The sequence below is a fragment of the Phaeobacter sp. JH204B genome (assembly GCF_048055755.1).
Lineage (GTDB): Bacteria > Pseudomonadota > Alphaproteobacteria > Rhodobacterales > Rhodobacteraceae > Phaeobacter > Phaeobacter bryozoorum.
In genome coordinates this window covers 1-57,671 of sequence record NZ_JAYMXF010000003.1, presented here as the reverse complement: position 1 = coordinate 57,671, position 57,671 = coordinate 1, and the positions used below count along the sequence as shown (strand labels likewise).

Below are 57,671 nucleotides of genomic sequence, written 5' to 3'. Positions count from 1 at the left end.
GCAACCAGCGCTTTGCACCGCTGAACTCCTGGCCGGACAACGTCAATCTGGACAAGGCGCGCCGTCTGCTGTGGCCGATCAAACAGAAATACGGCAACAGCCTGTCCTGGGCCGATCTGATCGCATTGGCGGGCAATATTGCTTATGAGTCCGTTGGCTTGCCGACCTATGGTTTCTCCTTTGGCCGCGAGGATATCTGGTCGCCGGAGAAAGACGTCTACTGGGGCGCGGAAAAGGAATGGCTGGCCGCAGGGCGCTATGAGGATGGCGCGGATCGTGACTCGCTTGCCAATCCGCTGGCGGCCGTACAGATGGGCCTGATCTATGTGAACCCCGAAGGTGTCGGCGGCGAACCGGATCCGCTGCGCACGGCGCAGGATGTGCGGATCACCTTTGAACGCATGGCGATGAACGACGAGGAAACCGTGGCGCTGACCGCAGGGGGCCACACCATCGGCAAGGCGCATGGTAATGGCCGCGCCGATGCCATTGGCAATGATCCCGAAGGCGGCAGCCTGATCGAACAGGGTCTGGGCTGGAGCAACAGCAACGGCACCGGCCATGGGCGCGACACCATGTCCAGCGGCATCGAAGGCGCCTGGACCACCAATCCGACCAAATGGGACAACGGCTATTTCTACCTGCTGTTCACCTACGACTGGGAGCTGAAGAAAAGCCCGGCAGGCGCCTGGCAGTGGGAGCCGGTCAACATCAAGGAAGAGGACAAGCCGGTGGATGTGGAGGATCCCTCGATCCGTCACAACCCGATCATGACCGATGCGGATATGGCGATGATCAAGGACCCGGAATACCGCAAGATCTCCGAACGGTTCTACAAGGATCCGGCCTATTTCGCGGATGTCTTTGCCCGCGCCTGGTTCAAGCTGCTGCACCGCGATATGGGGCCGCGCAACCGGTATATCGGCCCGGAGGCCCCGCAGGAGGATCTGATCTGGCAGGACAATGTGCCCGCTGGCAGCATCGGCTATGATGTGGCCGCGACCAGGCAGCTGCTGCGCGATTGCGGCCTGTCGCAGGCCGATATGATCGCCACCGCCTGGGACAGCGCGCGGACCTTCCGTGGATCTGACCTGCGCGGTGGGGCCAATGGCGCCCGGATCCGTCTGGCGCCGCAGAAGGACTGGGTCGGCAACGAGCCGGAGCGTCTGGGTCGCGTGCTGGAAACCTATGAAGGGATTGCCGAAAAGAGCGGCGCGAGCCTGGCCGATGTGATCGTGCTGGGGGGAGCTGTGGCGATTGAGGCTGCGGCAGAGGCTGCCGGTTTCGCCACCGAGGTGCCCTTTGCCCCCGGTCGTGGCGATGCCAGCGCCGAGCAGACCGATGTTGCCTCTTTTGCGGTGCTGGAGCCGGTTCACGATGCTTTCCGCAACTGGCTGAAGGGCGATTTCGCCGCCTCGGCGGTGGAGATGATGCTGGATCGGGCCCATCTGATGGGGCTGACCGCCAAGGAAATGACGGTTCTGATCGGCGGCCTGCGGGTGCTGGGTGTCAACCATGGCGGCCGCAAGCATGGGGTCTTTACCGACCGCGAAGGCGTGCTGAGCACCGATTTCTTCGTCAACCTGCTGGACATGGGCAATGTCTGGCGCGCGGCGGGCGATGAGGTCTATGAGGTCGCGGATCGCCAGAGCGGCGATGTGAAATGGACCGCCACCAATGTGGATCTGGTGTTCGGCTCCAATTCCATCCTGCGCGCCTATGCCGAGGTCTATGCCCAGGATGACAACCGCGAGAAATTCGTCAGGGATTTCGTCGCAGCCTGGACCAAGGTGATGAACGCCGACCGGTTCGATCTGCACTGACCCCATCCGATTTCACGGATGATGAGCTAAACGACCCCGTCCGGCAGCTGATGCCGGGCGGGTTTTTCATGGCTCAGGTCGAGGTGAAGCCGGCAGCGCCGCCGTCAGTTGCCAGCAGCGGTGCTAGCACCGGGGCAGGGGCCTCGATCAGATCGCCGAGACGGTATTTCATCAGTACCTCGGCAAAGGCCTGGGCTGCCTCGCAGAGCACCCCTTTGAGGCGGCAGTTGCCGACCAGCAGGCAGTTGCTGCAATCGACGATCTCCATCGGTTCGCCCATCGCCTGCACCACATCGCCGAGGCGAATCGCTGCCGGATCCATGTTCATCTGCACCCCGCCCGACCGGCCCCGGATGCTGCGGATATAGCCGTGGCGGACCAGCTCGCTGATGATCTTCATCACGGAACTGACCGGCAGCTGGTGCATGCGGCTCAATGTCTCAATCTCGAACATCTGCTCGGGCCGGCTGCCCAGCAAAATAAGGAGCCTCAGCGCGTAGTCGGTTTTCAGATTCAGCTTCATTGCGGGCTCCGGGTGGCGGCATCTGCGGTGTTTAATATTCATTTCGGTTGAATGTTTGTATAGCGGAAATATACATTCAGATGAAATGAATGTTTTACCACGGCCACCCGGATATCCCGGTTCCGGCCAAAGCAGAGAAGGACCAGACCCATGGCACAGCCCCTGTCAGAGCAGACCAAGGCGATTGTGACCGCAACCGTTCCCGCGCTGGAGGCCCATGGTGGCGCCATCGTTGCGCAGATGTATGAGCGCCTGTTGGCGGATGCGGAAATCCGCGCCCTGTTCAACCAGTCACATCAGCAGAACGGGTCCAGCCAGCACGCGGCGCTGGCCAATGCGATCCTGGGCTACGCCCGCAATATCGACAATCTGGGCGCGCTGAGCGGCGTGGTGGAGCGGATCGTCAACAAACATGTCAGCCTGCAGATCAAGCCCGCGCATTACGCCCATGTGGCGACCGCGCTGCTGGGGGCGATCGAGGCGGTGCTGGGCGATGCGGCAACGCCGGAGGTGCTGGACGCCTGGGGGGCCGCCTATTGGTTCCTTGCCGATCTGCTGATCGCGGCGGAAAGCAGGATGTATAAGGAGATTGCCGCAGCGGAGGGCGGCTGGGAGGGCTGGCGCGATTTTGCCATCACCGGGATCCTGCGCGAGAGCGCTTCGGTCAAATCCTTTGTCCTGCGGCCGGTGGATGGCGGTGCGGTGCTGCGGCACAAGCCGGGGCAATATCTGTCCTTTGATTTCGATAGCCCCGAGACCGGCAAGGCGCGGCGGAACTATTCGATCTCCTGCGCGCCGAACGGGGAATACTACCGGATTTCGGTCAAGCAGGAGCCGGGTGGCGTGATCAGCGGCTGGCTGCATGAGGTCGCGGCGGAGGGCACCATCCTGCGCGTGGCGGCCCCGGCGGGGGATTTCTATCTGAAGGATCAAGCGGAGGCGGAGGTGGTGCTGCTGTCGGCCGGTGTCGGGCTGACGCCGATGGTTGCCATGCTGGAGAGCCTGGCCGCGAATGATCGCAGCGCCACCTATCTGCACGCGGCGGTCGATGGCGACAATCTGGCGATGGAGGGGCTGAGCAAATCACTGGCGAAACGCAGTGTGATCTTCCTCGAAACGCCGAGCGAGGCTGACCGCGCCGCCGCGCGTTATGATGTGGAAGGGCGGATCACCCCGGACTGGCTGGCGGCGAATACCAATACCGCCGTTTCGGACTATTACATCTGTGGGCCAAAGGGATTCATGGCGATGGCCATTGCGGGTCTGCGGGCGGCGAATGTCGATATGGAGCGGATCCATTATGAGTTCTTTGGTCCGGCGGAAGATCTGGGTGTCGCCTGACACCTGACGCCCGGTATCTGAGGGCTTGACCGGACCCGTGCCGGGATATGGCCGCGACGTTGAGCTGTCGCGGCCATATTGCGTGATGCCTGTCGCGTGATGCCCCTGTTAATGGGCGAGGAAGATCGGCAGCTCTGTCTGCTGGAGCATCGTGCGCGTGGTGCCGCCGAACATCGCCTGACGCATACGAGAGTGGCCATAGGCCCCCATCACCACCAGATCGGCGCCGATTTCGCGCGCCCGCGACTGGATGCTGGTGCCGATTTCCTGCCCGTTGCTGGCAAATTGCGACAGGGTGACGGCGCAGCCATGGTGGCTGAGCCAGGCGGCGATATCGGTGCCGGGATCCTCGCCATCGCGGCCATGGGACAGATCGGAGTCGATGCAGCCGATGATCACCTCGCTGGCCTTGCGCAGATAGGGCAGGGCGGCATGGGCGGCGCGCGCCGCTGACAGGCTGCTGTCCCAGGCGAGGAAAATGCGGTCGCGGTGGGCAAAGGGGCTGCCGTTCAGCATCAGCGGCACCGGGGACTGGAACAGGATGCCATAGGTGGCTTCGCGGAACACGGGGTCCGGGTCGGTCAGATCGTCGGCGATCTGGGCAATGTCGCAGGTCAGCGCCCGCCGTGCGGCGACCAGACCGATATCATTGCCCGACCAGACCGCGAACTGCACGTCGCCGGGGCAGTTGCTGCGGGCCAGCAGCGTCTCGATGTCGTCGACACGTTTCTTGGCGGCGGCCTTGTTCTGGCGCAGGCGTTCCAACGGACCGTCCGAGACAACCAGGGCGGCGTAACCGGAGTGGCCAAAGGCGAAACTGGGCGGACCGGGCAGCGCCTCCAGCAACAGGCAGGCGAGATGCGCCTCCTGTTCGGCGGCGGCCTCGGCGGCGGTGGTGATGGTCTCGTCGCGGGTGTCTTTGCTGAGGATGAAGAGGGATGTTCTGCGTTGCATGGCGTGCCTCCTGACGGGATGCGGCGGGCGGATCTGCCCGCGGCTGACGTCATTAGATCATCTGTGACAGCGGCCGCCATGATCCTGATCAAGGCTCGGCCGGTTGTCGCGACCGGGAGCAATGAGGCATTGCACGGGCGCGCGACCTGCCGGGGCTGACAGGCGATTTTGCAGCTGCGGCATCACGTCCTCTTGCCGCAGTATACGATGGGATGCCGTCATGGGTTTGGACGGCGCGGCCATGTATTTCCAAAGAAATCACGGCAGGACAAAGGCGGAAAATCGCTCACCTTAACGTTGTGTAAGTTTCATAAAACTGCCGCTTGACGGATACAAAACATGCTGTAAGTTGCGTGCAAACACGTAAAAGGCGAAGAAAATTCTGCGCCGAAACCTGTTGAAACTTTGTCGAAGGTCCCGTCGTGTCATGAATATCATTCTCTTTGCGCCGCCAAAAATCCTTTTACAGCATAGTGTTACCGATTGGGTTGAGGCGATTGGGCCAGCCAGCATCATCCTGACCTGCGCCAGTGCCAAAGCGGCGTTGATGGACAGCTTTCCCGAGGGGCTGGATATCCGCTTCTTTCAGAATTTCAATGATAACGCGGAGGTGGAGCTGGCGGCGATCGAGATCGCGCGCGGCCTTGCGGATCCGGTCTGTGTCGCGCTGGCGGAGATTGACGTGCTGCGCGCCGCGCGGGTGAATGACTACCTCGGCGTGTCGACGGATGCTGCGGTGCAGCTCGACGCCTATCGCGACAAATACGCGATGAAGACCCGCGCGCGGGAGGCAGGGCTGCCGGTCAGCGACATGGCGGTGGTGCGCAATGCGATGGATATCCGCCGATTTATCGACAGCTGGGGGTATCCGGTTGTTCTGAAGCCCCGCGACGGGCGCGGATCAAACGGGGTCTGCGTGATCCGCGGGGCCGACGATCTGGCGGGATGGCTGGCGCGGCAGGACAGTACGACGTTTTACAACACGATGATCGAGCGGTTTGTCGCCGGGGATCATTATATCGTCAACGGGCTCTATGTGGATGGGCGCCCGATTGTGATTTCGCCGGTGCGGGTGCTGACCTCGGCGCTGGATTTCCTCGGCGGGCGTTCACATGATCTGCATATGCTGGAGCCGACGACGCCGCTGCGCGATCGGCTGGTGGCCTATTCCCGCCATCTGGTCGAAGAGGTGATGCCCTCGCCGCCGACGCTGTTGTTCCATCTTGAGGTCTTTGTCAGCCCGGATGGCACCATTGTCCTGGGCGAGATCGCCTCGCGGCTGGGCGGGGTGTTCTTCAACCAGGAAATGACCGAGGCCTGGGGGTTGGATCCGCGCATGACCTATCTGCGGGCGATGCGGGATCCGGGGTTTGAGAACACGGCACGGCCTGAGCCGATGCTGGAGCCCGTGCGGCTGGTTGGCCAGCTCTGCGTGCCGCCGCGCGACGGTGTGCTGCGCGCGGTGCCGGAGCGCTGTCCGTTCGAGTTCGTGCGTGCCTATCGGATGAGCGGCGTGGCGGGGCGGCAGTATGGTCAGATGGCCTATACCAATGCCGAGATCCTGAACGCCATCGTCGAGGGCGACAGCGAGGCGGAGCTGCGCGCGCGGCTGCGGCAGCTGGAGGATTGGTTCCACAGTGCCTGCCAATGGGAGACCAGCGCCGCGGCCTGATCCAGACCTGCCCCTGTTCGCCTGATGCCCAACAAAGGATCTACCACATGAAAATTGCTGTTCTCGGCGCGGGCTATGCCGGTGTCTCGGTCCTGGAGAATCTGGTCGCCACCCTGCCTGATCTGTCGGCGCTGTCGGTGGATGTTTTTGACAAGAGCCGCAGTTTTGGTCCCGGCGTGGCCTATCAGGAGGATGCCGAGACCAATCTGCTCAACCGGCCACTGAAGCTGATGTATCTGGCGCGCCGCAATGATTTCCGCGACTGGCTGCGCCAGACCGGGGCGACGGAGGCGGCAGCGGATGAGGATGGTTTCCTACAGCGCGCCCTGTTCGGGCGGTTCCTGCAAAGCCGGTTCGATGCGCTGAGCGGTCGGGTGCGCACCGCGGGGGGGCGGATCCGCATGATTGGCGCCGAGGTGGAGACGATTGCCCCCAGCCCGCGCGCCGATGCGCTCTACCGTCTGGGCTGGATGGGCAGCGTGTCCGATTATGATGCGGTTTACCTGTGTCTGGGCACCAATCTGGAGGCCGACCCCTATGGGCTGGGCGGCACGCCGGGCTATTTCCGCGCGCCCTATCCGGCGGCCCGCCTGAAGGCGCTGACCCGTTTGCGGGTGGGCATTCTGGGCTGTCGGCTGACCGCCTATGATGTGGCGCTTGGGGTGAATGGCCGACGGATGCTGATGACCTCGCGCCGGGCGGGGCTGCCCAAGGCGGTGACGGCCTATCGCCCGGTGACGCTGCACCATCTGACGCCGGCCGGTCTGGCGGCGCTGCGCAACGGCCCGGATGGCGGGCGGATTTCGCTGTCGGCGGTGATGGAGCTGTTTGAGGCCGAGATGCAGCATCAGGGGGTGGATGTCAGCTTTGCCGATCTGCTGCGCGGCGTCGACAGTGCCGACAATGATTTGGTGTCCAGCATTCTGGCCGAAACCAATATGCTGATCCCGCAGCTCTGGGCCAGTCTTTCGGATCGCGCCAAGGCGGCGTTCCTGCGCCATTTCCACCGGCTCTGGTCGAATATGCGGGTGCCGATCTCGCGCACCAATGCCGACCGTATCGCGATGTTGCAGGCCAGTGGCGCGCTCAGCCATCGCAGCGGGCTGCGCAATGTCAGCTTTCGCAATGGCCGCTATCGGATGGAGTTTGCCGATGGCATCGCCGAGGTGGATGCGGTGATCAATGCAACCGGCCTGCAGCGCGGGTTGGACGAAAGCAACCCGCTGATCCGCAGCCTGCTGGCGCAGGGCTTTGCCGAGCGGGACGCAACCGGCGGGATCAAGGTGCAGCTGGAGGATTGCCGGGTTTTGACCCGCGACGGGCGGCCATCGCCGGGCCTGTTTGCGCTGGGGCAGCTGACCTGCGGCACCTTCTATATGGTCAACAACATTGACGTGATCCACCATCAGGCACGCATTGCCACCACATCGGCGCTGGCGCCGGCGGATATTCTGCGGAGCGTCGGCTGATGCTGCGGAATTTTGCGATCACCCTGCTGCTGGCCTGTGCCGGATCGGCGCTGGGATATCTGAGCGGGCTGCCGCTGGGGCAGCTTCTGGGGGCGGCGGGTCTGGTGCTGCTGGCCTGTCGATTTGGTCTGGCGCTGGCGACACCGCCGGCGGCCATTGTGGTGATCCAGCTGATCCTGGGCGCCAGCGTCGGGGCGCTGCTGAATGCCGAGATGCTGGAGGGCATGGCCGATCTGACCGTGCTTGCGGGGCTTCTGATCTGCATGTCGGCGCAGCTGGCGGCCGGGTTCACCTGGCTGTACCGGGTGGAAAAATGGACCCGCGCCGAGAGCCTCCTTGGGGCGGTGCCCGGCGCCATGGCGGCGGTGATGACCCTGACCGGCGAAGAGGGCAAGACCTCGGCCAAGATGGTCTTTGCCCATATGGTGCGGATGATCGCGCTGCTGGTTGCGGTGTTTCTGATCGCCGGTCCGCAGGAGGGATCGCAGGAGATCGCCGCATTGCCCGACGAGGCCGCCACAGGGGCGGGCACGCTGGCGGGCTACGCGATCTTTCTGCTGCTGGCGGCGGCGGCCTATGCGGCGGGGCGGGTGCTGGAGCGCTTTGCCATGCCGGCGCCCTATATGGTCACCGGTCTGATCCTGGCGGCGGGCACCAACCTTTGGCGCGGCAGCGATCCGATCGTGGTGCCGGAACCGCTGGTGCTGTTTGCCATGGCACTGCTGGGCGGGCTGATCGGCATCCGGCTGAAGGATATCACCCGTAGCGATATCGCAAGCTACCTGCGCGCCGGGCTGATCGTCACCTCGATCACCTTTGGGATCACGGTTGCCATGGCCTCGCTGTTCAGCCTGCTGACCGGTCAGCCGTTCCTGGTGCTGTTCATGTCCTGGGTGCCGGGTGGGGTCGAGGTGATGGTGGCCACCGCGCTGGCGCTGGGGCTGGAGCCTGCCTTTGTGATGCTGAACCATGTGCTGCGCATGTCGGTGCTGCATATCGCGCCGATGTTCATGAACCGCGAGATGTTCCGGTCCGCGCCTGATCCAATCCAACCGATGACAGATGACAGATGACGGGGAACGCCATGTCTGAACCGCAACGCAATATCCTGATGATTGGCGGTCGCGATCACACCTTTGTCCGTATCGGCGAGATGGGGCTGCGCTACAGCGCGCTTCAGATCCGGTCCCATCTGACCGAGCTGCTGCTTGATCAGGCCGAAACCGTGGTGGTGACCGATTACGAGGATGTGAAAACCAGCGTCGCGCTGGCCCGCGCCCTGCATCGCAAGACGCCGTTTGATGCGGTGTTCTCCTTTGCCGAATATGGGTTTCTGACCGCCGCGCATATCGCCGAGGCGCTGGATCTGCCGAGCAATTGCCAGGTGCCGACGGTCCGGCTGACGCGCAACAAACGACGGATGCGCGAGACGCTGCGGGCGGCGGGTATCGAGGATGTGCCCTTTGCCCGCGTGCGCACGGTGGCGGAGATCGCCGGGTTTGTGGCGCGCCATGGCGACAGCATCGTCAAACCGGCCGAGGGCGGCGGCAGCGAGGGGGTTCATTTCGTCGATGGCTCCACCGATATTCAGACCGCATTGTCCCATGCGTTGCAGGTGGGCCGCGAGGAGCTGATCGCCGAGGCGTTTATTCCCGGGCCGGAATACAGTGTCGAAACCATGTCGGTTGGCGGTCGTCACCGGGTGCTTCAGATCACCGAGAAGACCACCAGCGGCGCGCCCTATTTCATCGAGAGCGGCCATGTGCAGCCCGCCGCCCTGAGTGCCGCGGATGAGGCCAGAATTGCCGAGCGGGTTCAGGCGCTGCTGGAGGCGGTCGGTTACCGGACCGGCCCGGCCCATACCGAGGTAAAGCTGCACGACGGGGCGGTCTATATCATCGAGACCCAGACCCGCAACGGCGGTGACCAGATCTGGGAGCTGACCCTGGAAACCACCGGTGCCGATGTGTTCAAGGAGACCTTTGCCGCGGTGCTCGGGCTTGCCTATGATGCGCCGCCGCCCTCCACCGCGGCGATGGCGATCCGCTACATGCTGGCGCAGGACCGCACATTGGATGCGATCACCGGGCTGGACTGCGCCGCCAGTTCCGAAGGTGTGGCGCGGGTGCATTCCTCTGCCAAACCGGGCACCCGCTATGATGCGGTGCTGTCTGCGGCCTCTCGGGTTGCCTATGTGCTGGCGCGCGGTGACAGCCGCGAGCAGGCGCTGGCCCATGCCGAGGCCGCCGTGGCCCGGATCGCGCTGAGGTAATGCGGCACCGGCCTGCGGCCCCCTGATCATCGCCTCAAATCAACGTCCCATGAAATCAAGTCCCATGACAAGGAGCCAGACCATGGCCATTGCCATTCACGACCCTACCCTGCGCGACGGCAATCATGCCATCGCCCATGCGCTGAGCCTTGACGATATTGCCGCCTATTGCCGGACCGTGGATGGCTGCGGCCTGGCGGTGGTCGAGGTCGGCCATGGCAACGGGCTGGGGGCCTCCTCGTTGCAGCTGGGCATGGCGCGCCATGCAGATATCGAGATGCTGGAAACCGCCCGCGCCAATCTCAGCCAGACCAAGCTGGGCATTCATGCGATCCCCGGTTTTGCCAAGATCTCGGACATCAAATCGGCCATCGGCGCCGGGGTGGATGTGTTCCGCATCGCCTCGCATTGCACCGAAGGCGATCTGACCCAGAGCTACATCGAATATGCCCGCAGCCAGGACAAATATGTTCAGGGTGTGCTGATGATGACCCATATGGCGCCTGCGGATGTGCTGCTGGCGCAGGCGCGGCGGCAGGTGTCCTATGGCGCCAATGCCATTGTCCTGATGGATTCCGCAGGCAATTACGACCCCCGCGACACAAGCGAGAAGATCGGCGTTCTGGCGGCTGAGCTGGAGGTGCCGGTGGGGTTCCACGCGCATAACAATCTGGGACTGGCGATTGCCAATTCCATTGCCGCCGCCGAGGCGGGCGCAACCATTCTGGATGGCACCATGCGCGGGTTTGGTGCCGGGGCCGGCAATACCCAGCTGGAGGTGCTCTGTGCGGTGCTGGAGCGCTACGGGTTTGAGACCGGAACCGATGTCTTTGCGCTCTGCGAGGCGGTGGAAGCGCTGCCCGAGCTGCCGCCGGTGCAGCGGCGCACCATCGTGGGTACCTCTAACCTGATCAGCGGCATCTACGGCGTCTGTGCCGGTTTTGAAAAACATGTGACCCGCGCGGCGCAGGATTTCGGCGTTGCACCACGGTTCATCTACGAAGAGCTGTCGCGCTGCAACGCCGTGGCCGGGCAGGAGGATCTGATCATCTCGGCGGCGGCGCGGCTGGCCCGGACGGCGGCACCCGCATTGGAAGGAGTGGACGCATGAAACTGAGAACCGCCATCATAGGCAGCGGCAATATCGGCTGTGACGTGCTGTGCAAGGTGCAGCGTTCCGCGCTGCTGGAGTGCACCCTGTTTGCCGGGCGCAATGCGGCATCGCCGGGGCTGGCGCTGGCCCGAAGCCGTGGCATCCCGGTGACCGATCGCGGGGCGGAGGGGCTGTTTGCCGCGCTCGACAGTTTTGATCTGGTGTTCGACGCCACCTCCTCGGCGGCGCATCAGGCCCATGCCCCGGCTTTGCAGGCGGCGGGCAAGGTGCTGATCAACCTGACCCCGGCTCCCAATGGTGCGCTCTGCGTGCCGTCGCTGAACGGCGATGCGCTGCTGGCGGCGGGCAATATCAACATGATCACCTGCGGCGGGCAGGCCTCGATCCCGATTGCCCAGGCGATGACGGCGGCGAACCCGGAGATCCACTATCTGGAGGTGGTGTCCTCGATCAGTGCCGAAAGCGCGGGGCCGGCCACGCGGCTGAACCTCAATCACTATATCGAAACCACCGAAGACGCGCTGCGGCAGTTCACCGGCTGCAACCGGGTGAAGGCGATCCTGAACATCAACCCGGCAAAGCCGAACGTCTATATGCAGACAGCAATCTCCGCGCTGGCAGAGCAGCATGATCTGGAGGCCACCCGGAGCGCTATCGCCGGGGCGGTGGCGCGGTTGCGCGCGGCGGTGCCGGGCTATGACGTGATCGTTGAGCCGCATGTTACCGGGGATCGGCTGTTCACCATGGTGCGGGTCACCGGGGCCGGAGATTATCTGGATCCGTCGGCGGGCAATCTGGATATCATCACCGCCGCCGCCACGCGGATGGCCGAGGCCATTGCCCGTGACCGCACCGCGCGGGACAGCCACCCGCCGGTGGCGCAGCCGATGGAGAGCGTGGCCTGATGCGCATGTCGGAGTTCCGGCGCTGTGGCGCCGCCATCGCAGGCCGGGGAGGTTGCCATGCCTGATCTGCCCGCGCTTCACCGCGACACGCCCTTCTGTCCGATTCTGGCGCTGGCCGGACGGATCCAGAGCCGCCCTGACCCGGTGGTCGATTTCTCTATCGGGGTGCCCAATTTCACACCGCCGCAGCGGGTTTACGAGGCGGCGATTGCCGCGATCCGTGCCGATCGCTGCCGCTACGGTCCGAGCCGGGGCGAGGCCGGGCTGATCGAGGCCTATCTGCACTATCTGGCTCAGCTGGGGCTGGATCAGTTCGGCGCAGAGAATATTGCCGTGGGACAGGGCGGCAAGCATCTGCTGTATGCGCTGTTTCAGGTGCTGTTCCAGCCCGGCGATACCGTGGTCATCCCGGCGCCCTGCTGGCCGACCTATTTCGACATTGCCCGGCTCAGCGGGGTTGAGGTGCGCACGCCCTATTGCGGGCTGCATCAGGGGTACAAGCTGGACCCCGCGACGCTGGAGGCGGCCTTGGGTGGGCGGCCTCGGGCGCTGGTGCTGAACAACCCGTCCAACCCCACCGGCGCGGTCTACAGCAGATCGGAGCTGGCGGCGCTGGCCGAGGTGCTGCGGCGCCATGATGTGTGGATCATCAGCGACGATGTCTACCAGCGCTTTGTCTATGCCGACGAGCCGTGCCCGCATCTGCTGGAGATCGCGCCCGATCTGGCGTCGCGGATCATCAAGGTGGACAGTATTTCAAAGCTATACGGGATGCCGGGATGGCGCGCGGGTCTGCTGGCTGCGCCAACAGAGGTGGCGGCGGCGGTTGCCACGCTCAACAGCAACTCGATCTCTAATATGCCGCCGGTGGTGGCCGCTGCCGCGGCGGAGGCGCTGGCGGGCGATCAGGGGTTCTCGCAGCGGATGACCGAGGGCTACCGGATGCGGCGGGATCTTCTGCTCACGGCGTTTGACAGCGCACCGCAGATCCGCTGCGCCCGCCCCGGCGGGGCATTCTACCTGTTCCCCGATATCTCGCGGGTCTTTGGCACCCTGCACCGGGGGCGGATGATCAGCACCGATGAGGATCTCTGCAATCTGCTGCTGGAAGAATATGGCGTGGCTGCTGTTCCCGGTCGTCATTTTGGCGCGCCGGACAATATCCGGCTGTCCTATGCCATCGACGCGGATCAGGTTCGGCTGGGCGCCAGTCAGATCCTGCGGTGCCTGGCAGAGCTGGAGGACACAGCGGCAGCGCGGCACACCGCCCGGCCGCCGGTGATGGAAGTCGTTTCCTGATCTGGCCGGGGTGGGCTGGCCGTCGCAGGTCAGCCTACCCCCGCGGGCATCAGTCCAGCCGCAGCCGGAGCGCGGCATAGACCAGCAGGAGGCCGCAGCAGCTGGCCGAGATCAGGAAAGGCGCGCGCAGGGCGAGGTCGCGGCCAAGCTCCGGTTCCAGCAGCGCCACGACGGCACCGCCCGTCAGCGCGCCAAGCGGCATCGAGCCCCAGCCAAAGCAGCGGTAGATGCTGTTCACCCGGCCCAGCAGTTCGGAGGGGATGCGGCGCTGGCGCCAGGAGACGGTGATCACGTTCCAGACCATCGCCGCCGCCATCACGCCAAACATCGCCAGCGCCATGATGATGCCGCTGCTGCTGACACCGATCAGCGCATAGCCAACCGCCCAGCCCGCAATCGACAGGTAAAGGCAGGGCTGCACCCCGATCAGGCGGCTGAGGCGCGGCGCAATCAGGCTGCCGGTCACAGCACCAAGGGCGGCAACCGACAGGACAAACCCGTATTCGGTAGGGCCGAGGCCAAGCACCTCCTGCGCGAAAAGCACCTCTACGGTGATGGTTGCGGTGGCGAGGAAATTGGCGATGCCAAGCACGACCGCCAGCCGCAGCAGCAGCCCATCGCCGCGCATGAAGGTGATGCCCTGCATCAGCGCCTTGCCAAAGCTCTGCTGAACCGGCGCGCGCGGCGACAGGCTGATCAGCCAGACAAAACCGGCCGCCAGCACCAGCACGACCACATCCAGTCCAAAGGGAATAGCGATGCCGACCGCGATCAGCAGGCCGGCGAGCGGCGGCCCGATGAACTGGCCGGTGAGCTGTTCGGCGGTCCACATCTGGCCATTTGCCGCCTCAAGATCGGAGCTGGCAACGATATCGGGCAGGATGGTCTGGGCGGCATTGTCGCGGATCACCTCCGCCGCGCCAAGGAGGAAGGCCAGGCCGGCCAGCGCCCAGATGGCCCCGGCGGCCGGCGCGCTGAGCGCGAGCATGAGGATGGCGAGCACGATCACGGCGCGCAGCAGGTCGGCGCGGGCTATCAGCTTGCGCCGGTCGGCCATATCCGCGATCACCCCGGCGGGCAGCGCAAAGAACAGCCAGGGCAGGCGACCGGCTGCGGCCACGGCGGCAATCGCCACCGGATCGCGGGTCATCAGCGTTGCCAGCCAGGGCAGCGCCAGCAGGATGAACCCATCGCCGAGGTTGGTCAGCGCCCCGGCTGTGAACAGCAGCCGGTAATTGCGGTTACGAAGCAGGAGCGGGGAGGCCATGGTGGGGATGCCCTGAGGTTGTTCCGGTCCGGCGATACTAGCGCGCAGGGGCTGCGCTGTCACGGCTGCCGGTGCCGCTCAATCGAGCCGATACCCGGCGCCGCGCAGGGTCACGATGGCGTCACCTTCGGGGCCGAATTTCTTGCGCAGGCGGCCGATATAGACATCAACGATATTGGTCATCGGGTCCGACTGCGTGCCCCAGACCGCATTCAGAATGCGTTCCCGGCTGAGGGCGCGGCCAATGTTCTTGATCAGCAGCACGGCCAGCTCGCGCTCCTTGCTGGAGAGCGCGACCGGGCGGCCGTCCACGTAGAATTCCAGCGCGCGGGGATCAAAGGAGAGGCCGCGATGGGTGATCACCTCATCGTCGGGTGTGCTCCCATAGCCGACCCGGCGGCGATGCAGCGCCTCCAGCCTTGCGACCAGCTCCTCAAAATCGAAGGGTTTGGGCAGGTAGTCGTCGGCACCGATGCGCAGGCCCGCGACCCGTTCGTCGGTTGAATCCAGCGCGGTGAGCATCAGAACAGGGGTGGTATTGGCGCGGGCGCGCATCCGCTGGCAGACCTCGATGCCGGAGATCCCCGGCAGCATCAGATCGAGGATCACCACATCAAAGTCGCGTGTTTGCAGGAACCCCAGCGCCAGTTCGCCATCCACCACGTGCTCGACGCTGAAGCCCTCAGCCTTCAACCCCCGGCGTATGAAATCGGCTACGCGCTCTTCATCCTCTACAAGCAGAATATTCATCAGCTGTTCTCTGGCGTCCTGTGACTATGGGTCGGCATCCGTGGAGATCGTCAGCACAACCGTTGTGCCCCCCGTTGGGCGATCAAAGATCCGCGCCGAGCCGCCGTGGGCCTCGGCGATGGAGCGCACGATCGGCAGACCAAGGCCCAGCCCTTCGATATAGCGGCCGCTGGCGTTGGAGCCGCGAAAGAAGCGCTCGAAGGCCAGTTCCTTTTCCGCGTTATCCACGCCCGGCCCGTCATCGGACACCGCAATCTCAACGATATCGCCATGGGTCTGAAGGGTGACGGCGATCATGTCGCCGCCGTGGTATTTGGCATTTTCCAGCAGGGCGAGCACGGCCTGACGGATCCGCTGGCCATCGGCGATGACGATCACCTTGTCGCGCTGCGGCTCAAAGCCCACCTCGGCCCCGCAGAGTGCGATCACCTCGTGGATCAGCCTGATCAGATCGACGGGTTTCCTGACCAGTTCAAGCGAGCCGGATTCCTTGCGCGCGATGAACAGAAGGTCGCTGATCAGATTGGCGGTGTGATTGGCGGCCAGCCGGGTCTTGGTCAGGGCGTCCTTGTATTCCTCGACGGTTTTGTCGGCGCCGCGCAGCGCCACGTCACTTTCGCCCTGAATGACGGTCAGCGGGGTGCGCAGCTCATGGCTGACATCTGCCAGCAGCTGGCGGCGGTTCTGTTCGGATTTTCGCGCCTCGGTCAGCAGTTTTCCAGCGTTTCGGTACGCTGGCGGACGGCCTGTTCCAGTTCCTCGTTCTGGGTGGTCAGGTTTTTGGTGCGGGCCGAGACCACTGCGGACATTTCATCCAGAACGCCGGCGATTTCCGACAGTTCGCTCCGCCCCGGCAGGGCGATCCGGCTGGAAAAATCCCCGGCCGCAAATTGCCGCACACCACCCAGAAGCTGCCTTAACGGGCGGGTGAATTCGCGGCGAAAGACAATCAGCGCGATGGCGGTGATGCAGAGAAAGGCCACCGCCAACCCAAAGGAGATCATGCGCACCAGCGCCATCTTTGCGCTGGCTTCGGCCTCGGCTCTTGAGACTTCCTCTTGCTCTTCGGTGAGCGCCGTTGAGATCAGCGTTCGGAAATCTTCCTTGATGTCTTCGTTGAGGGCCAGCGACACCTGGCGCCAGTCGCCACCGATGCCATCTGCGGCCTCGCGCGACTGCGCCCGCCGGTAAAGGTCGAGGATGTCGTCAATGATCTCCTCAATCTTGTCCAGCAGCATCAGCTCCGCCAGCTCCTCGTCGCCGACCAGCTCGATTTCCTGCTCAATGGCGGCGCGAATATTGGTGATATGGGTCTGGAGGCGGTTGGAAATATCGGTGATATCCGCCACCTGCCCGGTGTCATCGGCCAGCAGCAGATCGCCAAAACGCTTGAACAGAAGATAGGTGTCTGCCGCCAGTTTCAGATGGTGTTCAAAGGAGGTGTGAGCCAGCGAAATGCGGTAATTGTGCAGATCGCTTTGTCTGGCGGCCCAGACCGCAACTGACACACTGGCAGCGGCTGCCAGCAGTACCACGGCCGCGAAAATATTGACAATATGCACTATTTTCATTGGTCGAGGTGGTCCCGTCGTTGTGGGTCGGGCTGCCAATTGCGAGGTCAGCCGGTGCGGGGTTTGGGTTGGCTACGCACCGGCTGACCATAACCCTGTCAGGGCCGCCAGTGGTAGAGTTAGTTTGCAGCAATGACAGCGTCCTGTCGAAATCATGAACAACAGATGAACGAATGCGCCGCCAAGGGCTGCTGACCGGCCATGATGCGTTCATCTCCCGTTCATATGCGGTGTTGGCTCCGTTCACAGTCCAGACAGTCACCTGTTGCCTGCCATGGTTAAAAAGGCATCGGGTGCCTTTTTTCCTTCCCGTTGTGACCGGGACGCGATTGCGGCGGATGAACCCGGCACCGGCCCGGCAGAGGAAAGGACACGGGATGACCATTCAGAGAGTACTGGCGGCCGTCGCCGGGGCAGCGCTGACTGTCGCGACACTGGCCCATGCGGCGGATCAGGTCGGTGCCAGCGTGATCGACGCGCAGCGGCGGGCGCTGGCAGAGGCGGTTGCGGATCAGGGATTTGGCCCGCAGTCGCCGCGTGATCTCAGCTCGGCGGTGGGATCAAACAAGCGCGATTTTGCATTTGCGCCACCCGCCAGCCGGATGAACCTCTGCAACATCCATTTCCACGAAAGCGCAGAGCACAAGGGTGGTGAATTCACCAAATATGCCGGACATGGCGATGGTCAGGGCTATGGCACCGGGTATCTTTATTCAGGCGAGCTGACAGCGGCCGAGGTGGCCCCCTATGCCCGTCCGGTTGGCAGCACCGACCATGGCGCACTGGCGCCCGGTGACACGATCGAGGTGCATTATGTCTACAGCACGGCGCAGGTGGGACCGGGGCCGACGCTGGGATCCTGTCTGGATGTCGCCACGCTGAACCCGCAGCTGCGGGTCGAAACTCAGGTGATGGTGCTGGTCAATGATCCTGCCGCGCTGGATTTCATGAGGCTGACCAAACATGAGTTTGTCGATGGCTATCATCAGGCGATTCATATTCCGCAGGATATGGGTACGCCGGTGCAATATACCGGATCGACGACCGGTCCGGCATATAATGAGACCGGCTCTCCCGTGCAGGTCACCTGGAGCGTTCGCCCCAAGGTGGCCAAGGTGAGCATTGCCTCGGTGGAGGCATGGTTGGGCGACAATGCCTTTGACGAAGATCATGCCCATGGCGTGCGCACCCTCGTGGTCAATCCCGATCTGCTGTCGCCGATGTCCCGCTAGGAGCTGGACCTGCGGCACCACAGCAGTTGCCCGAAGGGTGCGGAGTGCGGCAGGCTGGGGCACAGCAGCCTGTGGCGGCTGCGGAGGGCAGAGCGGATGGAACACCCGGTTCAGGACAACGGTGGCGAGCGGCTCGGCGGGCTGACGCGGCAGCAGGCGGAGACGGCGCGGCGTCAATACGGATGGAATGAGCTGCCGCAGGGCAAACGCACCGGGCCTTTGCGGGTGTTCCTGCGCCAGTTCAGCAATTTCCTGGTGCTGATCCTGATTGCCGCAGGGGTCATCGCCTTCACGCTGGGCGAATATGCCGACACGCTGGCGATCGGGCTGGTGATCGGGCTGAACGGGATCCTGGGCTTTGTGCAGGAGTGGCGGGCGGAGACCGCGCTGGAAAGCCTGCGCAGCCTGCTGTCGCCGCAGGCGCTGGCGGTGCGTGATGGGCGCGAGCAGGTGATTGCGGCGCGCGAGCTGGTGCCGGGCGATCTGATCATTCTGGAGGCCGGCGCCCGGGTGCCTGCCGATGCGCGCCTGCACGAAGCTGCCGGGCTATCGTTGGATGAGAGCGCGCTGACCGGGGAATCGGTTCCGGTGGACAAGGCGCCCGGGGGAGACGCTGCGGAGGTGTTTGCCGGCACGGTTGTGGCGGCGGGCCGCGCGCTGGCGGTGGTCACGGCGACCGGCGCGCGCACCGCCTTTGGCGAGATCGCGGCGCTGACCGGGGCGGTGGGCCTCAAGAAAACCAATCTGCAGGTGCAGCTGGGCCGTCTGGCACGGCAGCTGGGGTTTGCGGCGCTGGGTGTTTCCGCCGCGATTCTGACGCTGGGGCTGTATATGGGGCGGGACGCGGCGGAGATGTTCATGACCGGCCTGTCGCTGTCGGTGGCGATGGTGCCCGAAGGCCTGCCCGCGGTGGTCACCATCACCCTGGCGCTGGGGGCGGCGGCGATGGTGCGGCAGAAAGCTTTGGCGCCGCGGTTGCAGGCGGTGGAAACGCTGGGTGCGGCCTCGGTCATCTGCACGGACAAGACCGGCACCCTGACGGAAAACAAGATGACGGCGACACGGGTCTGGACGCTGGACCGCAGCTATCAGGTGACCGGCACCGGCTATGATCCGGCAGGCCATATTGCCCATGGCGGCACGGTCACCGGCGCGCGGGAGGACGCGGTGCTGGCAGAGCTGCTGGCGGCGGGGCTGACCTGCACCCATGCCAGCCTGCACCGCGAGGGGGATCATTGGCAGATGACCGGCGCCCCGACCGAGGGCGCGCTGGTGACCCTCGGCTACAAGGGCTGGGCAGCGCTGCCGCCGCCGGATGCGGTGCTGGCGGAGATCCCCTTCAGCAGCGAGCGCAAGCGGATGAGCGTGCTGGCGCGCAGCGGCGGCGGCGGAAAGGTCCTGACCAAGGGCGCGCCGGAGCAGGTTCTGGGCCTCTGCACGGAAGTTTTGACGCAGGATGGCCCGCGGAAGCTGGGCGCAGGGGAGGCGGCCGCCATCACCGACGCCTATGAGGCGATGGCGGCAGAAGGGCTGCGGGTGATCGGCCTGGCAGCAGGTGCGGCGCAGGGCGGAGAAATCCGCGAGGAGGACATGACCTTCCTCGGGCTGGCGGGGCTGATCGACCCGCCGCGGCCGGAGGTGCGGGACGCCATCGGCGCGGCGCGGTCGGCGGGCATCCGGGTGATCATGATCACCGGCGACAGCCCGCTGACTGCCGGGGCCATCGCACGCCAGCTGGGGCTGCCTGCCGGAAAGACACTGACCGGCGATGCGCTGGAGGCGCTGGAAGACGCGGAGCTGGACCGGATCCTGCAGCAGGATGTGCTGTTTGCCCGCACAAGGCCCGCCCATAAGATGCGGATCGTCTCGGCCTTGCAATCGCAGCATCAGATCGTGGCGATGACCGGCGACGGGGTGAACGACGCGCCGGCCCTGAAACAGGCCGACATCGGGGTTTCAATGGGGGTGCGGGGCACGGATGTGGCCAAGGATGCCTCTGACCTGGTGCTGCTCGATGACAATTTCGCCACCATCGTGCGGGCGATTGGCGAGGGGCGGCGGCAGTTCGCCAATGTGCGCAAATTCGTGCGCTACCTCTTGTCCTCCAACGCGGGCGAGGTGATTGCGCTGTTGATCAACATCCTGATCGGCGGGCCGCTGATCTTTCTGGCGACGCAGATCCTGTGGATGAACCTTGTGACCGACGGGGTCACGGCGGTGGCGCTGGGGCTGGAGAAGGGCGAGCCGGACCAGATGGCGCATCCGCCGCGCCAGAAAGACACGCCGATCCTGGGCAAGGCCGGGCTGCTGACCATTCTGGCGCTGGGGCTTTATACCGGGCTGGCCAGCCTGTGGCTGTTCCTGCATCTCTTGGACGGCAACGAGGATCTGGCCCGCACCGCCGCCTTTACCGCCATGGTGGTTTTTGAGAAGGCGAGCGTCTTTGCCTTCCGCTCCTTGCATCTGCCGTGCTGGCGGATCGGGGTGTTCAGCAATCCGCTGCTGCTGGCGGCGCTGGTGGTGACCATCGGAGCGCAGGTGGCGGCGGTCTACTGGCCGCCGCTGCAGGTGATGCTGCACACGGTGCCGCTGCAAGGGGAGCACTGGGGGCTGATCGCGCTGCTGGTGCTGCCCATCCTGCTGGTGCCGGAGGGGTTGAAAACCCTGCGTTATCTCAGTGGTCAACGCCAGCGGAAGGCAGTGGCGGCGGCTTGACCTCCGTCAAGGCGGCGGGGGCCACTCCGGGGCATCCTGCGGGCATGGAGAAGGATCACGGTCACAGCAAGGACGACATCGCGCAGCGGCTGGCTGGCAGCAACGGCACCGGGCGGCTCAGGGATGCGGTTTATGGTGGCATTGACGGCGCGGTCACCACCTTTGCGATTGCTGCGGGGGTCGAGGGCGCGGGGTTTTCCCCTGCGGTGATCATCGCCCTTGGCATTGCCAACGTACTGGCGGACGGGTTTTCCATGGCTGCGGCCAATTATCTGGGGACCAAGGCGGATCTGGACGACCGGCGGCGTCTCTACGAGGTGGAAAAGCGTCATATTCGCCAGTACCCGGAGGGTGAGCGCGAGGAGCTGCGCCAGATCTTTCAGGAGCTGGGGCTGAGCGGCGACGTGCTGGAGGGCGCGGTGGCATCGGTGACCGCCAAGCCGGAGAAATGGATCGCGCTGATGCTGACCAGCGAATATGGGCTGGCGCCGGCAGAACCCAACCCGGTGGCGGCGGCGCTGACGACTTTTGCGGCGTTCATGGCGGCGGGCATCGTGCCGCTTCTGCCGTTCATTCTGGCACTGCCCGATCCTTTCCTGACCGCCGCGCTCGCCACCGGGGCGGTGTTTTTCGGCATTGGCGCCAGCAAGAGCGTCTGGTCGCTGGCGCCCTGGTGGAAATCCGGGCTGGAGACATTGGCAATCGGTTCCTGCGCCGCTGCTGTCGCCTATCTGGCAGGCAGCCTGTTCCGGGTCTGACCCGCAGCAACGGGGCGGCGGCGCCCCCGCGCGCTATGGCTTTCAGGGTGCTGCGGCTTCAGCGGCTTTGCACGGGTGGCTTCTGCGTGGTGCCCCCGAGGAAGGCGAACCAATAGGCCAGAGCGACGCCGCCCGCGCCGCCCGCGATATTGCCCAGCGTGACCCAAAGCAGGTTGGCGGCCGCTGCGACAAGCGGGACATCGACCCCTGCGGCCCAGCCTTGCGGGAAGAAATACATATTGGCGATGGAGTGTTCGAGCCCCAGCAGCACAAAGGTGGTGATCGGCCAGAGGATGGCCAGAACCTTGCCCGCAGCGGTGCGGGCGGCAAAGGACAGCCAGACGGCTGGGCAGACCAGCGCATTGCACAGCGCGCCGCGCATAAGGGCCTCAAGCGGGGTCAGCCCGGCCTTCGCCTCGGCGATGCCGACGGCGGTTGTGCCCATCGCACCATCCAGCAGCCCGGTCACGGCAAAGGCGGCCGCCAGCCCGGCTGCGCCCGCGAGATTGCCGAGATAGACCACGCCCCAGCTGCGCAACAGCAGGCGCAGCGGGATCCTGCGGTCCACCGCGGCGATCACCATCAGCACGTTGCCGGTGAACAGCTCCGCCCCGGCAATCACCACAAGGATCAGCCCAAGCGAGAACACCGCGCCACCCAGCACGCGGAGCGGTCCCGTCACAGGGGCCGCACCTGCGAGGGTCATCGTATAGGCCGCCGCCCCAAATCCGATAAAGGCGCCCGCCAGCATCGCCAGCACGAACATCTGGGGCAGCGGCAGCCGCGCCTTGGCGGTGCCGGCTGTTTCCACCAATGCGGCGATTTCGGCGGGTTTATAGGCGTCAAAAGTGGGCGTATTGGTCATCTGTCGGCTCCGGCAGTTATGGGGGCATGGGCGGGGCAGCGGCCGCACCAGTAGATCATTCCCGCTGGCCGCTGCCATGATCCCGATCAAGGTGGCACAACGGGCAGGCAACCGGGCGCGCTATCGGTCCTGCGCCACCGAGCGGCGGAACAGCAGCAGGCTGGTGGCCAGCAGCGCAGCACCCAGCAGCGCCATCCACAGGAACTCCGGCCAGACGGTTTCAACCCCTGCGCCCTTGAACACGATGGCCTGGCTCGCGGCCATGTAATGGCGCGAGGGCAGCAGGGTGGTGATGGCCTGCAACCAGTCCGGCTGGCTTTCCACCGGGGTTTCGCCGCCCGACAGCATCAGCATCGGCAGGATCGTGAGCATCACCAAGAGCGCAAACTGCGCCATCGAACGCGCGACCGTGGCCAGAAACACCCCCAGCGCGGTGGCGGTGAACAAAAACAGCGCCGTGCCGCAGAGGAAGAGAATCTTTGACCCGGCAATGGTGATGCCCAGCACCCCCTGCATCACAAAACCCAGCGACAGCGCCCCCGCAACCAGCACCACGGCGGCGTTGGCCCAGATCTTCGCCACCGCGATGTCAAAGGGCGACAGCGGCATCGCCAGCAGATGCTCAATGGTGCCGTGCTCGCGCTCGCGGATCATTGCCGCGCCGGTCAGGATCGTGGTCAGCCACATGATCTGGCCGATCAGTGCGTTGATGCCGGCAAAGCGCATGGTGTCGCGGTTTGGGTTGAAGGCGCTGCGGATGACGATGCCAAGGGGCTGCGGCTGGGCCAGATCGGCGCCGATGGCAAAGCGGCGGATCTCGGCGCTGAGAATACTGGTGATGTAATGGACGCCAATGCCCGCCTGTTCCATCGCGGTGGCGTCGATCAGCACCTGGATTTCCGGCACCCGGGCGGCGCGCAGGTCCTTTTCAAAGCCGGGCGGCACCGCCACCACAAACAGAAAATCGCCCGCATCCATCCGGGCGGCGCCGGTGCCGGGTTCGATCTGCACCACCGGCTGGAATTCGGGCGGAAAGAACGCCTCCGCCAGGGTGCGCGACAGGGGCGAGTTGTCCTCATCCGCAAAGGCGATCGAGGCGTTGTTGACCGAGGTTGCCACGCCCGTTGCCTCCATCACCGGCGACAGGGTGAAGGACCAGACCAGAAGCGCCATCATCACCCAGTCGCGGCGCAGGCTCATCATCTCCTTGAGGCCGAGCCAAACTATGCGGGACAGGCGCTGCATCTACTTCTCCTGCGCCCTGAGCGACAGCGCGGCCAGCAGGGTGAACACCGGACCGAAGCAGGCCAGCGCCAGGATGTCCGGCAGCAGCGCCTCCCAGCCCAGCCCCTTAGTGAAGGCGCCCACGTTCAGATGCAGAAAATAAGACGACGGCCATAGTGAGCCGATGGTCTGGGCGCCGCCCTCCAGCGTCGAGACCGGCTGCAACAGGCCGGAGAACTGGATCGTCGGCACCACCGAGGCGATGGTGGTTGCAAAAGTGGCTGCCACCTGGCTGGAGGTCATGGTGGCGATCAGCAGCCCGTAGGAAGTCGCAGCCCAGACATAGAGCAGCGCGCCAAGGGCCAAGGGCAGCGGATCGCCCTTGAGCGGCACCCCGAAGACCGCGATGGTCATTGCCGTCAGCAGCAGGAAGTTCAGATAGGCAATCACGATATAGGGGATCTGCTTGCCGATCAGGAACTCAAACCGGGTGGTCGGGGTGACGTAGAAATTGGTGATCGAGCCCAGTTCCTTTTCCCGCGCGACGCTGACCGCCATCAGCACGGCGGGCAGCATGATCAGCAGGATCGCGGGCATGGCCGGGGCCATTGCGGCGATGCTCTCAAAGCTCTGGTTGTAGCGGAATCGCGGCTCTATCCGGGCGAGTTCGGGCTGGCGGGTGCCGCTGGCGGCGGCCTGTGCACTGAGGAAGGACTGATGCAGCCCGGCGGCGTAGCCCTCCACCGTCTCTCCCTTGAAGGGGATGGCGCCATCGACGATGGCGAGCACCTCTGTCGGCTCATTTGTGCGCAGCTTGCGGCCAAAGTCAGGCGGCAGTTCGATCACCAGCGAGACCTCGCCCGAGACCAGCCGGCTGCGGCCCTCGGCAGCGCTGGACAGCGGCGGGGTGGGGCGGAAGTAGCGGGAGCCGGAAATCTCCGCCAGATAGGCGCGGCTTTCGGGGCTTTGCGACAAATCGAGCGCGGCATAGTCCAGCTCATCTATGTCGAGCGAAATGCCGAAGCAGAACACCAGCATCAGGATCAGCGAGCCGAGGAAGGCAAAGGCGAGGCGCACCGGGTCGCGCAGCACCTCAACCGTTTCGCGCCGGGCATAGGCCAGCGCGCGGGTGGGGCCGCCTGCGGCGCTGCCCGCTGTCTGAACCGCTGTTTGCGGAGCGGAGACCGGGGGCGGCGGATCAGCGGCCTTCAGAATGGCGATGAATGCCTCCTCGAGGGTGGCCGCAGCCTTCGCCGCCATCAGCGCCTTGGGTGTGCCCTCGGCCAGAACCTTGCCCGCGTGCATGAAGGACACCCGGTCGCAGCGTTCCGCCTCGCCCATGAAATGGGTGGAGACGAAGATCGTCACGCCCTCGTTGCGCGACAGCTCGACCAGCAATGCCCAGAACATGTCGCGCGCCTCAGGATCGACGCCGGAGGTCGGCTCGTCCAGAATCAGTACGCGTGGGCGGTGGATCACCGCAACCGCCAGCGACAGGCGCTGCTTGATGCCCAGCGGCAGGGCGGTAGCAAGGGAGGAACGATGCGCCGCAAGGCCGAAGCGCTGCGTCAACTCCGCGACCCGGGCCGCGCGGTCGGGAATTGCAAAGATGCGGGCGTGAAGTTGCAGGTTCTGCTCGACGGTCAGTTCGCCGTAGAGCGAAAACGCCTGGCTCATATAGCCGATCTCGCGGCGCATGGCGCGGTTCCTGGCATCCACCGGCCTGCCGAACAGCTGCGCCGCACCGGAGCTAATGGGCAGGAGGCCGGTCAGCATCTTCATGGTGGTCGACTTGCCGCAACCGTTGGAGCCGAGAAAGCCGAAGATCTCACCGCGCCTTATGCTGAAATCGACGCTGTCCACCGCCACGAAATCGCCAAAGCGGCGGGTGAGACCGCGCGCGGTAATCACCGGCTCGCCGCTATGTGCTGCTGGTGTTGGGTGTGGAACCGGCGGCGGGCTGCCCTTTGCCCGCAGCTGGCGGTAGGCGGTTTCCAGATCACCGGTCCGGCCCTTCAGCTTATCCGGCGAGCCCTGGAACAGCACGCGGCCTGCATCCATGGCGACAATCCAGTCAAAGCTCTGCGCCTCCTCCATATAGGCGGTGGACACCAGCACGGTGAGGCCGGGGCTGGTGTCCCGGATGGCACCGATCAGCGCCCAGAACTGGCGGCGCGACAAGGGATCAACGCCGGTGGTCGGTTCATCGAGCACCAAGAGTTTCGGGTCATGGATCAGGGCGCAGCAGAGGCCCAGCTTCTGTTTCATACCGCCCGATAGCCGGCCCATCAGCCGGTCGGCAAAGGGTGCGAGCCCGGTCGCAGACAGCAGCGATGCAATCCGCGCCTCCCGCTCTGCCGCCCGCTGCCCGAACAGGCGTGAGAAAAATTCGAGGTTTTCGCGCACGGAGAGTTCGGGGTACAGATTGCGACCCAGCCCCTCCGGCATGAAGGCAATGGCCGAGCAGATGCGGCGCCGGTGGGCGGCGTCAGCGATCGGGCCGCCCAGCACGTCTATCGACCCGGCCTGCAATTTCTTGGCACCGGTGATCAGGCCCAGAAGGGTGGATTTGCCGACGCCATCGGGCCCGATGAAGCCCACCAGCTGACCGGGCGGCAGATCCAAGGTGATGTCATCCAGCGCGATATGCCTGCGGTAGCGATGAGAGACCTTGGCGATGCGGATGCCGGGGGTGCCTGCGGCGGAGATCATTCGAACAGCTCAGCCGGGATGCGCCGGTCCAGCGCTTCGGGCCATTCCATCGCGGGGTCGAGCCGGATCACGGCGATGCCGCGCAGGCCGGTTTTTACATGTTCGATCCGCGCTGCCACCAGATCCTGCGGGATGCGGACGCGGACGCGGAACACCAGCTGCTCCCGCTCGCTGAGGGTCTCTACCTGTTTTGGGGTGAACTGCGCCTCTGGCGAGACAAAGGTGACGGTGGCGGGAATGGCGTAATCGGGCAGGGCGTCCAGCACGATGCGGGCCTCGGCTCCGATCGGCAAAAGCCCGGCCTCGCGGGCGGGCAGGAACACCTCCATATAGATGTTTTCCAGACTGAGAAGCGTCAGGATCGGCCCGCCGGCGCCAACCACCTCGCCCGGTTCCGCCAGCCGGTAAAGCACGCGGCCCGGCATCGGCGCGATCAGCGTGCTGTCCTCGATCTGGGCGGCGATCCGGCGGACCTCGGCCTCTGCCGCCGCGATCCCGGCCTCGGCGGTGGCGACCCGCGCCTCTGCCGCGCCCAGCACCGCCTCGGCCACCGAATGGATGGTGTCGCGCTCCTCATGGAGGGTTTCGGAGATATTGCGCCCGGCCAAGAGCGCGGTGGCGCGCTCCAGCTCATGCTCGGCGCGGCGGTGCTCGCTCTGGCGTTGCACCACCAGCGCCTCCGCCTCGGCCCTGGTCTGGCGCGCCAGCGCGACTTCGGCGCGGGCCCGGTCATGCGTCGCCGCCAGCTCATCGGTGTCCATCACCACCAGCACATCGCCCGCCGCAACCAGACTGCCCTCAGCCGTCAGCACCTTGGCCACCCGACCCGCCCTTGCCGGGGCAATCTCCACCTGTTCGGCCTCGATCCGGCCATTGCCCTGCACGAAACCCTCCGGCAGCTCTGCGCCGTTTTCCGAAACAAACAGATACGCCGCAGCCGCCAGCAGCAGCGCGGCGGCGGCAGTCAGAAAAACACCCGTTGTTCTGGTCATGGCACAGCACCCCGATCCCGTTGCGTCCTTTGCGGAGCCTAGATGATCTGGGCATCGGCCACCTTGCGCTGGGTCAATCCGGCGGCGCGGGAATGCTGCTATGATCGGACGGCGGCCACCGGACAGACCCGGGACATGCGCCGCGGCAGGTTTGACACAAAGGAGAACAGCCATGCTGATGCGGCTCGCAGCGATACTGGCGATTGCGGCAGGACCGGTCTGGGCACAGGAGGCCGACAGCGATGAGGGCCGGGACCTGTTTCTGTATTTCTGTGCGGAGTGCCACGGAAAGGATGCTGCCAGCCTTGGCCCCATGGCCGAGATGATGGCGCTGCGCCCGCCGGATCTGACCCAGCTGGCCACGCGAAACGGTGGCGATTTTCCGGTTGAAGCCGTGGCCAGGCAGATCGACGGACGGCAACCGATTGCCGCCCATGGCGATATGCCGATGTTCGGCCCGACGCTGGACGAGGACAAATATGTCGCCCTTGCGCTGCCCAGCGCCCAGCCGATGATGGTGTCCCGGTCGCTCAGCAGTCTGATTGCCTATCTGCAAACGGTGCAGGACAAGCGCTGAGCAGCCGACTGACGGGCAGTGTCCAATTTCAACATAACACAGATTATATGCTTTGATGCTGCGGCTCAGGAGGCGCAACGCCCCGCCTCGGCAAGTTCGCTGCCGGGGGGCATTGCATTGGTGGCGCGCTGATTGGGATTACCGGGTGACCCAGGAGCCGCCGTCGGCGGAGGACGCCTGAGCTGCGGAGATGAACCACATCCCATCCAGCCCTGCCTGAAGACCCGGCAGCATCGGATTGTCGGTGCGGCTTTCGATCACCTCGGCTATATCGGTGTAAAGCGTTGCAAACCCTTCCAGATACCCCTCTGGATGACCGGGCGGAACGCGGGTCCAGTCGGGTCCGATGCCGGCCCCGCCACGGGTCAGGATCTGCTTTGGTTCTCCAAACCGGGTGAAACTCATCTGATTGGGGTCCTCATGCCCCCATTCAAGACCACCCTTATCGCCGAAGATCCGCAGGCGCAGGCTGTTTTCGCAGCCAACGGCGATCTGGCTGGCCCAGATCATGCCACGCGCGCCGCCGTCGTAGCGCAGCAGGATATGGGCGTTGTCATCGACCCGGCGTCCAGGCCCGAAGCTGTGCAGCTCTGCCGAGAGCGCCTCCGGGGTCAGACCGCTGACAAAACAGGCAATGTTAAAGGCATGGGTGCCGATATCGCCAATGGCGCCTGCGCCGGACTGTGAGGGATCGGTGCGCCAGGCGGCCTGTTTGTGGCCGTCCTGTTCAATCGGATCGGTCAGCCAGTCCTGGGCATACTCCGCCTGCACCAGCCGGATCCGACCAAGATCGCCGCGCGCGATCATGGCGCGGGCCTGTCGCAGCAGCGGATAGCCGGTATAATTATGGGTCAGAAAAAACCGGGCGCTGCTGGCCTCCGCCGCCTGTCTGATCGCCTCGGCCTCGGCTGCGCTGGCGGCCAGCGGTTTGTCGCAGATCACATGAATGCCCGCGTTGAGAAAGGCGATGCTGGGGCCTGCGTGCAGATGGTTGGGTGTCACAATGGCAACCGCATCAATGCCATCGTCGCGCCGGGCCTCGGCGCGGGCCATCTCGTCATAGTTGGCGTAGCTGCGATCCGCGACGATCCCCAGCTCTGCGGCGCTGGCCATTGCGCGTTCCGGGTCTGATGATAGCGCGCCGGCAACCAGCTCAAACCGGTCGTCCATCCGGGCAGCAATCCGGTGCACCGCACCGATAAAGGCACCCTGCCCGCCCCCGACCATCCCCAGTCTGAGGCGCGTCCTGCGATCCGTCGTCATAGTCCCAGCATCTCCCGAATTGTCTTCCCGTCGCGTTCGCCGTCGGCGCAAGCTCAAAGGCCGTGTCGGTGCCCTCGATCAGATGGCGCGTGATAACGGGTGCGCCTTTTGGCAACCCGTTCCTGTCGGCAATTTCAGCCAGCACTTCGATACGAGCGCTGCCCAGCTGTCATAGCCCTATTGCCACCGTTTGGGAAATACTCCCGTAAAATCAACCGGCCTCTAGCACGGCCCTGTGGCACGGAGCGCGAAAGCGGCAGGCGCCGCTGACGGCCGAAGCGGCGCCGCCTGATGCGGTGGTCCGCCGGTCTGGCGGCAGCAGGGCGGTCCGGTTGCTCAGAACAGGAGGTCGGCGGTCTCCAGTTCGGCCCGCGTGACATCTATCAGGGTCAGGGTGCTGCCATCGGCAAAGGTAAAGACGAAATCATCCCCCGATTGCGCCCCGAAAGACAGCGCCTGGTCCCGGCTGGTGAAACCAAATTCGCGCAGGGTCAACTGGTCCTCCTGCGCGTCGAAATCGGCGATACGATCATTGCCGCGACCGCTGACAAAGATAAAGACGTCACTGCCCGCACCGCCGCGCAGCAGATCGTCGCCCATACCGCCGTTCAGCGTGTCCCGACCCTCGCCGCCAGCAAGGCTGTCATTGCCGCTGCCGCCAAAGGCGCGGTCGTCCTGGGAGCCCATTGCGATCTGGTCGTTGCCGCCCCCGCCGTTCACGCGGTCGGCGCCGCCGCCAGCAAAGACGATATCATCGCCACGTCCCGCTCCGATCGTGTCGTTCCCGAGGCCGCCATAAACAGTATCGTCTCCAACGCCCCCCCGCAGCGTATCCTCACCCGTGCCACCGTGCATGAAGTCATTGCCGCTGCCGCCGTTCAAACGGTCATTGCCGTCGCCGGCGACCCCCCGGTCGTTTCCGGACCCTAGGAAGAGCTGGTCGTCCCCGTCGCCTCCGCGCAGCGTGTCCACACCGCTGCCGCCGCTCAGAAGGTCCTCGCCCCGGTTGCCGGTGATGCGATCATTGCCGCCGCCGCCGTTGATGGTGTCATTGAAGTTGGTGCCGCCGATGGAGTCATCGTCGTCGCCAGCCGACATATCCAGCGGCCTGCCGCCTGTTGATCCGCCTCCCGGCGCTGGCGCCGGGTTAACGTTGATCGTGACTACGGCCATATCTGACAAGGCATTGTCGGTACCGCCAGCAATCTGCACGCCGATCTGACGGTTGCCGTCGGTTGGCGCGCCGGCTGCGGCGTTGTCATATTGAAGGGCCCGCAGCAGGGTCTGGATCGTCGCGGGTGTTGCACCCGAGGTGAGGGTAATGACCAGATCTTCACCCGCGCCGCCGGTGCCGGTTGCCACGATGGTTCCGACGGGCACACCGCCGACGGAGACCACCGAGCCGTTGGCCTGACCGGCAGAGAGCGACACGGTGCCGCTGACATCGATGAGGAGCCGATCCTCGGCCTGCATCCCGCTCTCGAAGGAGACGGTCAGCGTGCCGGTATTAAAATCAGCGCTATCCGCGTCGCTGACAGTCAGGTCCCCCGCCACATCAAGAGCTGTGGCGCTGTCACCCTCGGTAAAGGTGAGACTGTCGCCGTCGAGATTGCCGATCACCGGAGGGGTGCCGGTCGCATTCAGGAGGAAGCTGACGCTGCTATCCTGATCGCCACCGTTGGCAGTGCCATCGGCATCATTCAGCGTCAGGGTGAAATCCCGCGCGCCGACCGTGGACGGGGCCTCATAGGTGATAGACCGGATCAGGGTCTGGATCGCCGCGTTGGTCGCATCGGCGGTGCTGAAGTTGATGGTCAGATCCGAGCCGCCCTGCCCGTCATTGGTGATATCCACCGTGCCAATGGTCACGCCATTGACCAGAACAGTCTCTCCTGCGGAAAGGCTGGCATCGCCTCCGGCAGTGACAATCGTGTCGTCAACGCCCCAATTGCCATTTGTGGTGCCTGAATTCTGTGAAATTGTCAGCTGACCGCCGTTGTAATCGCTGGAATCGAGGTTGGACACCGTCACCGCGGACAAACCGCCAAGGCTCTGGGCGCCGGTTCCAACAACAACCTGGCTCGTCGCATGGTAGTGGGCATTGCCGATCACCGGGGCATCGTTCACCGGCAGCACGTTTACCGACGACGACAACGTCAGCAGGGCGCTGTTGGCGTTGCTGCCGGTTGCACTGCCGCTGTCGGTCAGGCCGGTGATGGTGACAACACGGCTGCCCCCGGTCGGGGTTTCGGATGTGTTGCGATAGGTGATGGTGTCAACCAGCGTCTCGGCCGCGGCGGTGCTCAGCGTGCCGCCGGTCAGGGTGACGGTTGCGGTATTGCCCAAGACGGATACCGTCGCAGTCAGGCCGTTGCTCGCGGTGGTCAGCGTGTTGGCATCCGTCAGCGCCAAGACACTGCCGTCGATTGTCAGCACCTCCGCCGCGCCGTCGGCGATATTGGTGACCGTCAGGCTGAGAGTGGTCAGCGTCTGCCCCGCCTCGACGGTGTCGGCGCTGACGCTGGTGAACAGATCCGCTGCCGGGTCGCCTTCCACAAAATTCGGATTGCTGCCGGTTGCGACCAGCGTCGGCGCATCATCCGTGGCCGCGACGGTCACGGTCAGCGTCGCAGTGTCGGAGCTGATGCTGGTGCCGTCGGTGATGGTGAGACCCAGCGTCCGGTCATGGGTCGCCGGGTCATCGCTGCTGTTGTCGTAGGAGAGCGCGCCGACCAGCGTCTGCACCCGGGAGGGGGTCGCATTGGCGTTGAAATTGATGCTTAGGGTTTCATTGGCGCCGCCGGTCGCACCGTTGGCCAAGGTGCCGATCACCACGCCGCCCACGCTGACGGAGGAGGCCGCTGTCTGCCCGGCAGACAGTGTGACGGAACCGCTGGTGTCGATCAGCAGGCGATCATTGGCGGTCTGTCCGCTTTGGAAGGCAAGGCTCAGCGTGCCGCTGCCCAGATTATTATCGGCATCGCTGATCGTGACATTGCCGCCGGTATCCAGCGCCACCGCGCCGAGGTTCTCGACAAAGGCGACGGTATCGCCGGCCAGATTGGCAACCACGGGTTTGTTGCCAAGGATCATCGAAAAATCGACCGAGGTGGACTGCGCGCCGCCATTGGCCGTACCGTCGTTGTCATCCAGGCTGAGGGTGAAGGTCTGCGCACCGGTCCCGGCCGAGGCGCCCCAGGCGAGATTGCGGATCAATGTCTGGATTCGGGCATCGTCCGCATTGGCGGTGAGGTTGATTGCAAGCGTGTTGCCGCCCTGCCCGTCCTCGGTTGCATCGACGGTGCCAATGGTCACGCCACCAATCTGAATGGTTTCATTGGCCGCAATGCCCCCGTCACCGCCCGATGTCACCGTAGTGCCGTCGACGGAGAAGCTGCCGCTTGCGGTGTTGTTGCTGTCCTTGTCGACAATCCGCAGGACGCCGCCGCTGTAATCGGGCGAATCTGCATTGGCGAGAGTGGCGTCGGCGCCAGCATCGATCAGCGCAGATGCGCCAGGTGTCAGCACGCCCTGATCCCCCGTCAGATTTGCCAGCACGGGAGCGTCGTTGACGGCGGTCACCGTGACCGTGCTTGTCACGGCCAGGGTGGCGGTGTCATCGCCGCTGTTTGCCGTGCCGCCGCTATCGACAAGTTCGGTCACGGTGACCACGCGATTGGCGGTTGTTGTGGGATTATCTGATGTATTCCGGTAGGTTATACCATCTACGAGTGTTTGAAGCGCCGCAGGGCTGAGGGTGCCCCCGGTGGCGGTGATGGTGGCGGTGCTGCCGGTTACGGAGACGCTCACCGACAGGGAGTTGGCGGCACTGACAAGAGCGGTGCCATTTGTCAGGGCCACGTCGGTGCCGTCAAACACCAGTATTTCATCCGCGCCGTCGGCGATATTGGTGATGGTCAGGGTCAGGCCCGTGATCGTCTGTCCGGTTTCAACCGTGCTGGAGGTAACGCTGTTGAACAGGTCAACCGCCGCGCCGCCCTCAACATGGGTTGGGTTGCCGCCGGTAGCAGTCAGCGTTGGTTCGTCGTTGACGCCGGTATTGCTCACCGTGACCGAGCCGGTAGCGGAGGCGATCCCGCCGCTGCCCTGGCTGCCCACATTGCCGTCCGAGAAGGTCCAGTCCAACTGGACCGAGGCATCCGGGTCATTGCTGGTGTTGCTGTAGGTCACCCGCTGCAACACGTCGTTCACCAGAGCGGTTGTCGCCGGGGTGGCGAGGGAGGTGAAACTGATCGTCAGCGTACCGCCCACCTCGGCAAATGTCGCAAAGCTCTGCCCGCCGCTTTGCAGCATATTGCCGCTGACCGTGAACAGAGCCCCGGTCAAATCAAAGCCGAAATCATCCTCGAGATCGGTGCCGCCGTAGCGGGCGATGGTCAGCGAGGCACTGCCGAAATCGCCATTGCCGCCATTCAGGCTGGCCAGTTCGGTGTCGGCAATGGTGGCGGTGCTGTCCAGAACAACGGCGCTGCCGCCTTCGACAAAGGTCGGCGTGGCATCCAGACCGGCAAAGACCGGGGCGTCGTTGACGCTGGTGACAGTAATACTGGCGGTATCGCTGATGGCGGAAAACGCGCTTGTACCGCCGGTCACGCTGGCGTCCGCGACGCCGCCGGCAGAGCCGGTGGAGCGATCCCAGGCGCGGATGGTGATGGTGGCGGTGCCGGAATAATCCGCATTTGGCACAAAGCGGATCAGATGGGTAGCCGCGCCCGCCAGCGACCCGTCCAGCAGGCGCGCAGCGCTTGTTAGATCGACCGATGTGCCGGTGGTGGCGGTGAAATTCGTCCAGCTGGTTCCGTTGTCGAGGGAATATTGCCAGATCCCGTTGGTGTTATCGACCGCAGTCACCGCAATCGCTTCGACCGGGCTGCCATCGACATCGGTCACGCTGCCATCGGACACGATGCTGGCAACGCTGTCACCTGTGTTATTGGCGTTGTTGCTGGCGTCGTCGTCGCCATCAGCGGAGGAGCCGTCGTCATCGCCTGCGTCCTCGGCAATGGTGCTGAGCACGGGCGACGCCGCGGCGTCGAGCACCGGCGCGTCATTCACCGCCGAAATGGTGATACTGACCGTATCGGCGCTGCCATTTGTGGTGCCGTCGTTGGGGGTGACGGTCAGAACCGCAGTTGTGGTGTCATTGCTGGCGGTGGTGTAGCGAAGTTTTGACGTGTCGTTCAGATAGGTATTGAGATCAGCGGCCGACCCCTGCAACGTCATCGACCCGGTGCCGGAATTTGCCACGGTCACACCGGCGGTTGTTCCGTTGCCATCGGTGGTGGCGATGGTGCCGCGATCCACGGCCAGGGTCAGGGTTATGGTATCGCCGTCGGCGTCAGATATATTGTAGGCCGACAGGTCAATCGCCGTCGCAACATCCTCTGTCGCAGTGTCATCTGGCGGTGTCCCGCCCAGCAGCGGGGCGTTATTGGCTGAAACCACGGCCGTGTCGACGGTCATGGTCAGGACCGCGAATTCCTGGAAACTGGGTTCATTGGTGTAATCGACCGCAATGCGTCGCACCGATCCCCAGGCTGCATCCGCGTCCCAGTCGCCGCTGCCGATGCTGTATGACACCAGTGCATTGGAACCGGCCGCAGCCCAGGTCAGCGTATCTGAGACGATTTCTGTCCCGCTGCTGTCAAAGCCACGGATGGTGAAAGTCTGTGAGGTGATGCTCTGCGCCCGGCCGAGCACCCGAAACCCCTCGAAACTGAAATCGCCATCACCGGCCAGCTGAAATCCGTTGCTGTCATCGTTGTAGAAGGCACCGTCCATTGCGCCGATGGTCCCGCCCTCGACAGCGCCCACCGCCAGGTTCTGCGCGCCGCGCATGTTCAGATTGGTGAAGGTGCTTGAGCCCTCGCTGCCGTCACCAAAATCAAGCGTCAGCGTCAGCCCGGGGAAATCCGCGATCCCGTCGCTGCCATCGACCCAGGCGTCCTTGTTGTTGCCGCCATTTGTATAGTTGCCGTAGTTCAATACAGTGGACAGAACTGCCGGATAGGCCGCCTGCGCCACTGCCGAAATCCCGATCGGGGTTGAGATCGCGCCGATCTGCATCTCCAGATCCCAGTCGCCGCCCAGCTCGGCAGCGCCGGTCAGTGTCCGCGATGCGGCAACATTCGCGCCGGTCGCCTCGGCCAGGGCAGTAACGAAGGCTTCGCCTTTGGCAGTTGCCGCCACCTCGCAGCCATAAAGCAGGATGTCACCACCGGGATGCAGCGCCCGGCGCAGGGCCTCCATCACCTCAGGATACCGGGCGAGCGTGGCCTCGGTCACGGTTTCGTCACCGATTAACAGCGCGCCGTCTTCGCCGTGGGACATGATATGCAGCGCCGACAGACCGCGCACTGCGCTGAGGGCCTCTGCGATCTGACGCAGGCCGGACCCGTTGCGGGTCAGATAGATGACGGTTGCGTCATCCGGCAGATCGATATGCAGGGTCTGACAGTGGTCGACGGCGGAATCAAAAACGAAATACTGGGTATCAATCATCTGAGCGCTCTGAGATTACAGCTTACAATCCAAAGGTATGATCAGTCGTCTTGCTCAACCTATAGGATATCGAGGTTAATCAATCGGTAATAGTCAAATTATGTGGCAGGCTTATTAAAGAGTTCTTGCATCCAATATGCCAATCGTGCGGGGCGATGATTTTTTTGCGATAGGGGACAGCGCTGGGTCCGACCCAAAGGATCACGAACCGGGGCGGCGCCGCAGTGCCGGGACGGGCCAGGCGCTGGTGGCTTCATGCCGGCTCTGCCGGGCAGCGGGCCGGAAGGTCAGCCGTTCAGCACCGAGGCGCTGCCTGCCAGCACCTCCTGAACCAGCGGATTTGGAAAACGGCGCCGCAGGGTGACCGCATAGAAGGTCTCGCGAATGCGGGGGTGCTCCTCGGCCTCCAGCAGCCGCCCCGAGGACAGCTCATCCTGCACCACGATCGGGGCCACCAGCGCCAGGCCGATATCCTCGCGGGCCAGCAGCCGCATCATCGCCATGTCGTCGACCTCGGCAGCCACCTGCGGCACCACCGACAGGCGACTGGCCATGGCATCAAAGGCGGTCCGCACCGTATTGTCGGTGGTCGGCAGCACAAAGGGATGGGTGGTCAGCAATTCGCGGATCGGCAGGCGTGGATCCAGCCGCGCCGGGGTGCCGACGATGCTCACCGCCTGATCCCCGATCTGATGGGTTTCATAGGGGGTCAGGCTGTCGTCGGGAGGTTCGCGGTTCATCAGAACCAGATCGAGGTTCAGCGTTGCCAGCCCCTCCAGCAACTCGGTTGGGCTGCCGGAGCGCAGGATCACCTCGACATCGCTGCGCGCCAGCATGGGCCGCAGGAACCCGATCTGAAAGTTCCGCGACAGTGTGGCCAGCGCACCCACCCGCAGCGCCTGACGGCTGCGCTCGCTGCCTTCCAGCGTGGCGATCAGCTCCTGCCCGGTGGCAAAGATCGCATCGGCATGATCCAGCGCGATACGCCCCGCCTCGGTCAGATGCAGCTGCCGTCCGCGCCGGTCGAACAGCGGATGGCCCAGCCGCTCCTCCAGCTGTTTGATCTGCACAGAAAGCGCCGATTGCGACAGATTCAGCCGCTGCGCGGTGCGGGTCAGATTGCCGTCATGGGCGACGGCCCAGAAATAGCGCAGATGATGATAGTTCAGGGGCATTCATTCGTTTTAATAGAACGATAAGGCCATAACAATGAATTTTTATTAATCAAAGATCCGCGCTACCTGTCTCGTTGACGCAGCGTCCCCTGCTGCATGTGAATACGGGAGCCTTTCATGTTCTATCTGTTTTTGCCGCTCTTGGCCCCGATGCTGCTGCTGGCCGTCGCCCTGCGGGCGCGCCGGACACCGGGTCTGCGGCCGGGTCATCTGCCGCGTCTGGCGGAATATGCCGCGCTGGCGGCCTTTGCCGTCTCGGCGCTGTCTGCGGTGCTGCTGGGCCTGAACGGTCCGGGCAGCTCGCCCTTGCTTGGCCTTTTTGGAGTTGGGCTGTCGGTGCGGCTGGATGTGGTCAGCGCCGTGATGCTGTGTCTGGTCAGTTTCATCGGCTGGATCGTGCTGCGCTACAGCGCCACCTATATGGACGGCGAGGGCCGTCAGGGCGCCTTTACCGGCTGGATGAGCGCCACGCTGGCTGCGGTTTTGCTGCTGGTGATGTCGGGCAATCTGGTGCAGCTGGTTCTGGCCTGGACCGCCACCAGCCTGTGCCTGCATCAGCTGCTGCTGTTTTATCGCGAGCGCACAACGGCGCAGCGGGCCGCGCGGAAAAAGGCGCTGGTGGCCCGGGCCAGCGAAATGTCACTCGGCCTCGCTGTCGCGCTGCTGATTGCCGCCTATGGAACCAGCGATATCGCCAGCATTCTTGCCGCTGCCAGCCCCGATCTGCTGACCCTTGCCGCCGCCGGGCTGATCGCGCTGGCGGCGGTGCTCGCCTCGGCGCAGTTTCCGGCCCATGGCTGGCTGACCGAGGTCATGGAAGCGCCGACGCCGGTCTCCGCCCTGCTTCATGCAGGCGTCATCAATGCGGGCGGCTTCCTGCTGATCCGTTTTGCCGATGTGATGCTGGCCGCGCCTGCGGTGATGGCGGTGCTGGTGATGCTGGGCGGGTTTACCGCGCTGTTCGGCGGGCTGGTGATGCTGACGCAGCCGGCCGTGAAGACCTCGCTGGCCTGGTCCACCATCGCGCAGATGGCCTTTATGATCATGCAATGTGGTCTGGCGCTGTTCCCGCTGGCGCTGCTGCATATCGTGGCGCATTCGCTCTACAAGGCGCACGCCTTTCTCAGCGCTGGCGAGGCGGTGGCCAATGTCGCCGCGATCCGGCGCCCCGGTCCCGTCGCGGTGCCAAGCGCGCGTAATGTGATGCAGGCCTTTGGCATCGGCATCGTGATCTATGCGCTGGTTGGAGCGGTCTTTGGCTTTGACGGCAAATCGGTGCAGGCAATTGCGCTGGGGGTGATCCTGATCTTTGGCGTGGCCTATATTCTGGCGCAGGGGCTGGCCGATGCCGCCCCCGGTGCGCTGACCCGGCGCACGGTGATCTATGCGGCGGCCACCTCTGTCAGCTATTTCCTGCTGCAACTGGCGGCGCTGAAGCTGACCGCCGGCACCCTGCCTGCCACCCCTGCTCCCGGCCCGCTGGAATGGGCGCTGATCCTGCTAGCGCTGGTCAGCTTTGGGGCAGTGGCCGTGGCGCAGGCGACCTTCCCGCTCTGGGCGATGCACCCGGCGGCAGCGGGGCTGCGGGTCCATCTGTCCAACGGGCTTTATGCAAATGCGATTTTTGACCGGCTGCTGGGCGGCTGGTCAAAGCGGACCACATCCTGAAACCGGGAGATCGACCCATGTTGATGAAGCACGAAACCTACCCCGCCGCCCTGTTGGAGCTGGTCACCTGCGCCAATCGGGCCGCCCGCGCAATCCCGCCGCTGTTCCCGCTCACCTCCAGCGTTGCGGTGAACCCCTTCCTCGGTCAGAGCGACGAGCCGCTGGCGGTGACCTCGGCGCGGCTGGCGCGGGTTGCGGGCACACGGGTGACCCCGGACCGCAGCCATTGGGCGGCGAAACGGGCCGCCGGAGACCTCACCGACAGCGATCTGCGGGCCGCATTGGCGCGGGCCGGCACCCGCTTCAGCGATGTGCAGATGGCCGATCTCCATGCGGCACTGGGCGCCACGGACACCAACGATGACCCAAGAGCGCTGCCGACGGTGGCGGAGCTGGCGCAGGAGCTGTCCGGCGTCGACTGGCCCGGCCTGATCGAGGAACGCATCGGCGCCTTTGCCGCCAGCCATTTCGATCAGGGGCAGGCGCTGTGGCAGCCGGACCGGACCGGCGGCACCTATGCGGCCTGGCGTCAGTTTGCCAGCCGCGATCTGACGCCGGAAATCCACGGGCTGCACGGGTTTGGCGGGTTTGTCGCCGCTACCAACCGGTCACATTGGCGGGCCATCGGACGGGCCTCCGAAACGCTGGGCGTCAGCTCTGCGGCCGCCGAGACCGGGTTTCACCGCTGGCTGATGACACTGCAAGGCTGGGCGCAATATGGCCGCTACCTGTCGTGGCAGGCCGAGCTGGAGGGCAAGAGCGACACCACCACGGTTGAGCTGTTGGCGATCCGCATGGTGTTTGACGAGGCGCTGTTCCACCAGTATCGCGACCAGATCGCGGCCCGCTGGCTGGAGGTCGTCGAAAGCCACGAAACCCCAATCACCCCAAGCCGCGATCAGGTGATCGACGCCATTCTGCAAGAGGCAGGCGAACGGGCGGCGCAGCGGCAACTGGCCGGCAGGCTGACCGTCGCGACCCCGGAGCCAGCGGCAGAGGCAAAGGCCACCGATCGCCCCCTGTTGCAGGCCGCCTTCTGTATTGATGTACGGTCCGAAGTGTTCCGCCGCGCGCTGGAAGCACAGGACAGCGGCGTGCAGACACTTGGGTTTGCAGGCTTCTTCGGGCTGGCCGCGGCGCATAATGCAGCGGGCTCCGACGTTACCGAAGGGCGCGGCCCGGTGCTGCTGAGCGCGGGCGTCCAGTCGCGAGCGGCGGAACCGGCGGAGCTTGACCTTGCCCGGCGCTATGCAGCGCGGGCGCGGCGCGCCTGGGGCCGGTTCAAACTGGCAGCGGTCTCCTCCTTTGCCTTTGTCGAGGCCACAGGCCCGGTCTACGCGGGCAAGCTGCTGCGCGATGCCTTTGGTGCCAGCAGTCGTCTGGCCACGGATCCGGCGCCGGTGCTTGATGCTTCGGTGGATCTGGACCACCGGGTTGCGATGGCCCGGACCATCCTGTCGGCGATGTCGCTGACCGGTGGCTTTGCCCCGGTTGTGATGCTGGCAGGCCATGGCGCGAATGTGACCAACAACCCCCATGCAAGTGCTCTGCACTGTGGCGCCTGCGGTGGCCATGCGGGTGACGTGAATGCCCGGTTGCTGGCCGGGCTGCTGAATGACCGGGCGGTACGCGGCGGACTGCGCGAGGCAGGGATCAGCATCCCCGAGGACACCGTTTTCCTGCCCGCGCTGCATCACACCACCAGCGATCAGGTCACGCTCTACGAACAGGATCTGCCCGCTGGTGCTGCCACCCGTTTTGCCCGCGAGCTGGCAAATATCCGTCGCTGGATCGAGGCCGCAGGCGCTCTGGCCCGCAGCGAACGGGCGGTGCGGCTGCCCCGCGCAAGCGCTGGTGCAGACATCCTGCGCCGCTCCTCCGACTGGGCGGAACTGCGCCCGGAATGGGGGCTGGCCGGTTGCCGCGCCTTTATCGCCGCCCCGCGTCAGCGGACCGAGGGCCGGGCGCTTGACGGGCAATCCTTCCTGCACAGCTATGACTGGCGGGCGGATGAGGGCTTTGGCGTGCTGGAGCTGATCATGACCGCGCCGGTGGTGGTCGCAAGCTGGATCAGCCTGCAATACTACGGCTCCAGCGTGGCCCCCGCCCTGTTCGGTGGCGGCAACAAGCTGTTGCACAACGTGGCCGGTGGCATCGGTGTGCTGGAAGGCAATGGCGGCGCGCTGAAACCCGGTCTGCCCTGGCAATCGGTGCATGATGGCGAGGCGCTGCAACATGACCCGCTGCGGCTGACCGTGGTGATCGAGGCGCCGCGCGATGCCATGACGCAGATCCTGGACCGCCACCCGCAGGTGCGCGCCCTATTCGACAATGGCTGGCTTCATCTGATGGCGATGGACGATCAGGGGCATCTGGTCTGGCGCTACGAGGGCGATCTCAACTGGTCACGCATGGAACCGGACGAGAGTACGGCCAACCGCGCGGCGCTGGAGATTGCTGCCGAATAGGCGGATCACCCCAAGCCATGGAACACCGATCTGCGCCGCCCCGGCCAATATCCGGGCGGCGCAGATTGCATATCGCCGGGGGCGCCGCTGAGTTCGGATCAGTTCAGCGAGACCCAGAGCACCTGCGCGTCCTCTTCACTGGTCGAAACGCAGCAATGGCCCATGCCGCTGTCGTAATAGACCGTATCGCCGACCTTCATCGGCAGCGGGCGGTAATGTTCGGTGTAAAGCACCAGTTCACCGCTGATCACGAACATGAACTCCTCGCCACTGTGGCGAATCCAGCTTTCGAACTCCGACACGTCACGCGCCTTGATGCGGCTGATATAGGGCAGCATCCGCTTGCTGGTCAGCTCGGTGCACACCAGTTCGTGGTCGTAGGTCTGGGTTTCCTGATGCTCTCCCGCGCCCTTGCGGGTGTAGTCGCGCCGCCCGGAGATATCGCTCTTGGCGGATTGCACAAACAGCTGCGGCGTCTGCAAATCCAGCGTCTGCATCAGGCGGCGGATGATCTCGAAACTGGGGCGGGTCTGGTTGTTCTCGATCTTCGACAGGGTGGAGCGACCGATGTTCGCGGCCCGCGCCGCTTCCTCCAGCGTCAGCCCCTTCTCCTTGCGGGATTCGCGAATCATTTTCCCCAGCGCATCACCATCGGGAGCCTCGGCAAACTCCGTCGCGGGGGCGCCGTCTTCCGCGTTGATGGGTTCCATGGGCGTGCAATCTCCTGAGTTTCCCAATGTTTACCCTTCCCCCGGTGATAGGTCAAAGTTTCTATGTAAAAGCAATCGTTGCTTATCGTGGAAAAGTTTCTTAAAGGAAACACACGGGAGAGTTAGGGGCTGTTTTCCCCTGACAGACAATAGTGAGGGGCAGAGATGAGCCTTTATGATCGGATCGTTATCGGTGACGGCCCTGCGGGCTATGTCGCGGTGGACAAACGCTTTTCAACCTCGATGCCTGCTATCGCCAAGACCGGTCCCGAAGGTGCCTTTGTCGGCAAGCGTAAGGAGGCCGTAGGATGAACGTCCCCATGCCGCGGCTCCGCCACCCGGAAAAATCGAAAAAGGCCGATAGCGAGATCCCGCGCAAACCGAAGTGGATCCGCCGCAAGAAAATCGAGAGCGCGGAGTATTTCGAGACCCGCCGCCTGATGCGGGATCACAATCTGACCACCGTCTGCGAAGAGGCCGCCTGTCCCAATATCGGCGAATGCTGGTCCAAACGTCATGCCACCATGATGATCATGGGCGAGATCTGCACCCGCGGCTGTTCCTTCTGCAATGTCTCGACCGGTCGCCCTGATGCGCTGGACGCCTTTGAGCCCGGTCGGGTGGCACAGGCGGTCAAGAAACTGGCGCTGCGCCATGTCGTGATCACCAGCGTTGATCGCGATGATCTGGAGGACGGCGGCGCGGCGCATATCGCCCAGACCATCCGCGCCGTGCGCCACCAGACCCCCGGCACCACGATTGAGGTGCTGACCCCGGATTTTCTGGGCAAGGGTGATGCCGCAAAGATCGTCTTTGACGCGGCCCCGGATGTGTTCAACCACAATCTGGAAACCGTCCCACATCTCTACCCCCGTGTCCGCCCCGGTGCGCGGTATTACAGCTCGCTGCGGCTGCTGGATGACGCCAAACGCGCCAATCCACAGGTCTTTACCAAATCCGGCCTGATGGTCGGCATGGGAGAAACCCTGGAAGACCTGCGTCAGGTGATGGATGATCTGCGCGCTGCGGACGTCGATTTCCTGACCGTGGGACAGTATCTTCAGCCCACCCCGAAACACCATCCGATTGATCGCTTCGTCACCCCGGAGGAGTTTGAGCAGATCGAACGCATGGCCCGAAGCAAAGGGTTCCTTGGTGTCTCGGCGACACCTCTGACCCGCTCTTCCTTTCACGCGGATGAGGATTTTGCGGCGCTCAAGGAAGCCCGCAACAGGCAGCTTGGCGACAGCCTTGCGGGGGGTGCCGGCTAACGGACCACCCCTCGGACCGGGATTGCCCCGCGACTGGTGGGTCGCGGCAGGAGGGGCAGGACCGGGAAATCGACTTGTCATCGGTCGCGAACCGCAGCAAAGGCCGGGACAGGCACTCATAGGCCAAGGACCACCACCCAAAGGGAGGAAAATTATGGAAGTTTTGAATTCGATTGTGGGCTATATCAACGGGATCGTCTGGGGACCGCTGATGCTGGTCCTCATTCTCGGCGTTGGCCTGTTCTTGCAGATCGGGCTGAAGCTGATGCCCATCCTGCGCATCGGCACCGGCTTTGCCCTGCTGTTCAAGGGCCGCGAGGCCGGAGATGGCGAGGGCCAGATCACCCCGTTTAACGCGCTGATGACCGCGCTGTCGGCCACCATCGGCACCGGCAATATCGCCGGCGTTGCCACCGCCGTGTTCCTCGGCGGCCCCGGCGCGCTGTTCTGGATGTGGATGACCGCACTGGTCGGCATGGCCACCAAATACTCCGAAGCCGTGCTGGCGGTAAAATACCGCGAACAGGACAGCCAGGGCAACTATGTCGGCGGCCCGATGTATTACATCAAGAACGGGCTTGGCGCGAACTGGGCCTGGCTCGGCTTTGCCTTTGCGCTGTTCGGGGCTATCGCCGCCTTCGGCATCGGCAATGGTGTCCAGGCCAATGGTGTGGCACAGGTGCTGGAAACCAACTTCGGCTTCAACCCTTCCATCACCGGTATCGTGCTGATGGTGCTGACCGGCGCCGTGATCCTTGGCGGCATCACCCGCATCGGTGCGGTGGCCGGGAAACTGGTCCCCTTCATGGCTGTCAGCTATGTCACCATCGGCCTGCTGGTTCTGATCATCAACGCCGATCAGCTGGGCCATGCCTTGGGTCTTGTCTTCACCTATGCGTTCACCCCCTCGGCCGCTGAAGGCGGCTTTGCCGGGGCCGCTGTCTGGGCCGCAATCCGCTTTGGTGTGGCCCGTGGCGTGTTCTCGAACGAAGCCGGTCTTGGCTCCGCCCCGATCGCCCATGCCGCAGCTGAAACCAAAGGTCCGGTAAATCAGGGCCTGATCGCCATGCTGGGCACCTTCATCGACACCATCATCGTCTGTTCCATCACCGGTCTGGCCATCATCGCCTCCGGCGCCTGGACCTCGGGCGAAAGCGGTGCAGCGCTGACCTCGCTGGCCTTCGAAACCTCCCTGCCCGGCTTTGGCGGCTATGTGATCGCCATCGCGCTGTCGATCTTTGCCTTTACCACCATTCTGGGCTGGTCCTACTATGGCGAGAAATGCGTCGGCTATCTTCTGGGTGCCAAGGTGCTGATCGGCTACCGTGTGCTGTGGATCATCGCGATCTACTTCGGGGCCACGGCGGATCTGGGCTTCATCTGGCTGCTGGCGGATACGCTGAACGCGATGATGGCGATCCCGAACCTGATCGCCCTCGCCCTGCTGAGCCCGGTCGTCTTCAAGGTGACGAAAGAGTTCTTTGCCTCCAACGGGCAGACCGAAGAGCCGAGCAAAGGCGCGGCAGAATAATCAAGACCAACCGACATCGGGGCGCGGCAGGCGTCGCGCCCCGGCTTTTCAACCACATCAATTCAAGGGCAAGACGCTATGACCGACGCGCCGAAACGTACCCCGCTCTATGACCTGCATGTCGCCCTCGGCGGCAAGATGGTGGATTTTGCCGGCTGGGAAATGCCGGTCCAGTACCCCATGGGCATCATGGGAGAGCACAAACAGTGCCGCGAAAAGGCTGCGCTGTTCGATGTCAGCCACATGGGCCAGGTGATCCTGCGCGGCGACAACGTCGGCGAAAAGCTGGAAGCGCTCTGCCCGCAGGCCTTCGCCACCCTCAAGGAAGGCAAGGCACGCTATGGCTTCTTCACCAATGACGATGGCGGCATCATGGACGACCTCATCGTCTCCAATGCCGGCGATCATTACTTCGTGGTGGTGAACGCCGCCCTGCGCCATCAGGACATCCCCCATATGAAGGCGCATCTCGACGGTGTCGAGGTGACCGAGATCTTCGACCGCGCGCTGGTCGCCGTTCAGGGCCCGGCAGCCGAAAATGTGGTGGGCGACCTTTGCCCCGCCGCCCGCGAGATGACATTCATGGAAACCATCCTTGCCGATATCGACGGCGTGGAATGCCGCATTTCCCGCCTCGGGTACACCGGCGAAGACGGCTACGAGATTTCCATCCCCGAGGCTGACGCCGAACGCATCACCAGGCTGTTCCTGGCCCATGACGATTGCGAACCCGCCGGTCTGGGCGCGCGCGACTCCCTGCGTCTGGAGGCCGGTCTCTGCCTTTATGGCAATGATATCGACCAGTCGACCTCCCCGATCGAGGCCTCGCTGGCCTGGGCGATCCAGAAACGCCGCAAGGAAGAGGGCGGCTTCCCTGGGGCTGCCCGCATCCAGAAAGAGCTGGCCGAGGGGGCCGCGAAGAAACTGGTCGGCATCAAACCCTCCGGTCGCGCGCCCGCCCGTCAGCACGTTGAAATCCAATGCGCCGACGGCAATACCATCGGTGAAATCACCTCCGGCTGCTTTGGCCCCACCGTCGGCGGCCCGGTCGCCATGGGCTATGTCGCCGCGCCGCATGGCAAACCGGGCGAACAGGTCAAGCTGATCATCCGTGGCAAGCCCCATGATGCAGAAATCACCGCGCTGCCCTTCGTCACCCAGAACTACAAACGTTAAGCTCCAGGAGTACCCGAGATGACCACTTATTATTCCGAAGATCACGAATGGATCACCGTCGAGGGCGACACCGCCACGCTCGGCATCACCAAACATGCCGCCGAGCAGCTGGGTGAAGTTGTCTTCATCGAGCAGCAGGACAGCGGCGAGGAATTTGAAAAAGGCGGCGAGATCGGCGTCATTGAATCGGTGAAGGCCGCGTCGGAAATCTACGCCCCGCTCGATGGCGAGATCACCGCCATCAACGAGACTCTGGCCGACAACCCCGGCGCCCTGAACGAAGACCCCGAAGGCGCGGCCTGGATCTACAAGATCAAACTCTCCGACACCTCGCAGCTGGAGGATCTGATGGATCTGGACGGCTACAAGGCGCTGATCGGCTGATCCTGCGCGGCGGATCCGGCAACCGGCTCCGCCGCATCTTCTGGCTCTAAATATCCCCGCCGGAGGCTCCCGCAGCCTCGGCAGGCGACCCCTCGCAACAGGAGCGCTCCACATGGCCTTCAAACTGACTGATTACGAAGCTTATGATTTTGCCAATCGCCGCCACATCGGGCCCAGCCCGCGTGAAATGGCCGATATGCTCAAAACCATCGGTTTCAACACCCTCGATGAGCTGATCGACGCCACCGTGCCCCCCGCCATCCGCCAGAAAGAGGCGCTGGACTGGGGGCCGGCGATGACCGAACGCGATGCGCTGTTCCACATGCGAGAGATCGCGGGCAAGAACAAGGTGCTGACCTCGCTGATCGGTCAGGGCTACCACGGCACCACCACCCCGGCGCCGATCCTGCGCAACATCCTGGAAAACCCCGCCTGGTACACGGCTTACACGCCTTACCAGCCTGAGATTTCGCAGGGTCGTCTTGAGGCGCTGCTGAACTTCCAGACCATGGTCAGCGATCTGACCGGCCTGCCGGTGGCCAATGCCTCGCTGCTCGACGAAGCCACCGCCGCGGCCGAAGCCATGGCGATGGCCCATCGTGGGTCGCGCTCCAAGGCGAATAACGCGGCCTTCTTCGTGGACAAGAACTGCCACCCGCAGACCGTCGCCGTGATCCAGACCCGCGCCGAACCTCTGGGCATCGACGTTGTTGTCGCCGATCCCTCCGAACTGGAGGCCGCCGCCGTCTTTGGCGCGATCTTCCAGTATCCCGGCACCCACGGCCATGTCACCGATTTCAGCGACCAGATCGCCGCCCTGCATGACAACAAGGGCGTTGCGGTTGTCGCGGCGGATATCCTGTCGCTGGCGCTGCTGAAATCCCCCGGTGAAATGGGCGCCGATATCGCCATCGGCTCGACCCAGCGGTTCGGCGTCCCGATGGGCTACGGCGGCCCGCACGCGGCCTATATGGCGACCACCGACAAGCTGAAGCGCTCCATGCCCGGCCGGATCATCGGCGTGTCCGTCGATGCGCGCGGCAACAAGGCCTATCGCCTGTCGCTGCAAACCCGCGAACAGCACATCCGCCGCGAAAAAGCCAATTCCAACGTCTGTACCGCACAGGCGCTGCTGGCGGTGATCGCGTCGATGTATGCGGTCTACCACGGCCCCGATGGCATCAAGGCGATTGCGCAATCCGTGCACCGCAAGACCGCCCGCATGGCCGCTGGTCTGGAACAGGCCGGGTTCAAGGTCGAACCGGAAGTCTTCTTTGACACCATCACGGTTGAGGTGGGTCACCTGCAGAAAACCGTCATGGAAGCCGCTGTTCAGCGCGGCATCAACCTGCGCCGCGTCGGCGAAACCAAGGTCGGCATCTCGCTCGACGAACAGACCCGCGCCGAAACCATCGAGGCCGTCTGGGGTGCCTTTGGCATCGACCGCAAGGACGACAGCTCCAACAAGCAGTACCGCCTGCCCGAAGCCATGCTGCGCGAGAGCGCCTATCTCACCCACCCGATCTTCCACAAGAACCGGGCCGAGGCCGAGATCACCCGCTACATGCGCCGTCTGGCCGACCGCGATCTGGCGCTGGACCGTGCGATGATCCCGCTTGGCTCCTGCACCATGAAGCTGAACGCAACCATCGAGATGATCCCGGTCACCTGGCCGGAGTTCAGCAACCTGCACCCCTTCGTCCCCGAAGATCAGGCGCAGGGCTACCATGAGATGATCGCCGATCTGAACGACAAGCTCTGCCAGATCACCGGTTATGATGCGATCTCCCAGCAGCCGAACTCCGGCGCGCAGGGCGAATATGCAGGCCTTCTGACCATCCGCAACTACCACGCGGCAAACGGTCAGGGTCATCGCAACGTCTGCCTGATCCCGACCTCCGCCCATGGCACCAATCCGGCCACCGCGCAGATGGTTGGCTATCAGGTGGTTCCGATCAAGGCGGATGACAAAGGCAATATCGACGTCGCGGATTTCCGCGAAAAGGCCGAGAAACACTCGGACCACCTCGCCGCCTGCATGATCACCTACCCCTCCACCCATGGCGTGTTCGAGACCACCGTTCAGGAGGTCTGCCAGATCACCCATGAGCACGGCGGTCAGGTCTATATCGACGGTGCAAATATGAACGCGATGGTCGGCCTGTCCCGTCCGGGTGACATTGGCGGCGACGTCAGCCACCTGAACCTGCACAAGACCTTCTGCATCCCGCATGGCGGTGGCGGCCCCGGCATGGGTCCGATCGGCGTCAAGGCGCATCTGACCGAACACCTGCCGGGTCACCCGGAATACGGCACCGCCGTGGGTCCTGTCTCGGCAGCGCCCTTCGGCTCGCCCTCGATCCTGCCGGTCAGCTGGGCCTATGTGCTGCTGATGGGGGGCGCTGGCCTCACGCAGGCGACGAAGGTTGCGATCCTCAACGCCAACTACATCGCGGCACGTCTGAAGGATGCCTATCCGATCCTCTACACCTCCGAATCCGGTCGGGTGGCGCATGAGTGCATTCTGGACACCCGTCCGCTGAATGACGACGGCGGCGTGACCGTGGATGATGTGGCCAAGCGCCTGATCGACAGCGGTTTCCACGCGCCGACCATGTCCTGGCCGGTGGCGGGCACGCTGATGGTGGAGCCGACCGAATCCGAACCCAAGGACGAGCTGGACCGCTTCTGCGATGCCATGCTGTCCATCCGGTCGGAGGCGCAGGACATCATCGACGGCAAGATCGACGCCGAAAACAACCCGCTGAAGCACGCACCACACACGGTGCGCGATCTGGTCGGTGAGTGGGATCGCCCCTACAGCCGCGAACAGGCCTGCTTCCCTCCGGGCAACCTCGGTGTGGATAAATACTGGCCGGCGGTGAACCGCGTCGACAATGCCTATGGCGACCGCAACCTGATCTGCACCTGCCCTCCGATGGAGGATTACGCAGAGGCGGCGGAATAAGCCCACGCCAAGACCCAAGGTGTCGCCGGTTCCCACCGGCGGCACCCCTATGCCGATCCATCCCGCTCACCGTATGCGAGGCAGACAGATGACACTTCATTCCCGGCCCCACGGCGATAGCGAGATTGCCCGCCCCGGTGGCCGTGGCCTGCGTCACATTGATGTCGTCCTTCCCGACGGCGCGCCACGATCCCGCGCCCAGATCATCATCGACCTGTTCGACGCCGCAAACGATCTGCTGGACGGGGTGCAATACCGGGTGCGCGTCTGTGGTCTGGATATGCTCGCCAGCGGCCCGGTTGCCGGCCGCGCCCGCGCGCTCGTGGTGTTTCTGGGCGATATTTACAGCCGCTGGCAGCTGAATGCCAAGGAACGCGCCCGCGTCAATCAGGTGATGCGCCTGTCAGAGCGCAGCGCCTTTGTCGGCGGTGCGGTGTTCCTGCTGGATGCGCTGGCGCGCGGCGGCGATCACCATCTGGCGATCCATCCGAATTTCCTCGCTTCGGCCGGGGAATGCAGCCTGCGTCAGGATCAGGACGGCGCCGCCACTGCCGCCTCCGGCACCGTGCATTCGGCGATTTGCAGTTTTGCCACCCCGCATATGCTGCTGGATATCATCGCTGCCGACTGCGGGCGACTGGCCGCGAATGGCATGGCGCATTACCTCGGTCTTGATACCGGCAAACGCCCAAAGAAGAGCCGTATTGCGCTGAACCTAGAACAGAAATCCGCAGGCGACGGGCTGATCACCCAATGCCTCGCCGTGATGCAGGACCATATCGAAACGCCGCTGTCGGTGGCCGAACTGGCCGATATGCTGAATGTCTCCACCCGCTGCCTGCAACGGCGCTTTACCCGCCATTTTGAACGCTCGCCGCTCAGCGTTTACCGGTCCTTGCGGATCGAACGCGCCCATCAGCTCTTGACCCAGACCGATATACCGCTGCGTCAGGTCGCCGTCGCCACCGGCTTTGGCAGCTACCAGAGCCTCAGCCAGCACATCCGCGAAACCTATGGCCATGCGCCGGACGTGATCCGCCGCAGCGCCTTTCGCGGCCCGGCCCCGGACAGCCTGCGACAGAGCCGGATCCACCAGCCGCATAGCGCCCCGCTCTGATGCCGCTGCCGGGGTCCGGTCAGATCCGGTCCTTGATCCGATACCAGCCAAAGGCCAGCGGCAGTGACATCCGCCGCCAGCGGCCCAGCTCAAACCGGCGCAGCGGGCGCTGCATCAGATCGGGATGCGGCAGGCGGCTGCGCCCCAGCGCCTGATCGGCGATCAGCGCCCCGGCATAAGGCGCCATACAGACGCCGCTGCCATGATACCCGAGCGCGGCCCAGGCGTTATCCAGCCCCGGCACCGCCCCGGCAAAGGGCACGAGATTGCGGGTCATACAGATCAGCCCGGACCAGAAATACTCTGTCTCCACATGGCGCCAGGCCGGGAACATCCGGTCAAAATCCGCCCGCGCGCGGGCTTTGGTGGCGGCGATATTCTCCTCGCTCACCCGCACCGATCCGCGCAGCCCCAGCAACAGCCGACGATCCGGCAACAGGCGCAGATAATGCAAAAGCGTGCGGCTGTCGCAGACCATTTGCTCACTCCACCAGCCTTGGTCGGCAATATCGGCCTCGCTCAGCGGGCGGGTCACCATGATATTGGACTGAACCGGCAGATAGCGGCCCGCGAATGCGCCCGGCAGATCGTCCGAAGAATAGCCATTGGTGGCAATCAGCAGCCGCCTGGCGCGGACCTGCCCGCCGGCGACCCGCAGCAGATAGCCGTCACCCTGCGTGTCAATCGCCTCGACGGCACTGTCCGAATACATCCGCACCCCCGCCGCCTCTGCCGCGCGGGTCAGGCCAAGCACGAATTTCATCGGGTTCAGCGCAAACCCCACAGGCAGATGGACCGCGCCATGGAACTCCGGGCTGTTCAGCCCCTGCGCCGCCATGTCTTCCTTTGGTACAAATTCATACGGCAGATCATAGCGGCGGGTGTACTCCTGCCCATAGGCATGGAGCTCCTCCAGACGGTCCGCGCGATGCGCCACATAGGTATAGCCCCGCGAATGGCGATCCACCTCCAGCGCGTACCGGTCCAGATACTGCTCCACCAGATCGACGGCCGCGCGTTCGGCATCAAAGAACCGGCGCGCATCCGGTTCGCCATAGCGGCGCAGAATGGCATCATCGGCCAGTTTGGCACTGCCCACCGAAACCAGCCCGCCATTGCGCCCCGAGGCCCCCCAGCCGGGCCGTTCGGCATCCAGCAACACCACATCGCCGCCGTTTTCGGCCAGGGTCAGCGCCGCCGACAGGCCGGTATAGCCGCCTCCGATTATGGCAAATTCCGCCGTCACCTCATCGCGCAGCGGCGCGTATCGTGGCGCCGGATCGGGCAGAAACCGGTTCCAGTACCGCGTCTGGATCGGGCGATCGGTATAGGCCAGAGGTTCGTAGATACGTTTCATTCGGGCGTGCCATCAGATGTCAGGGTCTGCGCAGAAGCTATCCGCAGCCCCCCCGGTGCCGTCAATCCCACGCGAACAGTCCGACCTCAGCCATGATAGCAGGCAATACGCCGCCCCTCGATCTCGCGCAGCGCCACCGGCGTCTGGTACAGCGCGCTGAGGGTCTCGCCCGTCGCAACCTCGGCAACCGGACCGGCAAAGGCGACGCGCCCCCCAGCCAGCGCCACCACATGATCGGCCCAGCTGATCGCATAGTTGAGGTCATGCAGCACGATCACGATGCTTTTGCCACGGGTATCGGCGAGACGGCGCAGCTGCGCCATCAGGTTGCGCGCATGGTTCAGATCCAGATTGTTGAGCGGTTCATCCAGCAGCAGCCAGTCGGTGTCCTGCGCATAGGCCATCGCGATAAAGGCACGCTGGCGCTGGCCGCCGGACAGCTCATCCAGAAACCGGTCGGTCAGATCGTCAAGCCCGAACTGCGCCAGCGCGGCGTCAATCGCGGCGTGATCCTGCGCCGTCAGCCGCCCCTGACTATGCGGCCAGCGCCCAAAGCCGACCAGATCGCGCACCCGCACCCGGCTGGCCACCTCCAGCTGCTGGCCAACCACCGCCATGCGCCGCGCCAGCTGATCCGGTCTGATCCCGCGCAGATCGCGACCCGACAGGGTGATCGCGCCGCCACTTGCAGGCATCTGCTGCGCAATCAGCTTCAGAAGGGTCGATTTCCCCGCCCCGTTCGGCCCGATCAGCGCGGTGATCTTCCCGGCAGGCAGGCTGGCATCAACCGCGTTCAGGATCGTCTTTCCAGCCAGTGTGAACGACAGGCCCGTCACGGTGATCATCTCAGTTTTCCTTTCAACAACAGCACGATGAACAGCAGCCCACCACAGAATTCGATCACGATCGCAAGGCTGGACTGCAGGTCCAGAAGCCGCTCGAACAGAGTCTGCCCCGCCACCAGAACCAGCGCCGCAATCAGCGCCGAAGCAGGCAGCAGCAGTGCGTGGCGATGGCTTTGCATCAGGCTATGGGCAAGGCTGGTGACCAGCAGCCCGAGAAAGGCCAGCGGACCAACAAGGGCGGTGGAGACCGAAACGAGCGCCGCAATCACGCAGAGCAGCTGCAAATGCAGCCGGTCATACCGCACCCCCAGACTGCGGGCCTGATCGCGTCCCAAGGCCACGACATCCAGCAGCGCCGAGCGGCGCAGCAGCCACAGGGCAACCGGCAGGATCACCACCAGCGCCGCCAGCAGGGCGGTCCGGTCGATACTGCCGAACTGTGCAAACATGCGCCCCTGCACCACGGCAAAGGCAGACGGATCCATCAGCCGCTGCAAAAACCCGGCCAGCGTCCGCAGCAATACCGCAATCACCACGCCAACAAGGATCAGCAGCTGGATGTCCCCCCGGGTCCGCCGCAGCAGGCTGGTAAACAACAGCAGCGCCGCCGCCATCATCACGGCGGTGTCCAGCGCAAACCCGGCAAATCCCGACAGCTGCACCATCCCCGCAAGGCCGAAAACCGCAACCAGCACCGATTGGGTCAGCAGAAACAGCGCATCGAACCCCATGATCGAAGGCGTCAGGATCCGGTTCTGACTGAGCGTCTGGAACAGCACAGTGGCCAGCCCGACCGCAGCCCCGACGCAGAGCAGCCCGGCCAGCTTCGTCATGCGCAACCCAAGGATGTAGCGCGACGGGGCGCCCTCGGACCATGGCAGGCCCCAGCCGACAAAACCAACCGCCGCACCCATCAGCAGCCCCGCCAGCAGCAACAGGCGCCGGTCGATCCATGAGAAGGACAGGTCAGCCATGTGCGCCCCGGCGCAGCAGCATGATGAGGAACAGCGCCGCTCCGAACAACCCGAACACCGTGCCGGCCGGAATCTCGTAGGGCGCCCGCAGGACCCGCCCCAGCATGTCACAGATCAACATCAGCCCGGCGCCGGTGGCCGCCACCACGGGCAGGCTTTCACGCAGATTGTCGCCCATGATCCGGGACACCAGATTGGGTACCACCAGCCCGACAAAGGGCAGCACGCCCACGGTGACAATCACCAGCGCCGACACCAGCGACACCACCACCACGCCAAAGCCCAGCACCTGCCGGTAGCGCAGACCGAGGCTCCGGCTGGCGACCTCTCCCAGACCGGCAATGGTGAATTGATCCGCCACCAGATAGGCCAGCACCGCAAGGACGCCCGCCAGCCACAACAGCTCGTAACGGCCTGACAGGACGCCGGAAAACTCGCCACTCATCCAGATCGCCAGATATTGCAGCAGATCGGCCTGAAACGCGACGAAGCTGGTGAAGGCCGCAAGGATGCCGCCATAAACCAGCCCCACCAGCGGAACCAGCAGGGGCCGCTGCGGTGGAATGCGCCGGGCCAGCGCCAGAAAGACCAACGTCCCGAGCAGCGCTGCAACCGCCGCGCAGAGCATCTTGGCAAAGATCGGCCATGCCGGCGCCAGCAGGGTTGCGCCCAACAACCCCAGCATCGCCGCCTCATTGGTGCCGGTGGTGCCCGGCTCGACAAATCGGTTGCGCACCAGCAGCTGCATGATCACCCCGGCAACCGCCATCGTCGCCCCGGTCAGGATCACCGCCAGCGTGCGCGGTATGCGGCTGACCAGCAGCAGCTGGGCCGCCCGTGGGTCGTCAAACAGTGCCAGCGGCGAGACCTGAGTGACGCCAATCGCGCAGCTCAGCACCGCCAGACCCGCCAGCAGCAGCAGACACAGGCCCAGCCGCCCCGCCGGTGATCCGCCCGATACGCGGGCTGGTGCCGCGGTTTCAGCCACCGCGCGCAAACCCGGCCAGGATATCCTCCAGCGTCGCGGTCATCGACTGGATGCCACCGCCTGCGATGTAGATGCTGGCGGAGTTCAGATAGATGACCTGACCTTTTTTCCAGGCCTCAGTCCCGGTCACCAGCGGATTGTCCAGCGTCGCGGCGGCGGCCTGATTGTCCTGCCCGATGGCACTGGCCCGGTCCACGACGATCAGCCAGTCGGGATTCGCCTCAGCGATATATTCAAAGGAAATCGCCTCGCCATGGGGCGCGGCCTCCGCCGCCTCAGCCGCCGCCGCGGCAGGTTGCTCGACCACCGCTTCGGGCAGGTTCAACGCGTTGTGAATCCAGCCAAAACGAGACTCGCGACCATAGGTTGTCACCTTCGGACCATTGGTCATCACGATCAGCGCGCGCCCCCGGTCGGCAACGGCGGCGCGGGTGCTCTCCAGCTTGGCCAGAAACGCCGCCTCAAGCGTGGCGGCCTGCGCGCTTCGGCCCATCAGCGCGCCATAGCTGCGCAGCCGTGACAGCGCGATATCCACATGATCCGCGCCCCAGATCGTCATGTCCACGGTGGGCGCAATCTCCGAAAGCGCATCGACCTGAGCGGAGGACCGCCCGCCCGCAATGATCAGATCCGGCCCCAGCAGGGCAATCGCCTCGAAATCCGGTTCAAACAGCGTCCCGACCGGGGTCGCCTGCGCCTGCTCGGCGTTCAGATAATCGACATACAGCCGCGATGGCAGCCCTGCCATCGGCACATCCAGTGCCGCCAGCGTATCCGCAGCTGCAACATCCAGCACCACGAGGGCCTGCGGCTGCGACGGCACAGACTGCGCGCCCCGCGCGGTGTCAAGAAGGGGTGTCTCCGGCCTGTCGTCATTGGCGGCGGCAGCGCCGACCAATCCAAGCACCAGCGCAGCAGTCAGCTGCAATCGCGTCCAATTTGCCATGTTCAATCCCGTCAGATGGAGGAAGGCTGGCGATATGGCTGGCTCAAAATCGCCCGCTTGTTAGGCCGGGACCGGGCAAAAGTCCAGACGTCATTGCCTGCGCTGCCTGTCCACAGCACGCTGCGGGGGCCCGACCATCAGCCAGACAGGCAGACAGGTAAGGCAAGATTTTTTGCCACCGCTGCTTGCAAGGTGCCGCAATGCTCACTATGAGACCCAAGGCCCCAGCGGGGGCAAAGCCAGGTTACCCCAAGCTATCAGCACATTATCACGCGGGTTAACATGGCACATCAAACAGCACAGAAATCCTCCCTCCTCATGACCGGGCTGCTGTGCAGCACGGCGCTCACTCTCTTTTCCGCAACAACAGGTTACGCGCAGGACGACACTGTCCTGTCGCTCGACCCCATCCTTGTGAAGCAGCGCGACAGCGATGGCGAAGCCGCTGACCGGGCGACGGCGGTCTATGTGGCGGATGCGGAAATCGAACGCGCCGCGATGGGCGATCTGAAAGACCTTTTTGCGGGAATCGCCTCGGTGTCGGTGGGCGGGGCAATCCCGGTGGCGCAGAAGATCTACGTCAACGGCATCGACATGCTGAAACTGGCGGTACAGGTCGACGGCGTGTCCCAGAACAACCGCGTGTTCCACCACGCCAGCGCCAATGCCTTTGACCCCGGCCTGATGAAATCCGTCCGGGTCGATCCCGGTGTGGCCCCGGCCGATGCAGGCCCCGGCGCTCTGGCCGGTCGGGTGGTGATGGAAACTATCGACGCCGAGGACATCCTGACCGACGGTCAGGCCATTGGCGGCAAAGCACGTCTCAGCTACGGCGAAAACGGCGATACCTTCGGCAGCTCTCTGACGCTGGCCGGGCAGGCAGACGGGTTCGAGATCCTGCTCTACGGCAAGCGCATGACCGGTGACGATTACACCGATGGCGCCGGCAACACGGTGGGCGGCACCCGCAGCGACCTGACCGCCGGCCTGTTGAAACTGGCCTATCAGACCGACGAAGGCCACCGGTTCGAGTTCTCGGGGCAGCAGATGCAGGACACCGCCCTGCGCAACCGCCGCGCCAATTTCGGCACCGCCTCCTTCAACCCACTGGACACGGTCTATGACACCAAACGCACGGTCTATTCGCTGCGCTACGAGGATGTGAACGGCGGCGGCAACTGGGATCCCTCGGCCACCATCGGGTTTTCCGAGAATGAGATCGGCAGCATCGGCACCACAGAAACCAGCGTGGGTGTGACCCGGACCTATTCCGCGACCTTCCAGAACCGGTTCCACCTGTCAGAGAGCGATACCATCACCGCCGGGGTGGACTTCCAGGACCAGAAAAGCACCGCAAGCGGCGATTTCTGGGGCAGCAATCGCCCCTCGGAACAAAGCCGGACCGTCGGCGTCTTTGCCCAGGCCCGCCTGCAACCCAGCGACCGGCTGAAGGTCTCCGCCGGTCTGCGCTATGACTGGAACGATTTTACCGGCCAGGACTTCGGCCAGAGCGGCAGCCCCTATCAGCAGGACAGCTCCGGGCTGAGTGGCAACCTCTCCATCGTCTATAGCGTCAATGATGCGCTGTCCCTGCGGGCGGGCTATTCCAACGTCTTTGGCGGGATCGGGGTCGAGGACAACTTCCTGTTCTTCCGCGACTGGGATTATTCGGCGCTGAAACCGCGCCGTGCCAGCAATGTTGTCATCGGCGCCGACTGGCAGAGCGGCAACTGGACCCTTGGCGCAGAAGCTTTCCAGACCAGGATCGACGACACCCGTGACGTCGCAGGCCCGGTGGTCACCAGCTATGATTTCGAAAGCCGGGGCTACAATCTGGGCGCCACCTATGGCTGGGAGGGCGGCTTTGCCCGGCTGACCTTCAGCGACAGCGAAACCCGCGTCAACGGCGCGCCCGCCTCCGGCTACTACCTGCTGGATTCCGGGGCCCCGATCGGACAGGTGCTGGCGCTTGAGGTGCAGCAGGAACTGCCTCAATGGAACCTGGTTGTCGGCGGCCATATCGACGCGGCCTTCGACTACGACCAGCAGCTGAATGAGGCCGAAGCCACAACCAAACTGGAGGGCTACGAGGTGCTGAACCTCTTTGCCGAATATCGCCCGGCAGCTTATGACAATGTCTCGATCCGCGCCGAGATCAACAACGTCTTTGACCGTCAATACGCCGACCGCGCCACCTATGGCGGCGATTATCCCGGCTTTGCAACGCTTAAGGAACCGGGCCGTTCGGTCTCCATCGTGGCCAATGTCTCCTT

General features: G+C 64.4%; 42 protein-coding genes (1 of these 42 running past the window's edge). 23 read left to right on the top strand and 19 right to left on the bottom strand.

Annotation, left to right across the window (positions count from 1 at the left end):
• Positions 1–1,823, top strand: partial view of a catalase/peroxidase HPI gene (gene katG, locus VXL81_RS01530; protein ID WP_416552669.1) — the 3' portion only. The gene continues 346 nt to the left of window position 1, outside the view; 1,823 of the gene's 2,169 nt are visible here — the last part of the coding sequence; the start codon falls outside the window, past its left edge; its stop codon occupies positions 1,821–1,823.
• A 73-nt stretch (positions 1,824–1,896) separates the two neighbouring features.
• On the opposite strand, the gene VXL81_RS01525 is transcribed toward katG, so the two are convergent.
• Positions 1,897–2,346 carry an RrF2 family transcriptional regulator gene (locus VXL81_RS01525; protein WP_416552667.1) on the bottom strand — a complete coding sequence of 150 codons (450 nt, stop codon included), beginning with the start codon at positions 2,344–2,346 and terminating at the stop codon, positions 1,897–1,899.
• 150 nt (positions 2,347–2,496) lie between these two features.
• On the opposite strand from VXL81_RS01525, the gene hmpA reads away from it, so the two are divergent.
• On the top strand, positions 2,497–3,687 hold the full coding sequence (hmpA, locus tag VXL81_RS01520; RefSeq protein WP_416539690.1) for an NO-inducible flavohemoprotein: 1,191 nt from the start codon (positions 2,497–2,499) through the stop codon (positions 3,685–3,687).
• 108 nt (positions 3,688–3,795) lie between these two features.
• Here the strand turns inward: hmpA and VXL81_RS01515 are convergent, their stop codons facing one another.
• A complete protein-coding gene (locus VXL81_RS01515) occupies positions 3,796–4,641 on the bottom strand; it encodes a universal stress protein (protein WP_416552665.1) in 846 nt (281 codons plus the stop codon).
• Positions 4,642–5,068: 427 nt separating this feature from the next.
• Between VXL81_RS01515 and VXL81_RS01510 the strand changes: the two genes are divergently transcribed.
• The 7 genes from VXL81_RS01510 (at position 5,069) to VXL81_RS01480 (ending at position 13,372) form a co-directional block, all read left to right on the top strand.
• Positions 5,069–6,313: an ATP-grasp domain-containing protein gene (locus VXL81_RS01510; RefSeq protein ID WP_416552663.1), complete on the top strand. Its 1,245-nt coding sequence runs from the start codon at positions 5,069–5,071 to the stop codon at positions 6,311–6,313.
• A 47-nt stretch (positions 6,314–6,360) separates the two neighbouring features.
• Entirely contained in the window at positions 6,361–7,782 is a 1,422-nt protein-coding gene (locus VXL81_RS01505; RefSeq protein ID WP_416552661.1) for an FAD/NAD(P)-binding protein, read from the top strand.
• Positions 7,782–8,855: an AbrB family transcriptional regulator gene (locus tag VXL81_RS01500; protein WP_416535320.1), complete on the top strand. Its 1,074-nt coding sequence runs from the start codon at positions 7,782–7,784 to the stop codon at positions 8,853–8,855. Before VXL81_RS01505 ends, VXL81_RS01500 begins: the two co-directional genes overlap by 1 nt.
• A gap of 11 nt (positions 8,856–8,866) precedes the next feature.
• A complete protein-coding gene (locus VXL81_RS01495; protein WP_416552659.1) occupies positions 8,867–10,054 on the top strand; it encodes an ATP-grasp domain-containing protein in 1,188 nt (395 codons plus the stop codon).
• Between the two features lie 82 nt (positions 10,055–10,136).
• The gene (gene dmpG / locus VXL81_RS01490) at positions 10,137–11,165 is read left to right on the top strand and encodes a 4-hydroxy-2-oxovalerate aldolase (protein ID WP_340547789.1); all 1,029 of its coding nucleotides are present in this window, start codon (positions 10,137–10,139) and stop codon (positions 11,163–11,165) included.
• A complete protein-coding gene (locus VXL81_RS01485; protein WP_416535322.1) occupies positions 11,162–12,073 on the top strand; it encodes an acetaldehyde dehydrogenase (acetylating) in 912 nt (303 codons plus the stop codon). Before dmpG ends, VXL81_RS01485 begins: the two co-directional genes overlap by 4 nt.
• Before the next feature lie 57 nt (positions 12,074–12,130).
• The gene (locus VXL81_RS01480) at positions 12,131–13,372 is read left to right on the top strand and encodes an aminotransferase class I/II-fold pyridoxal phosphate-dependent enzyme (protein WP_340547791.1); all 1,242 of its coding nucleotides are present in this window, start codon (positions 12,131–12,133) and stop codon (positions 13,370–13,372) included.
• A gap of 49 nt (positions 13,373–13,421) precedes the next feature.
• Here VXL81_RS01480 and VXL81_RS01475 read toward each other — a convergent pair whose 3' ends face one another.
• The 4 genes from VXL81_RS01475 to VXL81_RS01460 all read right to left on the bottom strand — a co-directional run bounded on the left by VXL81_RS01475 (position 13,422) and on the right by VXL81_RS01460 (position 16,960).
• Positions 13,422–14,639, bottom strand: a complete 1,218-nt coding sequence (locus VXL81_RS01475; protein ID WP_340547792.1) for an MFS transporter — start codon at positions 14,637–14,639, stop codon at positions 13,422–13,424.
• Positions 14,640–14,717: 78 nt separating this feature from the next.
• Complete coding sequence (locus tag VXL81_RS01470; RefSeq protein WP_340547793.1) at positions 14,718–15,389, bottom strand: response regulator transcription factor; 672 nt, start codon at positions 15,387–15,389, stop codon at positions 14,718–14,720.
• 24 nt (positions 15,390–15,413) lie between these two features.
• Positions 15,414–16,058: a sensor histidine kinase gene (locus tag VXL81_RS01465; RefSeq protein WP_416552703.1), complete on the bottom strand. Its 645-nt coding sequence runs from the start codon at positions 16,056–16,058 to the stop codon at positions 15,414–15,416.
• A gap of 38 nt (positions 16,059–16,096) precedes the next feature.
• Complete coding sequence (locus VXL81_RS01460; protein ID WP_416552657.1) at positions 16,097–16,960, bottom strand: HAMP domain-containing protein; 864 nt, start codon at positions 16,958–16,960, stop codon at positions 16,097–16,099.
• A 377-nt stretch (positions 16,961–17,337) separates the two neighbouring features.
• On the opposite strand from VXL81_RS01460, the gene VXL81_RS01455 reads away from it, so the two are divergent.
• The 3 genes from VXL81_RS01455 to VXL81_RS01445 all read left to right on the top strand — a co-directional run bounded on the left by VXL81_RS01455 (position 17,338) and on the right by VXL81_RS01445 (position 21,665).
• Positions 17,338–18,192 carry a delta-class carbonic anhydrase gene (locus VXL81_RS01455; RefSeq protein ID WP_416544828.1) on the top strand — a complete coding sequence of 285 codons (855 nt, stop codon included), beginning with the start codon at positions 17,338–17,340 and terminating at the stop codon, positions 18,190–18,192.
• Between the two features lie 96 nt (positions 18,193–18,288).
• Complete coding sequence (locus VXL81_RS01450; protein ID WP_416552655.1) at positions 18,289–20,907, top strand: cation-translocating P-type ATPase; 2,619 nt, start codon at positions 18,289–18,291, stop codon at positions 20,905–20,907.
• A gap of 44 nt (positions 20,908–20,951) precedes the next feature.
• Entirely contained in the window at positions 20,952–21,665 is a 714-nt protein-coding gene (locus VXL81_RS01445; protein ID WP_416552701.1) for a VIT1/CCC1 transporter family protein, read from the top strand.
• A gap of 58 nt (positions 21,666–21,723) precedes the next feature.
• Here VXL81_RS01445 and VXL81_RS01440 read toward each other — a convergent pair whose 3' ends face one another.
• The 4 genes from VXL81_RS01440 to VXL81_RS01425 all read right to left on the bottom strand — a co-directional run bounded on the left by VXL81_RS01440 (position 21,724) and on the right by VXL81_RS01425 (position 27,458).
• Positions 21,724–22,530 carry a formate/nitrite transporter family protein gene (locus VXL81_RS01440; protein WP_416552653.1) on the bottom strand — a complete coding sequence of 269 codons (807 nt, stop codon included), beginning with the start codon at positions 22,528–22,530 and terminating at the stop codon, positions 21,724–21,726.
• 120 nt (positions 22,531–22,650) lie between these two features.
• Positions 22,651–23,730 carry an ABC transporter permease gene (locus VXL81_RS01435; RefSeq protein WP_416552699.1) on the bottom strand — a complete coding sequence of 360 codons (1,080 nt, stop codon included), beginning with the start codon at positions 23,728–23,730 and terminating at the stop codon, positions 22,651–22,653.
• Positions 23,731–23,775: 45 nt separating this feature from the next.
• Positions 23,776–26,466, bottom strand: coding sequence for a ribosome-associated ATPase/putative transporter RbbA (rbbA, locus tag VXL81_RS01430; RefSeq protein ID WP_416552651.1), 2,691 nt, complete (start codon positions 26,464–26,466; stop codon positions 23,776–23,778).
• Positions 26,463–27,458, bottom strand: a complete 996-nt coding sequence (locus VXL81_RS01425; RefSeq protein ID WP_416541864.1) for an HlyD family secretion protein — start codon at positions 27,456–27,458, stop codon at positions 26,463–26,465. Before VXL81_RS01425 ends, rbbA begins: the two co-directional genes overlap by 4 nt.
• 172 nt (positions 27,459–27,630) lie before the next feature.
• On the opposite strand from VXL81_RS01425, the gene VXL81_RS01420 reads away from it, so the two are divergent.
• Positions 27,631–28,035, top strand: coding sequence for a c-type cytochrome (locus VXL81_RS01420; RefSeq protein WP_416552649.1), 405 nt, complete (start codon positions 27,631–27,633; stop codon positions 28,033–28,035).
• A gap of 138 nt (positions 28,036–28,173) precedes the next feature.
• On the opposite strand, the gene VXL81_RS01415 is transcribed toward VXL81_RS01420, so the two are convergent.
• The 3 genes from VXL81_RS01415 to VXL81_RS01405 form a co-directional block, all read right to left on the bottom strand.
• Positions 28,174–29,298 carry a Gfo/Idh/MocA family protein gene (locus tag VXL81_RS01415; protein ID WP_416552647.1) on the bottom strand — a complete coding sequence of 375 codons (1,125 nt, stop codon included), beginning with the start codon at positions 29,296–29,298 and terminating at the stop codon, positions 28,174–28,176.
• 336 nt (positions 29,299–29,634) lie between these two features.
• Positions 29,635–35,820, bottom strand: coding sequence for a DUF4347 domain-containing protein (locus tag VXL81_RS01410; protein ID WP_416552645.1), 6,186 nt, complete (start codon positions 35,818–35,820; stop codon positions 29,635–29,637).
• 287 nt (positions 35,821–36,107) lie between these two features.
• Complete coding sequence (locus VXL81_RS01405) at positions 36,108–36,995, bottom strand: LysR family transcriptional regulator (RefSeq protein WP_340547805.1); 888 nt, start codon at positions 36,993–36,995, stop codon at positions 36,108–36,110.
• Between the two features lie 117 nt (positions 36,996–37,112).
• Between VXL81_RS01405 and VXL81_RS01400 the strand changes: the two genes are divergently transcribed.
• Together VXL81_RS01400 and VXL81_RS01395 are read left to right on the top strand one after the other, a co-directional pair.
• The gene (locus VXL81_RS01400; protein WP_416552643.1) at positions 37,113–38,663 is read left to right on the top strand and encodes a proton-conducting transporter membrane subunit; all 1,551 of its coding nucleotides are present in this window, start codon (positions 37,113–37,115) and stop codon (positions 38,661–38,663) included.
• Between the two features lie 17 nt (positions 38,664–38,680).
• On the top strand, positions 38,681–41,131 hold the full coding sequence (locus tag VXL81_RS01395; protein WP_416552641.1) for a YbcC family protein: 2,451 nt from the start codon (positions 38,681–38,683) through the stop codon (positions 41,129–41,131).
• A gap of 98 nt (positions 41,132–41,229) precedes the next feature.
• Here VXL81_RS01395 and VXL81_RS01390 read toward each other — a convergent pair whose 3' ends face one another.
• Positions 41,230–41,841: a helix-turn-helix domain-containing protein gene (locus tag VXL81_RS01390; RefSeq protein ID WP_416552639.1), complete on the bottom strand. Its 612-nt coding sequence runs from the start codon at positions 41,839–41,841 to the stop codon at positions 41,230–41,232.
• Positions 41,842–42,006: 165 nt separating this feature from the next.
• On the opposite strand from VXL81_RS01390, the gene VXL81_RS01385 reads away from it, so the two are divergent.
• From VXL81_RS01385 to VXL81_RS01355, 7 genes are all read left to right on the top strand, one after another.
• The gene (locus VXL81_RS01385) at positions 42,007–42,153 is read left to right on the top strand and encodes a hypothetical protein (RefSeq protein WP_340547809.1); all 147 of its coding nucleotides are present in this window, start codon (positions 42,007–42,009) and stop codon (positions 42,151–42,153) included.
• Entirely contained in the window at positions 42,150–43,112 is a 963-nt protein-coding gene (lipA, locus tag VXL81_RS01380; protein ID WP_416535337.1) for a lipoyl synthase, read from the top strand. Before VXL81_RS01385 ends, lipA begins: the two co-directional genes overlap by 4 nt.
• A 154-nt stretch (positions 43,113–43,266) precedes the next feature.
• A complete protein-coding gene (locus VXL81_RS01375; protein ID WP_416539716.1) occupies positions 43,267–44,643 on the top strand; it encodes an alanine/glycine:cation symporter family protein in 1,377 nt (458 codons plus the stop codon).
• A gap of 78 nt (positions 44,644–44,721) precedes the next feature.
• A complete protein-coding gene (gene gcvT, locus VXL81_RS01370) occupies positions 44,722–45,819 on the top strand; it encodes a glycine cleavage system aminomethyltransferase GcvT (protein ID WP_340547749.1) in 1,098 nt (365 codons plus the stop codon).
• Positions 45,820–45,837: 18 nt separating this feature from the next.
• Positions 45,838–46,203 carry a glycine cleavage system protein GcvH gene (gcvH, locus tag VXL81_RS01365; RefSeq protein WP_340547750.1) on the top strand — a complete coding sequence of 122 codons (366 nt, stop codon included), beginning with the start codon at positions 45,838–45,840 and terminating at the stop codon, positions 46,201–46,203.
• Positions 46,204–46,315: 112 nt separating this feature from the next.
• Entirely contained in the window at positions 46,316–49,171 is a 2,856-nt protein-coding gene (gcvP, locus tag VXL81_RS01360; protein ID WP_416537884.1) for an aminomethyl-transferring glycine dehydrogenase, read from the top strand.
• Positions 49,172–49,259: 88 nt separating this feature from the next.
• Positions 49,260–50,288 carry a helix-turn-helix domain-containing protein gene (locus VXL81_RS01355; RefSeq protein ID WP_416552637.1) on the top strand — a complete coding sequence of 343 codons (1,029 nt, stop codon included), beginning with the start codon at positions 49,260–49,262 and terminating at the stop codon, positions 50,286–50,288.
• A 19-nt stretch (positions 50,289–50,307) separates the two neighbouring features.
• On the opposite strand, the gene VXL81_RS01350 is transcribed toward VXL81_RS01355, so the two are convergent.
• From VXL81_RS01350 to VXL81_RS01330, 5 genes are all read right to left on the bottom strand, one after another.
• A complete protein-coding gene (locus VXL81_RS01350; RefSeq protein ID WP_416552635.1) occupies positions 50,308–51,645 on the bottom strand; it encodes an NAD(P)/FAD-dependent oxidoreductase in 1,338 nt (445 codons plus the stop codon).
• 86 nt (positions 51,646–51,731) lie between these two features.
• Complete coding sequence (locus tag VXL81_RS01345; RefSeq protein WP_416552633.1) at positions 51,732–52,490, bottom strand: ABC transporter ATP-binding protein; 759 nt, start codon at positions 52,488–52,490, stop codon at positions 51,732–51,734.
• On the bottom strand, positions 52,487–53,464 hold the full coding sequence (locus tag VXL81_RS01340) for an iron chelate uptake ABC transporter family permease subunit (RefSeq protein ID WP_416544458.1): 978 nt from the start codon (positions 53,462–53,464) through the stop codon (positions 52,487–52,489). The genes VXL81_RS01345 and VXL81_RS01340 overlap by 4 nt, the downstream gene beginning before the upstream one ends.
• Positions 53,457–54,452: an ABC transporter permease gene (locus VXL81_RS01335; RefSeq protein WP_416552631.1), complete on the bottom strand. Its 996-nt coding sequence runs from the start codon at positions 54,450–54,452 to the stop codon at positions 53,457–53,459. Before VXL81_RS01335 ends, VXL81_RS01340 begins: the two co-directional genes overlap by 8 nt.
• Complete coding sequence (locus VXL81_RS01330; protein ID WP_416552629.1) at positions 54,445–55,398, bottom strand: siderophore ABC transporter substrate-binding protein; 954 nt, start codon at positions 55,396–55,398, stop codon at positions 54,445–54,447. Before VXL81_RS01330 ends, VXL81_RS01335 begins: the two co-directional genes overlap by 8 nt.
• Positions 55,399–55,680: 282 nt before the next feature.
• On the opposite strand from VXL81_RS01330, the gene VXL81_RS01325 reads away from it, so the two are divergent.
• On the top strand, positions 55,681–57,671 hold a 1,991-nt coding region (locus VXL81_RS01325; RefSeq protein ID WP_416552627.1), incomplete at its 3' end, for a TonB-dependent receptor plug domain-containing protein.

What these genes read in the sequence shown, in the direction of transcription:
- VXL81_RS01525 (WP_416552667.1), bottom strand. Translation starts at nt 2,346, where the DNA reads ATGAAGCTGAATCTGAAAACCGACTACGCGCTGAGGCTCCTTATTTTG.
- hmpA (WP_416539690.1), top strand. Translation starts at nt 2,497, where the DNA reads ATGGCACAGCCCCTGTCAGAGCAGACCAAGGCGATTGTGACCGCAACC.
- VXL81_RS01515 (WP_416552665.1), bottom strand. Translation starts at nt 4,641, where the DNA reads ATGCAACGCAGAACATCCCTCTTCATCCTCAGCAAAGACACCCGCGAC.
- VXL81_RS01510 (WP_416552663.1), top strand. Translation starts at nt 5,069, where the DNA reads ATGAATATCATTCTCTTTGCGCCGCCAAAAATCCTTTTACAGCATAGT.
- VXL81_RS01505 (WP_416552661.1), top strand. Translation starts at nt 6,361, where the DNA reads ATGAAAATTGCTGTTCTCGGCGCGGGCTATGCCGGTGTCTCGGTCCTG.
- VXL81_RS01500 (WP_416535320.1), top strand. Translation starts at nt 7,782, where the DNA reads ATGCTGCGGAATTTTGCGATCACCCTGCTGCTGGCCTGTGCCGGATCG.
- VXL81_RS01495 (WP_416552659.1), top strand. Translation starts at nt 8,867, where the DNA reads ATGTCTGAACCGCAACGCAATATCCTGATGATTGGCGGTCGCGATCAC.
- dmpG (WP_340547789.1), top strand. Translation starts at nt 10,137, where the DNA reads ATGGCCATTGCCATTCACGACCCTACCCTGCGCGACGGCAATCATGCC.
- VXL81_RS01485 (WP_416535322.1), top strand. Translation starts at nt 11,162, where the DNA reads ATGAAACTGAGAACCGCCATCATAGGCAGCGGCAATATCGGCTGTGAC.
- VXL81_RS01480 (WP_340547791.1), top strand. Translation starts at nt 12,131, where the DNA reads ATGCCTGATCTGCCCGCGCTTCACCGCGACACGCCCTTCTGTCCGATT.
- VXL81_RS01475 (WP_340547792.1), bottom strand. Translation starts at nt 14,639, where the DNA reads ATGGCCTCCCCGCTCCTGCTTCGTAACCGCAATTACCGGCTGCTGTTC.
- VXL81_RS01470 (WP_340547793.1), bottom strand. Translation starts at nt 15,389, where the DNA reads ATGAATATTCTGCTTGTAGAGGATGAAGAGCGCGTAGCCGATTTCATA.
- VXL81_RS01460 (WP_416552657.1), bottom strand. Translation starts at nt 16,960, where the DNA reads ATGAAAATAGTGCATATTGTCAATATTTTCGCGGCCGTGGTACTGCTG.
- VXL81_RS01455 (WP_416544828.1), top strand. Translation starts at nt 17,338, where the DNA reads ATGACCATTCAGAGAGTACTGGCGGCCGTCGCCGGGGCAGCGCTGACT.
- VXL81_RS01450 (WP_416552655.1), top strand. Translation starts at nt 18,289, where the DNA reads ATGGAACACCCGGTTCAGGACAACGGTGGCGAGCGGCTCGGCGGGCTG.
- VXL81_RS01445 (WP_416552701.1), top strand. Translation starts at nt 20,952, where the DNA reads ATGGAGAAGGATCACGGTCACAGCAAGGACGACATCGCGCAGCGGCTG.
- VXL81_RS01440 (WP_416552653.1), bottom strand. Translation starts at nt 22,530, where the DNA reads ATGACCAATACGCCCACTTTTGACGCCTATAAACCCGCCGAAATCGCC.
- VXL81_RS01435 (WP_416552699.1), bottom strand. Translation starts at nt 23,730, where the DNA reads ATGAGCCTGCGCCGCGACTGGGTGATGATGGCGCTTCTGGTCTGGTCC.
- rbbA (WP_416552651.1), bottom strand. Translation starts at nt 26,466, where the DNA reads ATGATCTCCGCCGCAGGCACCCCCGGCATCCGCATCGCCAAGGTCTCT.
- VXL81_RS01425 (WP_416541864.1), bottom strand. Translation starts at nt 27,458, where the DNA reads ATGACCAGAACAACGGGTGTTTTTCTGACTGCCGCCGCCGCGCTGCTG.
- VXL81_RS01420 (WP_416552649.1), top strand. Translation starts at nt 27,631, where the DNA reads ATGCTGATGCGGCTCGCAGCGATACTGGCGATTGCGGCAGGACCGGTC.
- VXL81_RS01415 (WP_416552647.1), bottom strand. Translation starts at nt 29,298, where the DNA reads ATGACGACGGATCGCAGGACGCGCCTCAGACTGGGGATGGTCGGGGGC.
- VXL81_RS01410 (WP_416552645.1), bottom strand. Translation starts at nt 35,820, where the DNA reads ATGATTGATACCCAGTATTTCGTTTTTGATTCCGCCGTCGACCACTGT.
- VXL81_RS01405 (WP_340547805.1), bottom strand. Translation starts at nt 36,995, where the DNA reads ATGCCCCTGAACTATCATCATCTGCGCTATTTCTGGGCCGTCGCCCAT.
- VXL81_RS01400 (WP_416552643.1), top strand. Translation starts at nt 37,113, where the DNA reads ATGTTCTATCTGTTTTTGCCGCTCTTGGCCCCGATGCTGCTGCTGGCC.
- VXL81_RS01395 (WP_416552641.1), top strand. Translation starts at nt 38,681, where the DNA reads ATGTTGATGAAGCACGAAACCTACCCCGCCGCCCTGTTGGAGCTGGTC.
- VXL81_RS01390 (WP_416552639.1), bottom strand. Translation starts at nt 41,841, where the DNA reads ATGGAACCCATCAACGCGGAAGACGGCGCCCCCGCGACGGAGTTTGCC.
- VXL81_RS01385 (WP_340547809.1), top strand. Translation starts at nt 42,007, where the DNA reads ATGAGCCTTTATGATCGGATCGTTATCGGTGACGGCCCTGCGGGCTAT.
- lipA (WP_416535337.1), top strand. Translation starts at nt 42,150, where the DNA reads ATGAACGTCCCCATGCCGCGGCTCCGCCACCCGGAAAAATCGAAAAAG.
- VXL81_RS01375 (WP_416539716.1), top strand. Translation starts at nt 43,267, where the DNA reads ATGGAAGTTTTGAATTCGATTGTGGGCTATATCAACGGGATCGTCTGG.
- gcvT (WP_340547749.1), top strand. Translation starts at nt 44,722, where the DNA reads ATGACCGACGCGCCGAAACGTACCCCGCTCTATGACCTGCATGTCGCC.
- gcvH (WP_340547750.1), top strand. Translation starts at nt 45,838, where the DNA reads ATGACCACTTATTATTCCGAAGATCACGAATGGATCACCGTCGAGGGC.
- gcvP (WP_416537884.1), top strand. Translation starts at nt 46,316, where the DNA reads ATGGCCTTCAAACTGACTGATTACGAAGCTTATGATTTTGCCAATCGC.
- VXL81_RS01355 (WP_416552637.1), top strand. Translation starts at nt 49,260, where the DNA reads ATGACACTTCATTCCCGGCCCCACGGCGATAGCGAGATTGCCCGCCCC.
- VXL81_RS01350 (WP_416552635.1), bottom strand. Translation starts at nt 51,645, where the DNA reads ATGAAACGTATCTACGAACCTCTGGCCTATACCGATCGCCCGATCCAG.
- VXL81_RS01345 (WP_416552633.1), bottom strand. Translation starts at nt 52,490, where the DNA reads ATGATCACCGTGACGGGCCTGTCGTTCACACTGGCTGGAAAGACGATC.
- VXL81_RS01340 (WP_416544458.1), bottom strand. Translation starts at nt 53,464, where the DNA reads ATGGCTGACCTGTCCTTCTCATGGATCGACCGGCGCCTGTTGCTGCTG.
- VXL81_RS01330 (WP_416552629.1), bottom strand. Translation starts at nt 55,398, where the DNA reads ATGGCAAATTGGACGCGATTGCAGCTGACTGCTGCGCTGGTGCTTGGA.